Raw genomic sequence first — 56,349 nt, forward strand, 5'->3', positions numbered from 1 at the left:
CGGCCAGGTGCACGTCGTGGCCGCAGGCGTGCATGCACCCCACCCGGGTGGACGCCCACGGCACGCCGGTCCGCTCGGTCACGGCCAGCGCGTCCAGCTCGGCGCGCACGCCCACGGCCGGGCCGGGACCGCCGATCCGGACCAGCGCGCCGGTCCCCGCCACCAGGTCGACCGGATGGCCGGCGAGTTCGGCCAGGACCAGGTCCCGGGTCGGGCCCTCGGCTCCGGAGGGGTCGGGCGCGGCGTGCAGGCGGCGGCGCAGCTCGACCGCCGCGGGCAGCTCCTCGTGCAACGCGCCTTTCAGGCGGTCGGCCAGGCCGGTGACGATGAGGGGAATCGACTCGGTCACGGGGTGGGCTCCAGGCCGTAGACGCGCAGCGCGTTGGTGACTCCGATCATGGTGGCGACCCGGATGGCGTCCGCTGAGGTCCACTCGCCGGCGTCCACCCACCCGCGCAGCGCCCGGCCCAGACCGCGCCGGAACAGGTGCGCGCCGAGGTGGTGCAGCTCGGCGGGCCCCCACGCGTCGGAGGAGAAGAGGATCTTCGAGAAGGGGGCCAGCTCCAGCGACTCGGCGATCACGGCGTCGGAACGGCTGCCGGTGTAGTTCACGCCGAGCCCGACGTCGAAGTAGACGTGCGGGAACACCTGGGCGAGGTAGCCCGCGTTGCGCTGGTAGGGATAGCAGTGCAGGAGCAGCACGTCCACGCCGTACGGTTCCACCAGCTTCAGCCAGCGGGTCAGCAGCAGCGGGTCACACAGGTGCAGTTCCACGTCGGGGTCGCCGTAGCCGGTGTGCAACTGGATGGGGAGACCCTGGTCCACCCCGGTCCACAGGCCGAAGCGGAGCAGGACCGGATCCTCCACCCGCGCGGCGCCGTCGGCGAGCCAGCGCCCGGCGGCGGCCACCACCTCACGTTCGGCCGGCGGCTCGGGGGTGAAGGCGAAGCCGTGCCGGTAGGCGACGATGCTCTTCAGCCCGACCGCGTCCGCGCACCGGGCGGCCAGCTCCGCGCGGAACCGATGAGGCAGCTCGGCGGCGCTCACCCCGGTGGCGGCCACCTCCTCCAGGACGCGCTCGATCCGGACGATCTCGGCGACCGGACGGCCCGAGGCCGCGGCCATGCCCGCCACGTCCAGGACCTCGTCGCCCCGGTAACCGGTCTCGACCAGGAACCGCCCGATGCCGCTGGCCGCCAGCAGCCGCCGGTTGACCTCGGCCGCGCCCAGCTCGGCGCGCCTGGCCAGGTAGTCGCCGGGCGAGGCGTGCGCGGGCAGCCCGAGTACGGGGGCGCACCAGCGGCGGATCGCGAAGCCGAGCTGGGAGTCGAACTGCGTCATGAACGCCGGGATCGGCCGGTCGGACTCGGTGATCAGCGTCTCGAAGGCGGTCCGGTCCAGCGGGACGGCAGACGCGCCGTGCACGTGGTGGTCGACCAGCGGCAGGGCGGCCAGGACCGCGTCCAGATCAGTAGGCATCGACGACCTTACGGCAGAGTTCGGCGGCGGACAGGCCGGCCACCTCGGCCAGCTCGGCCCGCCGTACGGCGAGGAAGGCGTCCAGCAGCGTGGGGGGCAGCCAGCCGCGGGCGACCGGGTCGCGCTCCAGCGCGGCCAGCGACGTCTCCAGCGAGCCGGGCAGCGCGGGTTCGCCCGCCAGGTCGGCCTCGGTGGCGCTCTCCGGCCAGACGTGGGCGCGTTCACCGCCGGCCAGCCCGGCCAGCCCGGCGCGGACCAGCGTGCCGAGCACCAGCCAGGGGTTGGCGGTGGCGTCGGCCGCGCGGTACTCCAGGTGCAGCTGGGCGGCCGGTCCCGCACCGCCGATCTCCACCGTGGGCGCGATCCGGAGCAGCGCCTCCCGGTTGCGCTCGGCCAGGAAGACGCCGCCCGCGCTCCACCGGTGCGGGGTGAGCCGCAGGTAGGACACGGGGTTGGGCGCGGTGACCGCCAGCACGGCGGGGGCGTGGCGCAGGATCCCGGCCGCGAACCGCGCCGCGACGTCGGACAGGCGGCCGGGCCCCCCGGCGTCGTACATGACCGGGTCGCCGTCGGCGGCCCGCAGCGAGAAGTGCACGTGAACGCCGTTGCCGACGTCCTCGGGATCGGCGATGGGGGCGAAGGTGGCGCGCCGCCCACGCCGCCGGGCGAGGTCGCGCACCAGCTCGCGGAGCAGGACCGCGCGGTCGGCGGCGACCAGGGCCGGGGCCGGGCGGAGGGTGATCTCGAACTGGCCGGGGCCGTACTCGGGCAGCCAGCACTCCGGTTCCAGGCCCGCGTGTTCCAGCAGCTCGACCAGGTCGGTGCCGAACGGCTCGGCCGTCCGCAGCCGCTGGAAGGAGAACGGGGCCTCGCCGTCCGGCCCGTCGAGCATGAACTCGTGCTCGAAGGCCGCGCGCAGCTCCAGGCCCGCGCTCTCCCGCAGCTCCCGCAGGGCCGCCGCCAGGAACGAACGCGGGCAGCCCGCCCAGGGCACGCCGTCCAGGCCGGTCTGGTCGGCCAGGTAGAGCCGGATGCCGGGCGTCTCGCCGTCGGCGGGCAGCTCGATCGCGCTGGCCGGGTCGGGCAGCAGCCGCAGGTCACCGGTGGAGCCGAACGGGCTGCCCTCGGCGAGATGCCCGAAGCCGGTCAGCGCCAGGTTGGCGGGCACCCAGCCCACCCCCGTCGCCAGGGTCCGCTCCAGCCGTGCCGCCGGGATCGCCCGGCCGCGTACCTGGGCCGCTAGGTCACAGGTCGCCACAAAGGCCGTCCCGGTCATCATCGGCTTTCCTCCCGTGCCGGCCCGACGTCCGCGTGCCAGCGCCCTAGTGAAACATACGATTCATAACTGCAGTCAAGGTATTGATATGAAATCAATCCTGCGTGTAACCTGCCAGACCTGGCGAAATAACCCCAGGTCAGACGGTCGGCCTCAAATCCGGCTCAGGCAGGGAGGCAATTCATGGCGAACACTCCGGGCCGGTTGGCCGGCACGGTGACCCTGGTCACCGGTGGCGCCCAGGGCATCGGCCGGGGCGTCGCCGCGGCCTTCCGGGACGCCGGTTCGACGGTCGTGGTGGCGGACCTCGACGAGGCGCGCGCCGACCTGCCCGGGGTGGAGCGGGTGCGGATGGACGTGCGCGATCCGGCGTCGGTGGCGAGCGCGACCGAGCAGGTCGTGGCCCGGCACGGCGGCCTGGACACGCTGGTCGCCAGCGCGGGCGTCTACCCGAACACGCCCGTGCTGGAGATGGATCCGGCCGAGTGGGACGAGGTGTTCGCGGTGAACACGCGCGGGGTCATGCTGGCCGCGCGGGCGTTCGCCCTGGCTCCGGGCGCCGCCGGAGCCGAGCGCCGGATCATCGCGATCTCCTCCGGGGCGGGGCGGTCGGCGCGGGTGGGGGCCGCGCACTACTGCGCCTCGAAGGCGGCCCTGGACATGCTGGTGAAGGTGCTGGCCCTGGAGCTGGCGCCGACCACGGTCAACGCGGTCGCGCCCGGCCTGATCGAGGTCCCGGCCACCGCCGCGCTGGCCCCGGAATACGTCGCCACCCTGGTCGCCGGACAGCCGGTGCACCGGATGGGCACGCCCGCCGAAGTCGCGCGGGCCTGCCTGTTTTTGGCCGATCCCGACTCCTCGTTCATCACGGGGAGCGTGCTCGACGTGGACGGGGGCTTCCTGGCCGGCACTCCGCTCCCGCCGAGCTGAGCTCGTTTAGTACCAAATCCTTAGAGAGGTTCCCCCATGGCCCGTCCATCCTTGTTCCGCTCCCGGCCACCCGTCGCCGCCGCCCTGCTGGCCGCCGTCACCACGCTGGCCGCCTGTTCCTCCGGCGCCACCACCGAGGCGGGCGACGGCCAGGCCGCCGCGAGCCCCGCCGGCAAGGAGATCCAGATCGGCCTGCTGGCCCCGCTGACCGGCGGCTCCGCCTCCGACGGCAAGGGCATGCAGCAGGGCGCCGAACTGGCCATCAAGCAGCTCAACGAGCGCGGCGGCGTCGGCGGCTACACCTTCAAGCTGAAGAGCGTGGACGTCCAGGGCCAGTCCAACGACGCGGTCACCAAGGGCGTGCAGACCCTGATCGACGACCCGGAGATCAAGGCCGTGGTCACCGGCTACGCCTCCACCTCCAACTTCGAGATCGACGAGTTCGCCGCGGCCGAGAAGGTGTACCTGATCGGCGGCAACACCGCGCAGACCCAGGCGATCATCGAGAAGGACCCCGCCAAGTACCCCACCGTCTGGTCGGTCACCCCCAACTACGACGCGTACGGGGTGGAGCCGGTCACCCTGGCCCTGAAGTGGGCCGACCAGGGGCTGTGGAAGCCGCGCTCCAAGAGCGTCTTCCTGGTCCGCTCCGACAACCCCTACAGCGAGGGCATCGCCGACGGCCTGGTCAAGGAGTTCCAGGGCAAGGGCTGGAAGGTCGCCGGCCAGGAGAAGGTGCCGTTCGGCGCGGTCAACGACTGGGGCACGGTGATCAGCAAGATCCGCGCCGCCGACCCCGACTTCATCGTCAACACCGACTACCAGGTCGCCAACGAGGCGAGCTTCATGCAGCAGTTCCTGCAGAACCCCACCAAGTCCCTGGTTTTCATGCAGTACGGCCCCAACCAGCCACAGTTCTTCGAGCTGACCAAACAGAAGGCCGACGGGGTCCTGTTCAACAACCTGGCCGGTCTGGTGCCCTCGGCTGACTACGCCCCGGCCGCCCAGCTCCAGAAGGACTGGCAGGCCGCGTACGGCACCACCGAAGTGGACCCCCAGGGCGTCCTCACCTACGTCGAGACGATGATCTACGCCGAGGCGCTGCGCAAGGTCGGCGACCCCGACGACGCCAAGGCGATCGGCGCCGCGATCGGGGCCGGCGACAGCGAGCAGTCCTCCGGCCGGATCGCCTTCGACCCGGCCACCCACCTGGCCAAGCAGGGCGACGACTACGTGCCGCTCCAGTCCTTCCAGTTCCAGGACGAGAAGAAGGTCCTGATCGCTCCGGAGAAGTACACCTCCGGCACCTTCCGGCTGCCGCCCTGGATGAGCTGAGAGGAACCCCATGACGGACACCCTTCTGACGCTGCCGCCCGGCAAGCGCATGGCGGTCGCGCTGACCTTCGACTTCGACGCGCACTCCCCGTGGATGGGCACGGTCGGCCGTACCTCGCCGACCTACCTGTCCCGGGGGGACTTCGGCGCCGAGCAGGGCGTGCCGCGCCTGCTGGAGTTGCTGGGCCGCAACGACCTGCCGGCCACCTGGGCCACGCCCGGCCACGACCTGGTGACCTTCCCGCACCGGATCGAGCAGATCCTGGCCGCCGGGCACGAGATCGCCGCGCACGGCTGCTACCACGAGGTGGTGCCGAGCCTCGGCCCGGCGGAGGAGCGGCGGCTGATGGAGGTGGCGCTCGGCCAGCACGAGCGCGTCGTCGGCAGGCGCCCGCGCGGCTACCGCTCGCCCGCCTGGGACTTCTCCGAGACCACGCTGGACCTGCTGGAGGAGTACGGCTTCGACTGGGACAGCTCGCTGATGGGCCGGGAGTTCGAGCTGTACCGGCCGCGCCGGGTCACGATCAACTACGAGTCGGCCAACGAGTTCGGCCCGGAGAGCCGGATCATCGAGATCCCGGTCTCCTGGTATCTGGACGACTGGCCCTCGGTGGAGTATGTCGCGGGCATCTCGGCCCTCGGGCCGCACCGCGACATGGAGGACCGCTGGCACACGATCTTCGGCTACGCCCACGAGCGGGTGCCGGGGGCGGTCTACGTGCTCACCATGCATCCGCAGACCATCGGCCGCTCCCACCACCTGCTGGTGCTGGAGAAGCTGATCGAGCGGATGCTGGACACCGGGGACGTCTGGTTCGCGACACTCAGCGAGATCGCCGATGCCTGGCGCGGGTGAAACCACCGGCGGGCTGGTCACGGCGCCCGATCCACGGGCGGCCCGCGCGGGGGCGCTGATGCTGCGCGCGGGCGGCAGCGCCGTGGACGCCGCCGTGGCCACCGCCTTCGCGATCGGCGTGGTCGAGCCGTACATGAGCGGCCTCGGCGGCGGCGCCTGGCTGGTGATCCGCGAACCGGGGGCCAGGACCGCGACCACCGTGTCCGGGCCGATCCGGGCCCCGGGCCTGGCCAGGGCGGACATGTTCCCGCTCGCGCCCGGCGCGGACCCGGCCGGCCTGTACGGCTGGCCCGCGGTGGCCGGCGACGCCAACATCCTCGGCCCGCTGTCGGTGGGCACGCCCGGCGCGGTCGCCGCGCTGTGCCGGGCCCACGCCCGCTTCGGCCTGCTCCCCCTGGCCGAAGTGCTGGCCCCGGCGATCGAGCTGGCCGAGGAGGGTCACCAGACCAACTGGTTCGCCTCGTCGGCGATCTGTTCCGAAGCCCGGAACCTGCGCGGATTTCCGGAAAGCGCGGCCCTGTTCCTCCCCGACGGGCTGCCCTTGCGCGGCCCGTCGCAGGGACCGGGCGACCGGCTGACGCAACCCCGCCTGGCCGCCGTCCTCCGGGAGATCGCCGACGGCGGCCCCGAGCGGTTCTACCGGGGCCGAGCCGGTCAGGCCATCGCCGCCTTCGTCAGCGCGCGAGGCGGCTCGCTGCGCGCCGCCGACCTGGCCGGCTACGAGGCCGTCGAGACCGAGATCGACCCGGTCGAGATCGGCCCGCTGCGCCTGTACGGCCCGCTGGCCACCGGCGTGGTGACGGCCGCCGAGGCGTTGCAGATCGTCGAGGCCGCCGGACGCCGCGGCCTGGACCCGGGCCCCCGGCTGTGGGCCCGCGCCCTGGCCCGCGCCTTCGACGACCGGCTGCGGGAGGTCAGCACGGCGGATTCCGGCTGGGAGCGACTGGCCGGCGCCGAACACGCCGAGCGGGTCGTCGCGGAGTGGCACCACCCCCTGCCGGTGACCAGGGGACCGGCCAAGGCCGGGTGCACCTCCCACCTGTCGGCCGTGGACGGGCGCGGCATGACCGTCGCGCTCACCCAGACGGTGCTCGACCTGTTCGGCTCGCGCCTGGTCGAACCGGAGACCGGCATCGTGCTCAACGACGGGATGATGTACTTCGACCCGCGCCCCGGCCAGGTGACCAGCATCGCCCCCGGCGCGGCCGGGCTCAGCGCGGTCAGCCCCGTCATCGTCAGCGGCCCCGGCGGCGAGGCCGTGCTCGGCGCGTCCGGCGGCCGGCGGATCATCTCCGCCGTCGCCCAGATCATCGCCCGCTGGCGCGACGGCGCCACCCTCCAGGCCGCCATCGAGGCCCCCCGGCTGCACGCCGAGGGGCGCAAGGTCTGGCTGGACCGCCGCCAGGAGAGCGCCGCCGCCGACCTGGCCGCGGCGGGACACGATGTCCAGGTGGTCGAGGAGGAGCCGACCACCTGGCACTTCGCCCGCCCGGGCGGCGTCGAGCGCCGCCCGGGCCGGGGCTGGACGCCCGGGGTGGACCGGATGAAGCCCTACGGCGTGGGCGTACAGGACTTGCAGCGGACTGAGGAGATACCGGAATGACGAGCAGCATTCTTGCGGGCCGACGTGCCCTGGTGACCGGCGCGGCGGGCGGGATCGGCGCGGCCGTCGCGCGCGCCCTGCTCGGCCAGGGCGCCCAGGTCCTGATCGCGGACGTGGACGCCGCCCGCGGCGAACGCACCGCGGCCGAACTGACCGTCCCCGGCGGTCCTGTCTGCCTCTTCCAGCGGGCCGACGTCTCCGCGGAACAGGAGGTGACCGACCTGTTCGCCCGGGCCGAGCAAGAACTGGGCGGGCTGGACATCCTGGTCAACAACGCCGGGGTGGCCGAGAGCGGCGGCGGCGTGACCGGCGTGCCGGTGGCCGAGTGGCGGCGGGTGCTGGACGTCAACGTGACCGGCACCTTCCTGTGCGGCCGGGCCGCCTTCCCGCTGCTGGCCCGCGCCGGGGATGGCGCGGTGGTGAACCTGTCGTCCATCTTCGGGGTGACCGGCCTGCCCGCCTACCCCGCCTACTCCGCCGCCAAGGGCGCCATCGCCAACCTCACCCGGCAACTCGCCATCGAGGGCGGCCCGAAGGGCATCCGGGTCAACGCGGTGCTCCCCGGCTACGTGGACAACGACATGGGCGACTCGCGCAGCCTGCTCAGTCCCGAGGACGCCGCCGAGTCGCTGCGCCAGCGGGAGGCCGCCGCCGCCCGCCAGCCCATCGCCCGCCAGTGCTCCCCCGACGAGATCGCCTCCGTGGTGGCCTTCCTCGCCTCGCCCGCCGCCTCCTTCGTCACCGGCGTGCTGATGCCGGTGGACGGCGGTTTCCTCGCCCAGGGCGACTGGCGCGGACCGGAGGCGTCATGACCGTGCTGCTGGCCGCCGAGGAGGTCACCAAGTCCTTCGGCAGCCTCCGCGCCGTGGACGGGGTGTCCATCGAGGTACGGCAGGGCGAGGTCTTCGGCCTGGCCGGTCCCAACGGCGCGGGCAAGAGCACGCTGTTCAACCTGCTGACCGGCATCCCCATCCGGCCCGACTCCGGCCGGGTGCTCTTCGGCGGCAGGGAGGTCCAGCACCGCTCCCCCCGCTGGATCGCCAAGGCCGGGCTGAAGCGCACCTTCCAGACCGAGGCCGTCTTCGAGTCCCTCACCGTCCGGGAGAACGTCCGGATCGGCTCAGCGTACGGCGGGGCGGGCCGTACCGCCCGATGGGACCGGGCCCGCTGCGCCGAGGCGCTGGAGCAGGTGGAGCTGGGCGGCGACCCCGACCGCCCCGCCGACGGTCTTTCGCTGATCGACCGCAAGCGCCTGATGATCGCCTGCGCCCTGGTCAGCCACCCGTCCGTGCTCCTGCTGGACGAGCCGGCGGCCGGACTGGACCCCGCCGACCAGGACGCCCTGATCCGCCTGCTGACCCGGATCCACGCCACCGGCACCACGATGGTGATCATCGAACACGTCCTGTCCGTGCTGGAGGCGCTCGCCGACCGCATGGCCGTGCTGGACAGCGGCCGGGTGATCGTCACCGGCGCTCCCGCCGACGTGCTCACCGACGCTCGCGTGATCGAGGCGTACCTGGGGCCGGGAGCGGCGCGATGAGCGACCTGATGACGGCGAGCGACCTGCTGACGGTGACCGATCTCACCGCGGGCTACGGCCACACCAAAGTTCTGCGCGGGATCTCGCTGCGCGTCGGCGCGGCCGAGGCGATCGGGCTGCTCGGCCCCAACGGGCACGGCAAGACCACCCTGCTGCGCTGCGTGTCCAACCTGCACCGGGCGACCTCCGGCTCCGTCGCCTACGCGGGGAGCGACACCCGGGGCCGCTCGCCGCGCGACCTGGTCCGCCGCGGGCTCATCCACGTCCCGCAGGGCTCCCGGCTGTTCCCGCGGCTCACCGTGGAGGAGGCGCTGCGCCTGTCGGCCGCCTCCAGCGGCCACACCGCGACCTGGCGGGACGGCCTGGACCACGTCTTCGCCGTCTTCCCCCGCCTTAAGGAGCGGCGCGGCCAGCTCACGGGCACGCTGAGCGGCGGCGAGCGCCAGATGGTCAGCCTCGGCATGGGCCTGATGGCCCGGCCCACCCTGCTCATCCTCGACGAGCCCACCCTCGGCCTGTCGCCCAAGGTCAAGCACGAGCTGAGCGAGTGCATCCTGCGGATCCGCGCCGAGGTCTCCTCGATCATCCTGGTGGACGGCGACATGGACCTGGTGCTCAGCCTCACCGACCGCTACCACGTCGTGCTGCACGGCGACATCGTGCACAGCGGCGCCTCCGACGCGACCGTCGGCCGCGACGCGATGATGTCGCTCTTCCTGGGAGGGTCCGCCGATGAACGGCGCTAGCGCCATCCTGACCAGCACCCTCGTCCTGGGCGGGCTGTACCTGCTCATGGCGGCCGGGCTCACGCTGATCTGGTCCACCCTGCGGGTGTTCAACTTCGGGCACGGCGCGCTGCTGATGTTCGGGGCCTACCTGTCCTGGACGCTCCTGGACCGCGCCGGGCTGCCGCTGCTCCCCGCCCTGATCGGCGGCGTGCTGGCGATGGCCCTGATCGGCGTGGTCTACGAGTTCCTGCTGGTCAGCCCGTTCATCCGGCGGCCCAACGGGGACATGCTGGTCATGGTGGCCACGCTGGCCGCCACCATGCTGCTGCAGTCCGCCGCGCTGCTGCTGTGGGGGCCGGAGATCAAGCAGCTCCCGCCGCTCGGCTCGGCCAGGATCGAGCTGGGCGGCTCGGTCGTCCAGGGCACCCAGCTGGTCACCATCGTCCTGGCGCCGGTGCTGGTCGGCCTGCTGGCCCTGGCGCTCCGGCGCACCGGCATCGGGCTGACCGTGCGGGCGCTGGAACAGAACCGCGAGCACGCCCAGCTCCTGGGCATCTCGCCGCGCCGGGTCTACCTGTTCGTGGTGACCGTCGCGATCGGTCTTGCGGCAGTGGCCGGGGTGCTGCTGGGAAGCATGCGGTTCATCTCGCCGTTGATGGGCGACGACCCGCTGCTGCGCGCCTTCGTGGTGCTCGCCTTCGGCGGCGCGGGCAGCCTCGGCGGCACCATCGCCGGCGCGTACGCCATCGGCCTGCTCGAAGCGGTGACCACGTACTACTTCGGGCTGTCGTGGAGCCCGGTCCTGGTCTTCCTGGCCATGATCGTCATCATGCTGGCCCGCCCCGAGGGCCTGCTGCGCAACCAGGTGAGGAGCGCGTGATGGGGAACCTGCGCGCCTGGGCCGGGTGGCCCGCCTACGCGATCGTGCTGGCCGTACTCCCGCTGGTCCTCACCGACCCGCACTCCCGGCTGCTGCTGATCCTGATCACCATGTACGGCATGCTCGCCCTGGGCTGGAACCTCACCCTCGGCTTCGCCGGCATCTTCAACTTCGCCCAGATCGGCTTCTTCGGCATCGGCGCCTACACGGCCGGCATCCTGGCCACCCGCACCGGGATCGACCCGTGGCTGACGCTGCCGATCTCCGGGGTGTCGGCCGTGCTGGCCTCGCTGGTGGCCTTCCTCCCGGTGCTGCGGCTGCGCGGCATCTACGTCGGCCTGGCCACCTACGTCTTCTCCCAGCTCTGCATCTACCTGGTGCTCGGCCAGGCGGGCCTGACCGGCGGCTCCAACGGCATCGTCGGCATCCCCCGGCTGACCCTCGGCGAGACCAGCCTGCGGGCCGACGGCCGGATCGGCTACTACTTCCTGGGCGCGGCGCTGCTGTTCGCCACCACCCTGCTGGTCCGCCTGATCACCCGGTCCACGCTCGGCCTGTCCCTGCTGGCGATCCGCGACAACGAGGCCCTGGCCACCAGCCGGGGCGTCTCCCGGGTGCGGCAGCACCTGATCATCTTCATGATCGGCGCGGCGGTGGCCGGGGTGGCGGGCGCCTTCAACACCTACCTCAACGGCGTGGTCAGCACCGACGTGTTCGGCTTCGGCTACCTGACCCTGCTGCTCAGCATGATCTTCCTGGGCGGCAGCGGCAGCGTGTACGGCCCGATCGCGGGCGCCGTCGTGGTGACCCTCGTCACCGACGCGCTCCAGGACGCCGGAGCCTGGCGGGACGTGACGGTCGCGCTGCTCATTCTGGCGGTCCTCTGGATCGCCCCGAAGGGTCTGGCCGGGCTCGCCCACCGAGCCACCACCATCCGCGTAAAGGAGAACGCATGACCAGCCCCGACCTGACGGCCCGGATCCTCGACGAGGTGGACGGCCTGGCCGACCGGATGGTGAACACCCTCGCCGAGGCCATCGCCGTGCCCAGCATCAACCCCCGCTACCCGGGCCAGGAGTACAGCAAGGTCGTCGGCGCCGAGGGCGAGATGAGCGCGCTGCTCGCCGACCTGTACGCCGAGGCGGGCGCCGACCTCACCATGGTGACCGTGGAACGCGGCCGCGACAACGTGGTCGGCGTCCTGCCCGGCGCGGGCGGCGGACGCTCCTTGCTGCTCAACGGGCACGTGGACGTGGTGCCGCCCGGGCGGCTGGACCGCTGGCACTCCGGCCCCTTCCGGGCGGTGGTCACCGACGACCGGGTCACCGGCCGCGGCGCGACCGACATGAAGGGCGGCCTGGTCGCCGCCGCGTACGCCGCCGTCGCGCTGCGCCGCGCGGGCCTGCGCCTGGCCGGTGACCTGGTGCTGCAGGCGGTCGTCGGGGAAGAGGTGGGCGACCACGAGGCGGGCACCACCGCCGTGCTGGAGGCCGGGTTCGGGGCGGACGCGGCCATCGTGTGCGAACCGTCCGGCCAGCGAGGCACGCTGCCCGCCGTGGTACCGGTGACGCCCGGCCTGCTGTGGTTCTCCATCACCATGGAGGGCAAGACCGCGCATTCCGGGCTGCGCGGCATGACCGTCCACCCGACGCTGGAGGGCGACGCCCTGGGCGTCAACACGGTGGACAAGTTCTGGATCGTCTACCAGGCGCTGCGCGCCCTGGAGGACGAGTGGGCCGGGCACGACCGGCACCCGCTCTTCCCGCCCGGCTACTTCAACCTGCTGCCCGGCGTGCTGCGGGCCAATCCGTCCGGGATCCTGGTGCCGTTCTTCCTGGCCGACGAGCTGACCGTGGAGTACTGCGTCTACCATCACCCCGGCCGTACCAACGAGGAGGTGATGGCCGAGATCGAGGCCCGGGTCGCCGACGCCTGCCGCCGCGACCCGTGGCTGCGCGCGCATCCCCCGGTGTTCGAGTGGAAGCTGCTGTGGCCGCCGTACGTGCTGCCCGATGACGCGCCGATCGCCGCCACCGTGGCGCACGCCCACGCGACCGCGGCCGGACAGGTCCCGCTGACCACCGGCTTCATGGGGGTGTGCGACCTGACCTGGATGGACCGCAAGGACATCGGCGGCCTGGTGTACGGCCCTGGAGTGGGCTACACCGCGCACGCCGAGAACGAGTACGTCGAGATCGCCCAGCTCGTCCAGTCGGCCAAGACCTACGCGCTGACCGCGGTCAGCTGGTGCGGCCTGGAGACCGGATGAGTGAGGTTCGCGCCGTCCTCCCGTCCGTGCGAGTATCCCTGATGCGACGAGCCGGCCGGCCGCGATGACCGGTCCCGCGGAAGGAGACGGCATGCCCGGCACGACCGAGCCGCGGACGGTGGCGGCTCAGCTGCGCGACGTGCTTCAGGACCTTCCCCGAGCCGAGCAGCGCGTCGCCCGCGCGCTGCTGGCCGGCTACCCCACGGCGGGTCTTGAGCCGCTGGCGACCGTGGCCACGCTGGCCCAGTCCAGCCCGGCCACCGTGCTCCGGCTGGCGTACCGGCTGGGGTTCCAGGGCTATCCGGAACTCCAGCAGGCGCTCAAGCGCGAGACCCAGCAGCGCTACTCCTCCCCCCTCACCCAGTACGGCGAGCCCCCCGCCGAAGCGGGCGCGGACCAGGACGACGACGGGGTGCTGGGCCGCTCCCGGCGGGTCCTGCTGGAGGCCACCGCGCAGACCTTCGACCAGCTCCCCTCGGGCGAATTGGTCAAGGCGGCCGGGCTACTGGCGGATCCGGCCCGGCGGGTGTCGGCGGCCGGCGGCCGGTTCAGCACGATCCTGGCGCACTATCTCATCGCGCACCTGCACCAGCTCCGCCCGAACGCCACCTACATCGCGGGCTCCACCGCCGACCACGCCGCCCACCTGCTCGACATGGGCCGCCGCGACGTGCTGGTGCTCTTCGACTACCGCCGCTACCAGCGCGAGACGATCGCCTTCGCCCGCGCGGCGGCGGCCCGCAACGTGAAGATCGTCCTGTTCACCGACCCGTGGCTGTCCCCCGCCGCGGCGGTGGCCGACGTGGTCCTCCCCGGCCAGGTGCGCTCCCCCTCCCCGTTCGACTCCCTCACCCCCGCCGTGGCGCTCATCGAAACCCTGGTCGCCGCCGTGGTCGAACAGCTCGGCGAGACCGGCAGGGCCCGCGTCGCCAAGTACGACCAGATGGCCGACGACGTGCTCCGCGAGGAGGACACCGAGCCGCGCGCCGTGGCCCCGTAGCGCCGGAACACCAGGTGGTTCGAGCCGACGTAGTTGAACACCGTGCCGGCGGCCACCCCGGCCGCCGCGGCGGCGGTGATGCCCGCCGTCCGGTAGGCCAGGGTGAAGACCGCGGTGTTCACGCAGAGCGCGGTCATCGCGGTCGCGTTGTAGGCGAGCAGCCGGCCCAGCACCCGGCGCGGGGATCCGCCGGGCCGGTCCTTCCAGGTCAGCAGCGAGCTGAGGGTGAAGTTGAGCTGGGCCGAGACCGCGATGCCCACCGCGTTGGCGACGGGGGCGCGCACACCCGCCACCATCAGACTGGTGAGCAGCAGGTACTGCACCGCGAAGCAGGTGCCGCCGACGCCGGCGAAGGTGACCTTGCGCCGGTGCCGCCGCACCAGTGCCGTCGCGGCCCGGTACGTCAGCTGTCGCATGCGATCCCATTCCGATCGGGGTCCAGCCGGTGCCGGTCCCGCGGGTTGTTGACGGTGATCCCGGCGAGTTTGTGCGCCCGGATCCAGTCGCAGCGGCTCTCGCCTCTGGCCAGCTGGGGAAAGTCCCACGGCACGCACTGCCCGGCCGTGCCGTAGGCGTGGTCGCAGCCGTCGATGCTGGCCGGGATGGCGGTCTTCTTCGGCCGGGCGGTGAGCTGCGGCCGGGGCGACCGCAGCTTCTTCGCGAACGGCAGCACGTGTGGGCCGGGGGTGGCCTGGACGGCCGGAGCCGGACGCGCGCCCGGTGCGCCGGACGCCTGGGCGGCGAAGAGCACGGCGGACGGCACCGCCACGGCGGCGACCGTCAGGGCCGCCGCGAGCCGGATCCTAGGGATCTTCATCATGCGCCTCCCACGTGTACCCAGCTGGCCTCAGACGGCACCCCGGCCGCGTCGACCACGGTGAGCATGTACCAGCCGGGGGGTGCGATGTTCGGGTTCGTCGTCAGGTTCAGATCGATCACGTTGCCGGGGAACACCGTCAGCGGCAGGTCGACGTACCGCTGGTTGGGGTCGGAGGAGTGGGTGACGGCGGCCGGCCGGATCAGCGACGCCTTGACGATCGGGCCGTCGGTCACGATGCGCTGCGCCGAGCCGTAGGTCCAGTGGGTGTTGGGGATGGACATGATGACGGGACGGGCGCCACGGAACAGGTACGGCGGCGAGTACATCGAGATCCGCAGGTCGAAGCTGCCGTCGCCGGGGTTGTTGCCGAAGGTCATCACCCGCCCGTCGGGCAGCAGCACGGCCGAGGAGTGGTAGGTGCGGGGCACCGGGTCGGTCGCCATGCCCGGGGTGAAGGCGTTGGTCGCCGGGTCGTACATGGAGGCCTCGAAGACCGGTGTCTCCCGGTAGGTGTGCAGCGCGCCGCCCGTCTCGAAGACCTTCCCGTCCGGCAGGATCACCGTGGACAGGTAGACCTTTCCCTCCGCACCGGTCTGCGGCGTGCCGTCGGTGTAGTGGCCGTGGGGCAGGTCGGGGCCGGGCACGTACGCCGGTGCGGGCTGCTTGAGGTCGATCAGGTCCGTCAGCCGGTGCGCGTTGGGGCTGACCGTGTGGTTGCCGCCGCCCACGGTGAGCACCTTCTGGTCCTGCGCCGGCGGCAGCAGCACGCTCATCGACTGGTCCCGTTCGTCCTTTCTGCGCAGCCCCGGCACGTCGGTGATGGTGCCCGCGTCGTAGTCGTAGATGGACGCGCCGGTGCCGGGCAGCCCGGGCCCGAAGACGTGCGAGCCGGTGTAGAACAGCCGTCCGTCCTGGAGCAGGATCATCGCCGGGTACAGGCCCCAGAAGCTCCACGCCTGCTTGGCCTGGCCCATCGGCAGCCACTGTCCCTGCGCCGCCGAGAAATGCTCGTTGACCACGGTGCCGGAGGAGTCCTCGGCAAGACCGCCCAGCGAGATGACGTCGCCGTTGCCCATGATCGTGGCGGACGGGTACCAGTGCCCGGCCAGCATGTCGTTGACACGGGTGTAGGAGCTGGTGGCCGGATCGAAGATGTAGGAGACCTTCAGGCCCTTGTACCCGACGGTGCCGTCCGGCGCGGCGTAGTCCTTGTTCCCTCCCATCACCAGCACCCGGCCGTCGGCGAGCTGGACATGACCCGCGCAGAAGAAGTCGGCCGGCGTGGGAACGTCGGTGAAGGTTCCGGCCACGGGATCGTAGAGGGTGGTCTTGAAGCTGCCGGCCTGGAACAGGTCGATGTCGTTGCCAGAGCCGGCGATGAGCAGGACCTTGCCGGTGTGCAGCAGCACCGCGTGCATCGCCCGGGCCGGCGACAGCTCGGGGCGCACCTGCCACTGCCCGACGCAGTCCGGGCCGGTGCCGACGCACGGTGTGTCGGGGACCGGAGAGCTGGCGTCCACCATCGCGTAGTCATCGGTGACCAGGGTCCCGGCGCCGTAGTTGGTCACTCCCCAGGTGAGCCGGTCGGTTCCGGGCGGCACCTGTGGGGTGCGCACCAGGGCGCGCTGGAACGTTTCGGTGACCGGCAGCGCGGCCAGGTCGGTCCACCACTGCCAGCCGGCCGTGGTGTCGTGCCGGAACACCGTGATCACCGTGTTGGGCTGCGACGTCGTGTACCAGACCGACAGGTCGTACTGGTGTCCCGGGCTCACCGGCGGCGCGCAGTCCGGGTCCTCCGTCATCATCGCCTTGCGGTCGCCGCCGGCCAGGCGGGTGATGGTGAGGTCCACCGCCCGGGAGCCGCCGTGCGCCGTCCCGGTCACCGTGAAGGTGTGGTCGTTGTCCCCGTACCCGGACTTCTCCCAGCACTGCGGGAAGCCGGTGGTTCCGTCGAGGATCTCCATGCCGGGGTTCTTGACCAGATTCACGTCGGCGGCGGCCATCGGGGCGCCGAGCGCGGCCAGCGCGAGCGCGCCCGCCGCTCCCAGTACCACGGCCGCCCGGGAGCGCCGGTACGGCCAGGCCATCACGCCTCCCTCGGGCCGGCCAGGGTGGCCGAGCCGGTGGAGACCCGGAGCCGGGCGAGGTGCCGGAGGAACCGCACACCTTCGCGTACCGAGGATTTGGAATCCCCGGTGACGCGCTCGCGGAAGCCGTACGGGACCTCGCTGATCCGCCGGATCTGGCAGCGCACGATCACCTCCAGCAGGACCTTGTAGCCCACCGGCCGCAGCCGGTCGGTCCGGAGCGCGGTGCGGCGCACCGCGAAGTAGCCGCTCATCGGGTCGCTCACCGGGTACAGGCGGCGGAACAGGACCTTGGCCGCCAGGGTGGACAGCCGGGAGGCCAGCACCCGGTGCCGCCCCGAGAGCCCCCCGTGGTCGCCGCCGGGGATGTAGCGCGAGGCCACGACCAGGTGCGCGCCGGTCCGCTCGCCCTCGGCGATCAGCGCGGGGATCACCGACGGCGGGTGCTGCAGGTCGCCGTCCATCACCACCACCCAGGAGCCGCGGGCCACCCGCAGGCCGTCGGCGACCGCGCCGGCCAGCCCTCCGATGGACGTGGCGCGGTGGATCAGCGACACGCTGCCACGCCGCCCGGCGGACTGCCGACGGATCACCTCAGGGGTGTCGTCGGTGCTGTCGTCGACAAAAATGATCTCCACTGCGGTCCGCCCGTCGATCATGTCGTCGATCTCGGCGAGCAGCGGCGCGATGTTGCCGGACTCGTTGAACGTAGGAATGACGATGGAGAGGGACGGCGTCACGATGCCTCCTGCTCGGGGCGTGCGGTCAAACGTGTTCTGAGGGGTCAGGGGGTCGTCGTGAGCACTTCCCGGACCTCGATCCGGCCGCCGCCGGTGCCGAAGGTCGCCACCACCCGCGAGTGCGCGAGCGCGCCCGCGAGCGTGGGAAGCTGCGCGGCCTCACCGCGCACCGCCGGGGTGGACACCACGTAGTCGATGTCGCGCCAGCCGCCCGGCAGGGTGCTCTGCACGGCGGGGTCGAGGTCGATCTTGTAATGCCAGATCGCCCCGAGGCCGGGCGCGTGCCCGGCGCGGACCAGGTCCACCCAGAGCACGCCGTCCACGATGGTGCGCTGTCCGGGCCGGACGGGCATCTCCTCCCTGATCCATCGGGACGCCGCCGTGTAGCCGTCGTTGGTGGACTCGGTGAGCATCCGCGCGCCGGTGACCGGCCATCCGGTGAGCGCGATCGCGCCGGTGACCATCAGCACGGTGGTGACCAGCGCGCTGCCGAAGCCACGTTCGGTCCGGATGGCGACGGCGGTGGCGATCCCGGCCACCGACAGCGCCAGGAACGGCACCAGCTGGACGATGTACATCTTCGGCAGGTAGCCGTCCGGCCGCAGTGCCACCGCCACCAGCAGCAGCACGGCGAGCGCCGGGGCGCGCGCGGGGCGCACCGCCAGGCCGGCGACGGCCGCGGCGAGACCGCCGATGAGCAGGACCGGATCGTTGCCGAGCCAGCTCATCAGCAGCTCGTGCGCTTCCATGCCGGGGACGAACACGCTGCCGGTGCCGGCCCGGTCGTGCAGCTGGAAGGCGAGCGTCCCGACCAGCGACACGTGGTCCTCGCCGGGGAACAGCTCGCCCTTCAGCGCCGCGTAGAGCGGGTACAGCGACGCGGTGAAGATCATGCCGGAGAGGAAGCCGGCCAGCGAGAAGCGCCGGGTGCTCGGGTGGCTGCCCTGCCACAGCGCCACGATCACCGCGGGGACGGCGATCGCGATGGTCTCCTTCGAGAGCACCGCGAAGCTGGTGGCCACCCCCGCCGCCACGTGCTGCCACAGGTGCGTGCGCGGGGACAGGGCCAGCGCGAACGCGGCGAGCAGCCACATGACCGCGAAGTTGTCCAGATACACCTGGTGCTGCATGCTCAGCGCCAGCGGGGACAGCCCGGCGATCGCCATGGCCAGCAAGGCCGTCCATCGGGTGCCTTGCAGCCGGCGCGCCACCGTGTACACCATCAGCAGGGTGATCGCGAGCACCACGAGCATGGCGATCCTGCCGTGGACCAGCGCCGGCAGGTCGGGCAGCAACCACTGGCCCGGCAAGGACAGCACGGCGAGCTGGATCCAGCCCAGCGGCGGGTGGTCGTACCAGTAGGTGTAGTGCGCGAGCTGGCCGTGCTGCACGGCCCAGGCCTGGGAGATGTACGCGCCTTCGTCGTCGTTGGGGAAGGGCTGGTCGGCCAGATTCCAGGCATGTGCCGCGATCAGGATCACCAGCAGCACGGCAACGGGCGGGAACCGGTGGCGGCCCGGCCGGCGGACCGGGGCGTCGACCGGCGGGGCGGACGGTTCCAGCAGGACGGCGGTCATGTGTCCTCCCTGAGCCGCAGGTGGGCGCCGACATGATGGGTCAGCTCCCAGTCGCCCCTGCCGGTGGACTCCCGCCAGACCGATCGCAGCGCCGCCACCGCCAGGATCGCCTGGTACAACGGCAGTCCCGCGATCAGCGTGGCGTAGTGCCCGGCCCGGACCCGCACGCCGTACTGCCAGCCGAACTCGTGCAGTCCGGCCAGCTCGAAGGCGAGCATGGTCAGGGTCGGCAGCAGCGGCAGAAAGGTGATCAGCGCCACCCCGTCGGGCACGTCCAGCAGGAAACCGGCGAGGATGCCCACCGGGATGACGGCGCCGGTGAACGCCTGGATGAACGGCGAGGTGAGGGTGAACCTGGCCAGCAGCCGCTGGCGCAGCGTGGGCAGCGCCTTCCACTCGCCCTTGCGCAGCACCTGCAGGAACCCCTGGTTCCACCGGGTGCGCTGCTTGACCAGCGCCTTGATCGAGTCGGGTGTCTCCTCCCGGGTGACCAGCACCGCGTCGTAGGCCACCGCGAACTTCTTGCCCCGGGTGGAGAGCCGCACACCGAGATCGCAGTCCTCGGCGAGGCAGTCCTGGTCCCATCCCCCGTTCTCGCGCAGCACGTCGGTACGGACGAACACGGTGTTGCCGCCCAGCGGGATGAAACCCATCCGGGCGTGCAGATGCAGCCGGCTGCGGAACCAGAAGAAGTACTCCATGCAGTTGCGCAGGCTGTACCAGCTGGAATGGAAATTGATCAGTTGCACGCCGCCCTGCAGCACGTCGGCGCGGGTCTTGCGGAACTCGTGGTCGACGTGTTCGAGGAGCAGCGGATGGACCTCGTCCTCGGCGTCGAAGACACCGACGATCTCCCCCGTACAGTACGGCAGCGCGGTGTTGAGCGCCTTGGGCTTGTTCTTGCGGGGATTGGTGTCGGTGATCACGCGGACCTGGTCCGGGTGGTCACGGGCGAGTTCCGCGGCGATCGCGGCGGTGCCGGGATCGTCGTGCCCGACGATGACGAGGATCTCGAAATCACGGTGGGTGGACTGGAGCAGGCCGGTGACGGTGGCGGCGAGAACGTTCTCCTCCATGCGTGCCGGAACCAGCAGGGAGAAAGACATCTGTTGCTCGCCGTCGGGATCGGAGAAGCGGGTCGCGTTCAGCGTCTCGGGAGTGCGCCACGCGTGCAGCATCCACCACATCGTCAATGCGGCGGAGGCGGTCAGAATCACGGAAATGAAGATCACCAGAAAGGAGATCATGGCTGGAAGTTATTCCGAAAGCCGCGTACCGGCGAGAAGAGAGCTTTCCTATTTACCCCACGTAAGCGATGCCCCTGAATGCTGGCCACATATCACCCCAGGCCTCGAAGACTGCTGGTTTGGCACGTGCCAATCGTCGTGAGCACTCATAACAAAACGGGAACTCCAAGGTAATTGGGACGTTAAAAGAGATCCCGCCGTCGAGAAAATCCACTTGTGATATATGTATCACGGCAATTACATATTGATTGCGACGGTCCAAAAACGGGAATCAGCGCACCGATATTCTCAATGCAAAGCAGCCCCTTGGGCCACTTCCGACGAACATCACCCCACCCGATCCATTCAAAGCAAAGGCCCGGCCGGATGAACCGGCCGGGCCCGTCGTGAATCAGGCGACGACGGAGCGGAGCGGGATGCCCGCCACGCCGAGGTCACGGATCAGGTCACGGACGTAGGGGTGCTCGTCGGCCGACAGACCCTCGGGGTTGGGGATCGTGAGGTAGGTCGAACCGTCTGCGCTCGCGATCTGCGCCGTGTCGGTGTACCGCTCGACCACCGCCTGGGTGCGGGCGAGGTCGGCGTCGGCCACCTGGATGACGATCGGCCGCCAGTCCCCGCCCAGGTTGGGCAGTTCCTCCGGCTCGGCCGGCGGCAGCGCCCGGGCGCTGCGCTGCTGCGCGCCGGGCGTGCCCGTCGGCTGGAGCAGCGCGTTGGCCACCAGGTGGATGCCGTTCTCGTTGTACGCCCGGAACAGCGGGTTGTACGCGAACAGCACGGCGTGCCCGGCGCCGGTCGGCTCGTTGACCAGAGCCGCCGTGCCCTTGAGCGTGTCCGAGCCCACCGTGTAGCCGTTGGACCAGAACCTGCCGTCGGTGGGGTAGGTCAGGACGTTGACGCCGGTGGTGCTCGGGTTGAGGATCGGGTCGCCGTTGTTGAACTGGAAGTCCTCCGCCGGGCGGCCGAGCGCCACCGGGTCGGCGGTGGCCGTGTCCACCCGGAAGTGCGAGCCGATGACCTGGTAGCCGGTCGGCTTGGCCTTCTCGGTGGTGGAGGTCAGCCCGGCGGCCCTGGCCACCCGGGTGCCCTCGTTGCGGAGGCCGAGGTAGGTGCCGCCCGCGGCCACCCACTGCTTGAGGTTGGCCAGGCCCTGCGCGGTCAGGCCGCCCGTGGAGCTGCTCCCGTCCGGAACCACCAGAGCGGTCCGCTCGGTGAAGGCCGGGGTGTTGCCGTTGATGTCGGCCGTGGTCACCGGCTTGAGGTTCAGGCCCCAGCGGGCGCCGAGCACGTAGCGGGCTTCGCCGTACGAGCCGGAGGTGGTGGAGATGCCGGTGCCGTTGAACAGGCCGACGTCCGGGGTGCGCAGCGCGGTGCCCGAGGGCGCCGCCCCGCTGCCCGTGACGGTCACGCCGAGCGAGGTGGCCAGCTCGTCCAGCGCGTGCCGGTCGACCGCGACGGTCGGCAGGCTGACCACGCCGGTGGCCAGGTCACGCGAGAGCGGCACGCCCTGGGCGAGCAGCTTGAAGGTGAGTTCGGAGGCCGCGGCCGAGTCCATCGGGTAGGAGTAGGACCCCTTCTTCGAGGCTCCGGAGGCGACGCCGCCGTCCATCTTCCTGACCAGGTCGGCCTTGGGCGACAGCTCGTCCCCGGTGTAGACCGTGTCCACGCCCATCAGCAGCGGGTTGCTCCAGGAGGAGACGTCGTAGAAGTACGGGAACGGCGTGTACGGGTCCTCGCCGATGAGCGCCTGGATCCAGTGCTTCTGCGGCTGGTTCATCGGGATCCAGTACGCGCCCTCGGGCACCTCGAGGTCGCTGGCGGTCCTGCCGCCGAAGATCCGGGCGCTGGGCACCGTGACGGGCTTCTTCAGCCGGTAGACCTCGACGTCCATGCCGCGCAGCCGCTCGACCAGCCGGCGCACGTCGCCGATCTGGCGTCCGGGCAGCAGGAAGTAGGACCGGATCGTGATGTCGGGCACCGGGAACTGCACGGTGTTGGTCGGCTGCACGACCTGGTTGGGCTGGAGGGTGCCGGCGGCGCCCTCGGCGAGCGCGGTCTTCCAGATCGAGTAGTAGCCGCTGAGGATCTCGTGCCTGTTGTCCGAGGCCCAGCCGACCGTCGCCCACTGGGTGTTGAACTGCTGCTGCACCCGGTCCTGCACGGCCGAGGTGCTGCCCTTCTCGTACGTCATGCCGGCGGCGCCGAACCCGGTGGCCGGCACGGTGTCGCCGTACCCCATGTAGAACATGTCGTAGGTGGCGTAGTTGAAGTAGCACTCGGTGGTGACGGCGCCGCCGCAGGCGCCGTTGAAGCCGAAGCCCGCGGCGTTGGCCGCGCCGATGCGGTTGATCCAGTCGACCGGCTGGTCGGCGATCTCGTGGTGGATCGGGTCGGCGTTCGGCGGGAAGAAGTACTGCCGGCCGCCCATCTCATGCGCGTCGACGAAGACCTGCGGCGGGTACTTCCTGAGCATTTCGATCTTGCCGTCGGTCTCCGGCTGGGTGCGGGCGAACCAGTCCCGGTTCAGGTCGAAGCCGAAGTCGTTCTGCCGGCGGCTGGCGTCGCGGCCGTCCGGGTTCTGGGTCGGCACGATGATCGTGATCAGGTTGTCGTTGCGCTCGGCCACGTCGCAGGACAGGCCGCTGGCCAGCTCGTACAGGGTCTTGAGCGCGGCGTCCGCGCCGCTCTTCTCGCCGCCGTGCACGTTGCCCGCGATCCAGACGATGGCCGGGGAGTCCGCGGTAATCCGCGCCGCCTTGGTGTCCCCCAGGGTGCGCGGGTCACGCAGCGAGTCGATGTCGTCGGCGATCTTCTTCAGCCGCGCGTCGGACACGCGGTCCGGATCGGACACGATGGCGTAGGGCAGTTCCTGGCCGGAGACGCTGTGCGCCATCGTGCCCGTACGGACCCGGTTGGAGGCGCCGCCCACGGCCTGGACGTAGTTCTTGATCTCTTCAGTGGTGAGAATCCTGGGCTGTCCCGCGCCCAGGGGGAAGCCGAAGAACTGCTCGGGACTCGGGACGGTGGTCACATGGGCGTTGGCATCAGTGGTGCAGTCGGCCGGCTCGGCCTGAGCCGATGTCGTCGGCGCCAGGGTGAGCGCGGCCGATACGAGCACCGCGACACCTAACGCCTTGCCATAGGGGGATCTACTGCGCACCGTTGCGCGTAACCGCATCTCGCCTCCAGGGCGGAGGGACGGGAGGACTCGGGAGAGGGCCCGTCCGGGGAACACAAACCACTGCGGACGGTATTGGAGCGCAACAAAACGGACAAGACAGAAGGAAATCTAACTGTCTCGTGTTAACTAATGTTATAGGAGTGTTCTCCCAGGTCAGAATGGTTTAACGTGACCAAATCGACGCTTTATAACGTCCAATAACAACTAGGCGTCGGGTTCGTACACAAACGAGAACGCGCATCAGCATGACCTGCTCCTCGCCAGGCGCGCGCGAAAATCTTCCGGCGCGTTGTCGATTCCCGTGGAGGTGGCACGTCATCCAGGTGACCCTGATACACGGAGGCGAGACACATGAAGTACATGCTGCTGTTGTGGGGCGATGAGAAGCCGTGGGCCGAGGCCGGGCCCGAGGAGCGCGAGCGGCTCTTCGCCGAGCACGGGCGCTTCAGTGAGCTGCTGGCATCGCGCGACGCGGCTCGGGGCGGCGAGGAACTCGCCCTCTCCAGCTCGGCGACCACGGTCCGCAACAGGGACGGCGAGACGCTCCTGACCGACGGCCCGTTCGCCGAGACCGTCGAGCAGCTGGGCGGCTTCTACCTGGTCGAGGCCAAGGACCTGGACGAGGCGCTGGAGTTCGCCAGGGCGTGCCCCAGCGACATCGTCGAGGTGCGCCCCGTGGTGGAGTACCAGGGGTAATGCCGGGAATGGGCGGGGCCGAGCGGGCGTACCGGGAGAACTGGGCGCGGCTGCTCGCCCTGCTCACCTCCGAGCTGCGCGATCTCGACCTGGCCGAGGAGTCGCTGCAGGACGCCTTCGCCGCCGCCGTGGACCGGTGGAATCGCGACGGCGAGCCGGACAACCCGCCCGCCTGGCTGCTCGTGACCGCACGCCGCAAGGCCGTCGACCGGCTGCGCCGCGGCGCCGTGGCCGCCCGCAGACTCCCGCTGCTGGTCGTCGACACCGATCCCTCAGGCATCCCCGACGACCGGCTGCGAATGGTGTTCACCTGCTGCCATCCGGCGCTGGCGATGCCGTCCAGGGTGGCGCTGACACTGCGCTGTGTGGGCGGGCTGACCACCCGGCAGATCGCCCGCCTGTTCCTGGTGACCGAGCCCACGATGGCCGCCCGGATCACCCGCGCCAAGAAGAAGATCGCCCAAGCGGGCATCCCCTATCGAGTCCCGTCCGGCGAGGAGCTGCTCACCCGGCTCGACGGCGTACTCGCCGTCATCTACCTGATCTTCACCGAGGCGTACGCGCCGACCGCCGGCGACCGACTGGTCCGCGACGAACTGGCCGCCGAGGCGATCGGACTCGCCCACACCCTGCGAGAACTGATCCCCGACGACCCCGAGGTCACCGGTCTGCTGGCCCTGATGACCCTGCACCACGCCCGCCGCGACGCCCGCACCGGCCCCCACGGCGAACTGGTACGCCTGCCCGACCAGAACCGCTCCCTCTGGCACCACGACGAGATCGACATCGGCCTGCACCTGATCCACCAGACCAGCGTTCGCCCCGGCCCTTACCTGACACAGGCGGCCATCGCGGCCGAACACGCCTCAGCGGCCCACGCCGAAGACACCGACTGGCACTCAATCGCCCTGCTCTACGGCGAACTGGAGCGACTGACCGGATCAGCCGTCGTCCGCCTCAACCGTGCCGTAGCCCTGGCCGAAGCCGAAGGCCCCGAGGCCGGCCTGTCCCTGCTGAGCGATCTCGACGCGGCCCTGCCATACCACCACCTGCTCCCAGCCACCCGCGCCGAACTACTCCGCCGCCTCGGCCGTGCCGAGGACGCCCTCACCCAGTACGGCAAGGCCCTGGCCCTGGTGGGCAACGACGCCGAACGAGCATTCCTGCTGTCACGCCGAGACGAACTACTGGAGGCCCCGCGCGGCGTCGAGAAATGAAGCTCGGTGCCCGCCCAAGAGCATCCTTCAGCACCGTACGAGGCGTCGCGGCTCGTCCAGCCTCACCGGCTGACGGCGAGAGCCGCCCTCCTCAAGCTTTGGGGGCGGGCCTACCCCGAACCCGCGACCCTTGTGCACTGACCGGCCAGTGTCATAAGGGTCTTCAACTGTCGTCGATGCCGGATGTGGGCACGTGTCGCCAGTCGCCTGAGCTGGTGGCTACCGCGTCGAGCACCCGTTGGACACGTAGGCCGTCCTCGAATGACGGCGTGGGGGGTAGGCCGGAGTCGATTGCCTTGACGAGGTCTCGTGCCTGGTGGGTGAAGGTGTGTTCATAGCCGATGGCGTGGGAATACCACCAGGCGGGGTGGGCGATCCTGATTCGCCGGAAGCCGCGTTCGGTGGGTGGGTCGGTGGTGTCCAGGAATGAGACCTCGTTGGGTGAGCCGAGGTCGAAGATCACGCTGCCGAGGGAGCCGTCGAGTTCGACGCGGAGGCCTTCCGCGCGGCCGTCCGCGTAGCGGGTCGCCTCGAAGACGCCGAGGGCTCCGCGGGAGAAGCGGGCGATGAAGGCGGTCGCGTCGTCCACTGTCACCCTGGCCCGGCCGGGGCCGTCGGGTAGGGGGCGTTCGGGGACGAAGGTGCGGGTTATTCCTGAGACTCCGGCGATCAGGTCGCCCGCGAGGTGCTGTGCCAGGTCGATCGCGTGTGCGCCGAGGTCGCCCAAGGCGCCGCTGCCGGCGTCCTCGGCGCGCAGTCGCCAGGCCATGGGCGTTTCGGGGTCGACGAGTGAGCCGTTCAGGTACATCGCCCGGACGTGCCTGATTTCTCCCGCCCGCTTCGCCACCAGGTCGCGCGCGAACTCGACCGAGGGCAGGCGGCGGAAGTTGAACCCGGCCATCGCGAGGCCTGGCGCGTCCCGGGCTGCCCGTGCCATGGCCTCGGCCTCGGGGACCGAGTTGGCGAGTGGCTTCTCGCAGAGGACGTGTTTGCCCGCGCGCAGGGCCGCGATCGCGATCGGCGCGTGGGTGTCTCCGGGGCTGCAGATGTCCACCAGGTCCACGTCGTCGCGCTCGACCAGGCGCCGCCAGTCGGTCTCCCAGGCGGGGAAGCCGAACCGTGCGGCCGCCGCCCCGACCGCGGGCGAGCGGCCGCACAGCACCGACAGTCGCGGGCTCAGCGGCAGGTCGAAGAAGTGCCCCACCGTCCGCCAGGCGTGCGCGTGCGCCCTGCCCATGAAGCCGTGTCCGACGACTCCCACCCGCAGGTCGGTCATGGCGAGCCTCCTCTCGTACGGGCCTTGCGGTACTCCTCCACCACCAGGTCGGTGAGTTCCTGGAGCGAGGTCTCCGCCGTGGGCTTGTCGAAGGTGATCGTGCCGTGCTGGAGGAGATTGACCCGGTCGCAGACGTCGAGGATCTGGGCGTAGTTGTGCGCGATGATCACAATGGACACCTCGCCCCGCGCCTTGAGGTCCCTGACCAGGTCGAGGATGAGGGCGCCCTCCTTGGCGCCCATGGCGGCCAGCGGCTCGTCGAGCAGGAGGATCCGGGAGCGCGAGTAGACCGAGCGGGCGACGGCGATGGCCTGCCGCTGGCCGCCGGAGAGCTTGGCGACCTCGACGTCGACCGAGGGGATGCGGACGCCCATGGCGTCCAGGTGCTCGCGGGCGAGCCCGCGCATCCGGCGGTTGCTCAGCAGGCGGGCGAAGCCGACGTGCTCCCGGCCCAGGAACATGTTGTGGTAGACGCTGAGCTCGTTGATCAGCGCGAGGTCCTGGTAGACGATGTCGATGCCGAGCGCCCTGGCCTGCCGCACCGACTTCAGCGTCACCTCCTCGCCGTCCAGCAGGATTCGGCCCGAGTCCGGCTGGTGGAAGCCGCACAGGAGCTTCACCAGCGTGGACTTGCCCGCGCCGTTGTCCCCGATGAGCCCGAGGACCTCGCCCGCCGCCAGGTTCAGGTTGACCTCCCGCAGCGCGGTCACCGCGCCGAACCGTTTGGCGACGCGCTCCATCTTCAGGACCGGGGTCATGTCCTGCCCGCCCTTCTCAGCCGGGTGAGATAGACGTTGGCGATCATGGAGACGAGGATGGCGAGCCCCAGGATGAGGAAGTAGGGGTTGGCGGAGATGCCGATGAGGTTCATCCCGTTCTGCAGCACGGCCAGCACCAGCGCGCCGAGAGCGCCGCCGACGATCGTCCCCGAGCCGCCGGCGAGAGCCGTACCGCCGATGACCGCGGCCGAGACCGCGGTGAACATCAGGCCGGTGCCGCCGCCGATGTTGGGGTCGATGGTGTGGATCCGGAACGCCTCGATCAGCCCGGCGAAGGCCCCCAGCGTCCCAGCAATCATGAAATTTCCTATTTTGATGCGGGCGGTGCGCACGCCCGCCTCCGCGGCGCCCAGCGGGTTGCCGCCGACCGCGACCGTGTGCAGGCCCCACCGGGTCCTGGTCAGTACGACGTGCAGGAACACCACGATGACCAGGGCCCAGCCGAGATGCGCCCAGTCGGCCGCCCCGAGCCACTCGCCGATCGCGCCGTCGACCGGTCCCGGGATCTCGGCCGGGTAGGCGTGCGAGGTGGTGAGCACCACGCCGGTGACGAAGTACAGGGTGCCCAGCGTGGTCACGAACGACGGCACCCGCAGCACCACGGTAACGAACCCGTTGCCGAACCCGATCAGGGTCCCGGTCAGCAGGGCGAGCAGTATCGCCGGGATCGCGGGCACCCCCCAGAAGTCGATCGCGTAGTGCATCATGAACGGCGCCAGCGCGGCCACCACGCCCACCGACAGGTCGATCTCACCGCTGACCAGCAGCAGGACCGTCCCGCATGCGACGATCGCCGCGGGCGCCGTGGCCTGGGCGATGTTGACCAGGTTGGCGGTGGACAGGAAGACGTCCGTCACCGACATGAAGTACAGCCCGAGGCCCAGCGCCACCACCAGGACGCTGGCCTCCCGGTGCCGCAGGAACTCCTCGCGGACCCTACGCATGGGGGATGGCGCCGGAACGTTCGACGACCTTCTGCGCGGTGTCGGAGCCCTCGAAGCGAGTCTTGGTCGTCTGGTACGGGCCGACGTTGTCCTTGGTCACGAAGAGCAGTCCCGTGTTGGTCTCGGAGGGGAAGAGCAGTCCGCCGGAGAGCTTGTACAGATACAGGTAGAGCACGGGCAGGAAGCCCTGCAGGTAGGGCTGCTGGTCGATGGTGTAGTCCAGGTCGCCGTCCTTGATGGCGGCCAGCGTCTCCGGCACCAGGTCGAAGCCGCCCGCGACCTTGAGCCCCTTGCCGCGCATGCCGTACTTCTTGACGGTCTGTCCCACCGACTGGGTGGAGCCCGCGTCGACGGCGAGCATCCCGGCCAGGTCGGGATGGCCCTGGGCGTAGGCGTCGATGATGGACAGGCCCTTGGTGATGTCGGCGTTGGTGCCGATCGCGGTGAATGTGATCGGCTTGCCCGAGTCCTTGATCGCCTGTTGGGCGCCGTCGATCCTCGGCTGGATGTTCAGCGCGCCGGGGGTGGCGATGAAGCCGGCGACCTCCCCCGAGTCCACCTGCTGGAGTGCCCGCTGGCCCAGGGCGTACCCGGACTCGTAGAGCCCCTGGCCGACGTAGGCCAGTCGCGCGGTGCCCCTGTCGTCGCGCGCGCCGTCGGCGTTGTAGGAGATGACCGGGATGCCCGCGTCGAGCGCCTTGTTCACCGGCTCCCGGAACGCGGCTTTGTCCACCACCGCCACGGCGAGGCCGTCGACCTTGGCCGAGACCGCGGTGTTGCACGCGTTGACCATCTCGGCCACGATCGAGTCCCTCGAGCCCGTCCACTGGAACTCGGTGCCGAGCAGTGCGCACGCGTCCTGCGCGCCGTACTGGGTGGGGGTGAAGAACGGGTTCGTGGTGACGTGGCAGACCAGCGTGAACTTCCACTTGGGCGTGGCCGGGAAGTCGCCGGCCGCCGCCGCGCCTGAGGCGGCGGGAGCGTTCCCGCCCGCGTCACTGGTGCACGCGCTGAGCAGCGCGGTCGCGGCGGCCGAGGCGCTGACCAGGCCCGCTCCGGTCAGGAGGCGACGACGCGCGACGCGGTTCAGGTGGAGGGTGTCGAGGGCTTCTTCGACCTTCGGATGGATGTCTTTCATGATCCTGCCTCATGGGATCCGCGGGGGATGGTGTCACACGGTGGAGAACGCGTAGATCGTCGTGGTCCGGTAGACGTCGCCGGGCCGCAGGACTGTCGAGGGGAAGTTCTTGTGGTTGGGCGAGTCCGGGAAGTGCTGCGACTCCAGGGCGAAGCCGGACCGTTTCGGGTAGAGGTGGCCGCTGGTGCCGCGCAGCGTGCCGTCCAGGAAGTTGCCGGAGTAGAACTGCAGGCCCGGCTGGTCGGTGATGACCTCGAGCACGCGCCCGCTGTCCGGCTCGACGACTCTGGCCGCCACCTCGAGGCCGTGCCCGTCGAGGACGTAGTTGTGGTCGTATCCGCCGCCTCGCACGAGCTGCTGGTTCTTGCTGTTGATGCGTGCGCCGATGGCGGTGGGCTCGCGGAAGTCCAGCGGCGTCCCGGTCAGCCGGGCGATCTTCCCGGTGGGGATGAGCGTCTTGTCGACCGGCGTGTAGCGGGAGGCGTTGATCTGCAGCTCGTGGCCGAGGATCCTGCCGTTGCCCTCACCGCGCAGGTTGAAATACGCGTGGTTGGTGAGGTTGACGATCGTGGGCCTGCTGGTGGTGGCGCGGTAGTCCATCCGGATCTGGTTGTCGCCGGTCAGCGTGTAGACGACCTTGGCACGCAGCGTCCCCGGATAGTTCTCCTCGCCGTTCGCGCTGGTGTAGGTCAGTACGAGCCCCACGCTGTCGTGCCGTTTGAAGGGTTGCGCCTTCCAGACCCGCTTGTCGAAGCCCTTGTCGCCGCCGTGCAGGTGGTTGGGGCCGTTGTTGACGGCCAGCTGGTACGTCCTGCCGTCCAGGGTGAACCGTCCCTTGGCGATGCGGTTGGCGTACCGGCCGGTGATGCACCCGAAGTACGGACTTTTGCTGACGTAGTCGGACAGGTTGTCGAACCCGAGCGTCACATTGGCTAACTCGCCGCTGCTGTCGGGGACCTCGATCGACTGGAGGATGCCGCCGTAGGTGAGGATCTTCACGCGCATCCCGCCGGCGTTCCGCAGCGTGTAGATGTCGATCTTCTTGCCGTTGGGCAGGGTTCCGAAGTGCTTCTTGGTGATGCTCGGTCCGCCTGCGGCCTGCGCCGGGGGTACGGCCACCAGGCTCAGCGCCAGGGCGACCGCGGCCACGAGGACGACCCTGAAGGCAGTGGCGAATCTGTTCGGGGGCATGGGCGATCTCCCTTCGGCTGCGCTGATCCACGTCGTCACTGGTAAGTCGCGGATCAGCTGGTACCGGACGAGGGCAGCTAGCGAGTGGCTGTGGTTGCGTTAACAGCTCGCCGTGCAAGCGGCCGAGAGCAACGCCCGGCGAGCTGGAGACTCCTGAATCACGAAATGAATACGATTGATTGCAATCGTATTCATCTCGATTTACGTTGCCATCAGCACGGGGTCATGTCAACACCGGTCCACTCCGAAGAGAGGAGCCTGGCAAATGAGAACCCGTCCCAGGTGGCCTGTCCGGGCGGCCGCGGCGGCGCTGTTACTGGCAGCCGCCGCCTGCGGTCAGGAGGAGTCGCCCCCCTCGGCCAGTCAAGCGCAGCAGGTCGCGACAACGGCGTGTGCCAGCAAAGGCGCCCTGACGATGTGGGAGCGCTCAGGCGGCAACAAGCAGATGGTGGACATGCTGGTCGAGGCATGGAACACCAAGAACCCCGACTGCAAGATCAATCTGACCTACATCCCCCACACGGAGATGGTGGGGAAGATCGCCCAGGGGGTCGCCTCAGGCGACGTGCCCGATCTGATGGGCATGGACCTGATCTACGCCCCGCAGTTCGAAAAGGAACAGCAGCTGGTCGACCTCACCGACCAGATCAAGGATTGGCCAGAGCTGAAGACCGCCAGCAAAGGGCACATGACGGTGGCGACCTACCAGGACCGGCTCTTCGGCGTGCCCCTTTACGCGGACGTGTCCGCCCTCTTCTACAACAAGGATCTTTTCACCCGGGCCGGGCTCGACCCGGACAAGCCGCCCACGAGCCTGGCCGAGCTGCGCAGCTACGCCGACAAGATCACCGCGCTGGGCGGCGGCGTCAAGGGCTACTATCTGCCCGGCAACTGCGCCGGCTGCAACATCTTCACCGTCGGTCCGCTGATGTGGGCCTCGGGGGCCACGATCGAGGCGGCGGGGCCGGCGGACGAGCCGCTGGTCGGCGACGGCGTCAAACAGGTGCTGCAGTTCGCTCGCGACATGGTCAAGGCCGGCAACGTGCCCGAAGGAAGCCGCACGGAGAACGGCGAGACGTTCCACCTGCAGTTCGGCTCCGGCAAGGTGGGCATGATGGGCACCGGCAACTTCAACATCACGCTGGCGCGCCAGCAGAATCCGGGGATGAAGTTCGGCATCGCCCTGTTGCCCGGGGTGGCGCCGAATTCCGCGGCCTCGTTCATCGGCGGCGACCTGGTCGTGGTGCCCAAGGGGAGCAAGCGGGTCAACGACGCGGTCAACGTGATGAAGTTCCTGCTCTCCGACGAGGTGCAGGTCGAGGTTTACGCCAAGGCGCTCAACCTCACCACGCGTACCGACATGGTGAACAACAAGTATTTCGAGGCCGAGCCGCTGGTGCGTGATGTGGCCAAGGCGCTGACGGTGGGGCGCACGCCGTACACGGTCACGTTCTTCGAGCAGATCAACTCGCCGCAGGGGCCGTGGCTGAAGATGCTGCAGCGCGCTTATTACGGCAACGACGATCTCGACGCCGTCATCGCCGAGACCAAAACCGAGATGAAGGCCATCGCGAGCCGGTCATAGAAGAGTCGTGTCCGCCGGGCGGCCCATCGCCCGGTGGACACCTCACTCGGGAGGAGTTCTTATGCGTCACGGCCCACGCGGCCGTCTGGTCGGATTCGCCTACCTGGCACCGGCCCTGCTTTTCGTGCTCGCCTTCACCGCCTATCCCCTGGCGCAGATGGCCTGGATGTCGTTGCACAACTGGTCCCTGCTGTCCCCGCCGAGATTTGTCGGGCTGGCGAACTACGAACGGGCTTTCAGCGACACCCAGTTCTGGGTGTCCTTTCGCTTCACCCTGCTCTACGCCGCGCTCATCACTCCGGTCCTCATCATCGGCGGCTACCTGTTGGCGCTGCTCACCGCCCGGAACACGGTCCTGCGCCGGCTCACCCGCACGGTGGTCTTCATCCCGGTCGTGATCGGTCTCGGGGTGTCGAGCCTGCTCTGGTACTGGCTTTTCAGCGCCGATTTCGGTCTGGTGAACCGGGCCCTGCTCGATCTGGGGGTCATCGACGAGCCCGTGCTCTGGCTGGGCGTGGACGCCGGAGTATCCAGCTTCGCGATCAGCGCCTCCGTGGTGTGGAAGGTGATCGGCTTCGGGATGATCCTGTTCGTCGCCGCGATCCAAGCCGTGCCGACGGACGTGGTCGAGGCCGCCCTCGTCGACGGGGTGAGCTACTGGCAGCGGGTCACCCGGGTGATCCTGCCGCTGACCCTGCGCACGGTCCTGCTGGTGACCCTGGTGAGTGTGATCGGCTCGCTGCTCGCCTTCGACCAGTTCTACATCATGACCGCCGGCCAGCCGCGCAATGAGACAGCCACATCCGTCTTCTACATCTACCTGAATTCCTTCCCCTACCTGAAACTCGGGTACGGCGCCGCCCTGTCGATGATCCTGGCTTCCACGATCCTCGTCTTCACCGTGATCCAGCTGCTGCTGACCCGCCGGAGCCACCAGTGAAGAGACGCGGAAGGTACCTGGTGGCGGCCATTTGCCTCACCGTCTGCACAGTCATGCTGATGCCGCTGGCGATGTCGATTCTCGCCTCGGTGAAACCGACCGAAGAGGCGGCCGCCGCTCCCCCGACTTATCTCCCGCACGGGCTCAGCTTCGACAGCTATGCACGGTTATGGAATTACCAGGAGGGCCTGCTGGTCTACCTGGCCAACAGCCTGGGCACGGCGTTGCTGGCCATCGTGCTCACGCTGCTGCTGACCGTTCCCGCAGCTTACGCGCTGGCGCGATTCCCCATCCCGGGCAAAGAGGTGATCTTCGTGGTGCTGCTGCTCGCGCTGATCATTCCGTACCAGGCGCTGCTCACGCCGATGTTCCTCATGTTCGCGAAAATCGGCCTGACCAACTCGCTGCTCGGCCTCGCGATCCTGCACACCGCCATCCAACTGCCGTTCAGCCTGTACGTGCTGCGCAACAGCTTCAGCGCCATCCCCAGGGAGCTGGAGGAAGCGGCCATCATGGACGGTTCCTCGTCGTGGGAGGCGTTGCGCTATGTCTTCATCCCCTCGGCTACGCCCGCGATCGTCACCACCGCGCTCTTCGCCTTCATCACGTCATGGAACGAATTCCTCGGCGCGCTGGTGATGATGAGCCGCAGCTCCACATTCACCCTGCCGCTGATCCTCGCCACGTCGAGGACGGAGACCAGCCTCGGCGGCACGGACTGGGGCATGCTGCAGGCCGGCGTCACCATCTCGATCATCCCGTGTGTCCTGGTCTATTTCCTGCTTCAGCGGTACTACGTGTCGGGTCTGATGAGCGGAGCTATCAAATGAGCGTGTGGCCGACCGCAGCGGCGAAACAACGGCTGTGCCCGATCGAAGCGAGCGATGTGGAGATCGTCGGCGGGTTCTGGGCGCGGCGGCAGCGGCTCAACCGCGAAAAGACGATCCCGCATGGCTTCGCCCAGCTCCAGCGGCACGGGGAGCTGGACAACCTCCGGCTGGCCGCCGGCGGGCCGGGGCGGTATCAGGCCGAGACCGACAGCGGCGGCTCGACCTTCCCGTTTCTCGACTCCGACGTCTACAAGTGGCTCGAAGCCGTCGGCTGGGAACTGGCTCGGGGCGCGGATCCGGTTCTCGCCGCCGCGGCGGAGGAGGCGATCGGGGTGGTGGCCGCGGCGCAGCGGCCCGACGGCTATCTCAACAGCTACGTCCAGGTCGTCACGGGTGGCGTCCCCTATGGCGATCTGGCCTGGGGGCACGAGTTCTACTGCGTGGCGCATCTGATCCAGGCCGCGGTCGCCTGGCATCGAGGGCTCGGCGACGACCGGCTGCTCACTGTCGCCACGCGCGCCGTGGCCCATATCGACGCCGAGTTCGGCGTGCGAGGCAGACCTGGCATCGATGGGCATCCGGGGATAGAGATGGCGCTTGTGGAGCTTGCCCGGGTCACGGGTGAGGAGCGCTATCTCGCGCTCGCCGAGCGGATGCTGGGGCTGCGCGGGCACGGGCTGATCGGTCCGGGGCGCTTCGGGTCCGAGTACTGGCAGGACCACGAGCCGGTGCGCGAGGCGGCGACCGTTGCCGGGCATGTCGTACGCCAGCTTTATCTGGACTGCGGCGCGGTCGACGCCGCCGTGGAACTCGGCGATGAGGAGTTGCTCGCCGCCGTACGGCGCCGCTGGAGCGATCTGGCCCGCAGCCGGACCTACCTCACCGGCGGGATGGGGAGCCGGCATCGCGACGAGGCGTTCGGCGACCCCTACGAGCTGCCGCCCGACCGCGCCTACACCGAGACGTGCGCGGCCATCGCGAGCGTGATGCTGGCCTGGCGCCTGCTGCTCGCGACCGGCGAGCCGGAGTACGCCGACGCGATCGAGCGGGCCATGTACAACGGTGTGCTTTCCGGGATCTCGCTCTCCGGCGAGGAGTTCTTCTACATCAACCCGCTGCAGCGGCGGACTCACCGCGCCGCGGAGCCGGTCGGGCACGGCCGGCGCGCCCCGTGGTACCCGTGCGCCTGCTGCCCGCCCAATCTCATGCGCCTGCTCAGCTCCTGGCACCACTACCTGGCCACAGGTGACGAGGGCGGCATCCAGATCCACCAGTACGCGGACGCCGACGTGACGGTCGGAGACGTCCGCCTCGCGATCCGGACGGAGTATCCGTGGCAGGGCCGCGTCACCGTCCACGTTCTCCAGACGCCGGATCGGCCGTGGACGCTCTCGCTGCGGGTACCGGCATGGAGCCGCTCGGCCGGCGGCCCGGTGGTCCAGCATTCGCGGCAGTGGAACGCGGGCGACAGCGTCGTACTCGACCTCGAGCCGGTGATCCGGGTCACCGTGCCCGACCGGCGGGCCGACGCGATCCGCGGGTGCGTCGCCGTCGAGCGCGGTCCGCTGGTCTACTGCCTGGAAGCCGTTGACGCTCCGGCCTCGACGGAGCTGGAGGACCTGGCGTGGGACGGCGGTCGCCAGCCCCAGGAGGTGCCGCGGCCCGACCTCGAGCCGGCGATGATCGGCGTCAGCGTCCCGGTCGTCGGGGCGTCGCCTGGCGAGGACCTTACCGCCGGCGCGATCCCCTACTTCGCCTGGGCGAACCGGCGGGTGGACGCGATGCGGGTCTGGATTCCGGCATTCACCTCGGAGCCGGAGGCGCGGTCGAATCCCGCACGATCAGATCCGGGGTGAAGATCTCGAGAGTCGGCCGGCGCTGGGCATCGGCCGGTTCTCGAGCCAGCCCGACCGCCTGCGTGACCGCGTAGCCGACGATCTCCGATATCGGCATCCGCACGGTGGTCAGCGCCGGCACGGTGTGCGCCGCGATGAGAATGTCGTCGAAGCCGACGACCGACAGGCGATCCGGCACCCGCACGCCTACGCTGTGCGCGGCGTGCAGCACGCCCACGGCCACCACATCGGTCGAGGCGGCGACCGCCGTGGGCGGGTCGGGCCGGTCCATCAGGCGCCGCAGCGCGGCATCGCCGCCGGCCAGGGTGCTCGGGCTGCGCTCGGCATAGCCCGGCGGCACGGCGCCGAACCGCTCCCGCATGAAATCGAGATAGGCCTCCTCCCGCGCCCGATATTCACCGGGAAGTTCCGCGTTGACAAAGGCGATCCGCTGGTGTCCCAAGGACACCAGATGGCTCAGCCCGGCCTGGATGCCGGCCCGGTCGTCGGCGTCGACGGTCGGGAACTCGCGCGGGCTCGTGCCCGGCCAGAGCGCGACCACCGGCACGATCGAGTTGCGCAGGTCGACCAGAAGCTGCGGATGCTCCTGCATGTCACCGAGCAGCACCACCGCATCGGTGTGCCGTGTCTCCAGCACGGTGGTCAGCGAGAGCGCCGCATCGCCCAGCCGGCCCGGCGCGTGGCCAAGCACGACGTTGTAGCCGTGCGCCATCGACTCGGTCACGAGCGCCTCGATCGCCCCGGCGAAGAAGGGATCGCTGAAGTCGCGCACCACGGCGCCGATGAGGTTCGTCGAGGCCCCGCGCAGCCCGCGAGCCAGCGGGTTGGGGCGGTAGCCCAGCTCCCGGGCCGTTCGCAGCACCCGCTGGCGGGTCTCCGGCGCGATGGGCACAGCGGTGGGCGCGCCGCTGAGGACCCGGGACACGGTGCTCTGCGAGACGCCCGCAGCGGCGGCGATGTCACGCATGGTAGGCACCGGCCGCATGGCCGACTGGTCTTCAGACATCCAGACGAGCCTAGCATCACGATGCAGGCATACGATTTCGCCCACGTAAAAGGCGTCGTCACTTGTAGATGATCGGCTCGGTCGGTTCGCCGGGGAACACCATGATGAGCAGTCGCACCGCGCCGTCCGGGGGGTCGATGGCCTGGGTGACGAGGTCCCGGCCGCGCAAGTGGACGCGGACGCGGTAGGAGCCGGGGCCCTTGGCCGTGAGCCCCGTGATGCTCTCCCCGCCGCCGTCGACGAGGGTCAGCGTGCCGGTCGGGCTCTCGTAGCCGACTTCGATGATCTCCTCCCAGCCCTTGGTCTCCAGCGGGGGCCGCCGGGTGTAGGACTCGGCCGTCAGGCAGGCGTTCCCGACCTCGTCGGCAGCCCAGATCGTCAGCGCGCCGCGTTCGCTGCCGACCAGGTCCCGCACCGGATCGGGAGCGGTGCCCTCGAAGCCGTTCTCCCAGCCTTGGATGTACCAGAACTCGGTGAACATGGTGGCGTGCTGCTGGCGTACCGGTTTGATTCTGGGCTTGTGGCGTGGATGGGCCGCGCACGCGTTGTCGTGCCTGGCCTGGTACGCGTCGTTCGCATCGGCTTGGCGCCGCTCCTCCGCGGCCTGGGCTTGGGCCACGGCCGGGCACAGGAAGACCAGCGCTTCCGCCAGGGACGCCTGCGGCGCGTTCTCGACGGCCTGCGCGTTCACGTTGCCGCCGTGCCGCTCGGCCAGGTCGCAGAGCTGGCGGCCCTGGGCGAGGACTTCGCGGTCGCCGACGTGTTCCCATCCGGGGACGCCCTCGTAGTAGTCGTCCGACGAGTGGCCGCGGACGCGGCACAGGAACTGCGCCTCGACCGTGGCCAGCCCGCGCAGCGGGGTGTAGCTGGAGCCGTCGCAGCCCAGTTCCCAATAGGCGCGCACCTTGCTGGTCGCAGTGGACTGGGCGGTGATCACGGAGGTTCCCAACAGCGTCAGGACGATGGCCACACGGCGGCCGACCAGGCCGCGTTGTCCGCGCGGGGTTCTTGTGGCGAGGAGGATGAGGATCGGGGGAATGAGGTAGTAGAGGTCGATTCCCAGAGCGAACGACAGCGGGTCCCAGAGTTGCGCGCAATCCGGCGACATCGTGTCGTAGGCGTACAGCAGAGGGCTGGGGAGGCATCGCGCGATCAGCAGCGTGGCGGTGAGGCCGGCGAGGGTCCGGCCCAGCCGGTCGCGTCCTCGCCGGGTGCTCAGGTACCAGCCCGCGAAGCCCAGCAGGAGAAGCGGGGCGCCGCCGTACCAGAACAGGGGAAATTCGAGGATCGTGTACATGATGTACTCGTTCGCGAAGTAGAGCTCGAAGCCCGGGCAGATCCCGTACGTGGTCCAGCCGAAGGATTCTTGGCCGAAGCCGTCGGTCAAGAGCGAGCCGATCCACCAGTACAGGTCGGGCCCCAGCGAGACCAGCAGAGCTGTCACCCAGAGAACCCATGATCGTCGCGACACGACAACGAAGGTTAGCCGGATATATCCCGACAAATAGACGACATTGCGCGTTTACTGATCACCGCCGCCACTGTCGCTGTCTTCGACGTTGATGGATCAGCCGGTCACCGTGGCGGTGAATGTGGCGGACAGGTAATTGGGAGCAGTGGCGAGGAACTGGGCGGAGTCGCCGATCGTGGCGCCCGGTCCGGCGGCCACTGTCACGTTCTGGGGGGTGTTCCAGTTGGCCGGGGTGAAGGTCAGGGTCGCGCCCGATTGGATGGTCAGGTCAGGGTCGCCGCTGATTCGGCTGGTCGTCACGGTGGTGGCGCTCGTGGGAGGCCCTGAAAGGCGGACGGAGACGATGGCGGGGCCGCCGATGGCGACGTTCACCGACGTCGGGGTGACCACGACGAAGGGGTCGGCCACGATCCCGGTCACGGTGATGTTGACGAGGTTGGACACGTAGGTCATGCCGGTGGTGTCGGTGGCTCTGGCCGACAGTGTGTATCTGCCCGCCGGGACTGCGGACCAGGTGAGGGTGTAGGGGGCGGTGGTGTCGCTGCCGAGCAGCGTCGTGCCCGAGTAGAAGTCGACCCTGGCCGCCCAGCCGGCGGGGGTCGTGGTCGCGGCCAGGCCGATGTTCGCGGGCGCGACGAAGTTCTGGCCGTTGACGGGCGAGGTCAGCCGGACCGAGCGCGGCGCGCTCCCCGTGCAGGTCACGTTGTTGAGCGTGAAGATCGCGGGGGGTGTGTTCGCACCGGTGTACGTCCCGTAGAAGCCGACGGTGGTGCTCGCGCCGGTGGCCAGGGCGGGTGCGTACGAGGGGGCGTTCACGGTCACGTCCTGCCCGGACTGCGTCCAGGTACCGCCCCAGCCCTGCGTGACCTGCTGGGTGCCAGGCCAGGTGTAGCGCAGGGTCCACGGGTTCACCGGGTCGCCCAGGTTGGTGATCGTGATGTTGGCGCCGAAGCCGCCGCCGTTGTCCCAGACCGGTACGTACGACACCGAGCAGGCGATATCCGCATGCGCGGCCATTGGCGCGGTGACCATCCCGATCGCCGCCAGGAGCACGGTGACGGCGGACAGCGCCCATGCGCGTATGGTCCTCATGACCAACCTCCGAGCCCAGAGGGGCTCTCAGATTCGGCTTGTTTCGCACGGATGTACAGAACGACCCGTCCGGCCGTGTCGCTGACCTGCCGTGAGTTCCACCTGGCAGGTGAAAGATTCAGGCCAGGGAAATGTCGGTCGGCGTGGTTAGCATGCGGGCATGGACGAGCTTGAGGTCAGGGCCTTTCCCAACGCGGCGTCCTTCGAGACGTGGCTCTCCGAACACCACGCGACCTCCCCGGGCGTGTGGGTCAAAATGGCCAGATCGAGTACGGGTATCCCGTCGGTGACCGTCGACGAGTTGGTCGACGCCGGCCTCTGCTGGGGCTGGATCAGCGGCCAGCGCCGCTCCTTTGACGACACCTTCTATCTGCAGAAATATGTCCGGCGCCGCCCGCGAAGCCTCTGGTCCCAGGTCAACGTGGACAAGGTCGCCGCCCTGACCGCCGCTGGCCGCATGCGCCCTGCCGGCCAAGCCGAAGTAGACGCCGCCATATCCGACGGCCGCTGGGCGGCAGCCTACGAATCCCAGAAGAACGCCACCACCCCACCCGACCTGGAATCCGCCCTCGCGGCCAACCCCGGGGCGCGGCAACGCTTCGACTTCCTCACCAAATCCCAACGCTATTCGATCATCCACCCCTTACTAACCGCCAAAACAGAAAAGACCAGAGCAAACCGCCTCGCAAAAGCAATAGCAACCTTGTCGCCGAACGAAACGAACATCGGGTCAGCCCACAGGTCATATGAGTCGCCGCTCTAACGGCACGCACGCCGAGGCGATCGTGATCTTCGGGGCGGGCGGGGTCGGGCTGTCGGCCGTGCTGGGGGCGATGCTCGCAGGGGCCAATCCGATCGTCGTCGTGGACGTGGTCGCGGAGCGGCTCGCCATGGCGGAGCGACTCGGGGCCACGCACACATTAGTGACAGCCTCAGGCTTCCACCACAGCCACGCCCGTCAGGCGAGCGGCCGGGTGGAGACGGACGTTCTCTCGTCCATGCCGTGCCCGCCGTCGTGCGGGCACCAAAGCCCTGCGGGCTCATTCCGAATTCGAAGGGGACGGAATATCCTCGTTTCTCGCGCGTAGTTTTTCATAGAGGCGAGATATGTAGCGCGTGTAGTCTTCGCCGAGGTCGCGGAAGGTTCGCACGTACACGTCGAAGTAGATCGATTCGACGAGCCGCAGGTAACTCTGTTTTGACATGGCGGCCAGTGCATCGGGGCTCGACGCGATGTACAGGTCTGCGGGTTGTTCGGTTGTTCCCGCCGTCTCTTCGTGGACCATGTCGGGCTGGATATAGTCGATGGGCGCTTTCCGGGTGGCCAGGCCGCGCAGCCGGGAGTATTCGGTGAACAGTCTTGCCTTCGCGCTCGATCGGGCTGATTCGGCGACGGGCGGTGCGATCTCGAAAATCAGCGCGAACGGTGATTTCAAGGTGTTCGCGTGGTCGTGCCAGGCGGTTTGCAGCATCTTCCAGCTGGCGCTTCCGGTGGACGGGAGCGCACCCAGGTAGGCGATGAGCGCATAGTTGCGTTCGACGACGAGCAGGTTCAGGAAGCCGATCACACGGTCGTCCTGCACTGCGAGATAGAGGAAGTAGCCAATCGGCGGAACGGCCGACTGCGTGTCGTGTCCGCGCGACAAGTCTTCGAGCCGCCCTTCGGCGGCATGGCCGAGGATAATCGTCGGCGACATTTGCTGATTTTCGGGTATGAGGCGGTGGAAGAGCTCGCAGAATTGGTCCGCATACTGCCGTGCGGCGGGTTCTCCGTATCGCACGACGCGGACTCTGCTTCGAACAGCGATATCTTCGTGCAAGACATGTCCTTCCCGCTCGCACCCGTCGTTGCCATGGCTACGGCGGGTGGACGTAGGGATTTACAACCCCAGCCTCGGTCGCGAGCCAGCTGGCAGTTGCAGGCCGTGCCGTCCATCCTGTACCGCGATCTCAAGGAGAAGGCCGTGTGCGGCCTGTCAGTTCGCTCCGAAGTTCTCGAGGCTCCACGACGGCGAAGGCGATATCCAACGACCTGCCGGCTGGTGAGGACAAGATTGCCCCCGGGGCCGGCAAGCACAGAGGGCCCGGCGGGGGTGCCGCCGGGCCCTGGGTGTTGCCGGGAACGGTGTCCCGGTTCGGCGAATCAGTAGAGGCGGTTGTCCGGCACCGGCAGGTCGATCTCCTCGGGGCCGATCCAGTTGCCGCGCCTCGCCTGGACGTCGCTGTCGCTCAGCACCTCACCGGCGCCGAGGACGAGCGGGATCCGCACCCGGCTTCGCTGCAGGTCGATCGTGACGGTGGTGCCGGTGGCCGTCTCGCCGCTGTAGGTCGAGTCGGTTCCGGCGATCACCAGGCCCAGCCGGTGCCCCTGCTTGAAGGTGTAGTCCTGGGGCAGGGTGTCCCATTCGACCTGGCCGTACGTTCCGGGGGTCAGCGGGGAGGACTCGCTCAGCGAGTCGCGGTTCTGCACGTCGATCCAGCCGCGGGCCACGATCTCCAGCGGCCGGGTGACCATGTTCGTCACGACGTTGCGGTAGCAGCCGTCGTCGGTGGCGGTGGCCTCGCCGTGGCAGCTCTCCCCGGTCAGGGTGGTGATGCCCTGTCCGCGCCTCCAGTCGATCCTGGAGTCGTCCCCGAAGTCCACGAGGAGCGCGGTCAGGTTGGCGGTCGGCTTGTCGAGCGCCACGCGCAGGTTGATCACCGGCGTTCCGGACAGGCGCACGTCCCGGGACAGTTCGCCGGTGGTGAAGGCGACCCGGCCCGGCTGGACCGTGCCGACGTTGGCGACCATCGTGTTCTCCGACTGGCGGATGTCGGTGAAGGTCACCGTCTCGCCCTTCTGGGCCTGAACGAGGCCGAGCGTCCCGTCGGCGGCCGGGCGGAAGAGGTGAGGCGACGAGGCCGGCTCGGGCCAGTCCCGCTGAGTGATCCACTCGGTGGGGCCGACCTGCACGTCGGCGCGGGGCTCCTTCATGACGTCGTTCATGACGCCCACCAGCCAGTAGTCGAACCAGCGGTGCAGCGTGTCGACCCACTGGTCCCGGCGTCCCTCGAAGTCGAAGGGATCCACATGCTGGTACTGGCCGACCCAGATCTTGCGCGGCACGCCCTGCTTGGCCAGCGCGTCCCACCAGGTGGAGTAGTGGTCCGGCTTGACGTTCAGGTCGTTGACCGTGTGCACGGCGAACACGCTGGCCCGCACCTGGGAGGCATCGCCCAGCGAGCCCTCGATGTAGTCGCGCTCGGCCCAGAAGGCGTTGTAGTTGCCGGTGGCGTCGCCGTCCTGGGCGTCCAGCCCCGCCCGTACGGCGGCGCACTTGGCGATCGGGTCAGTGTCGACCGCCCTCGCCAGGAAGGACATGTAGTCGTAGTTGTAGACCACGCCGTTGGACCGCTGGTACTTGTACCAGGAGCTGATCGCGGAGATCGGGACGATGGTCTCCAGGCCCTCGACGCCGGTCGCCGCGACCGCGTTGGCCAGCGTGCCGTCGTACGACTTGCCGATCATCCCGGCCTTGCCGGTGCTCCAGTCGGCGAACGCCTGGGTGCCGTCGGCGCGGTAGGCGACGGCGCGGCCGTTCAGCCAGTCGATGACGGCCTTGCCGCCCAGCACGTCCGCCTTCCCGCCGACGTCGGGGCAGCCGTCGGACCTGGTGGTTCCGATCATGTCGACGTTGAGCACCGCGTACCCGCGGGGCACGAAATAGTTGTCGTAGAACAGCGGGAACTTGGCGAGGTTGCCGTCCGCGTCGTAGACCTTGCGCTCGGCCTCGTTGCCTCGGCCGGAGTTGTCGTAGTACGGGCTCTCATCGATGATCGACGCCACCTTGAGCCCCGGACCGGACTCGCGGGGCCTGATGATGTCGACCCGGACCCGGTCCAGCCGTCCGTCGGAGTCGCTGTCGACGCTCGACTCGACGTAGACGTGCTCGCGGATGGCGTCGGCGTAGGAGAAGACCGGCTGGGTTCGTTGGTGCGCGATGGTGATGGCGGGGGTGGTGCTTGCCTGGACCGGGGTGGCGCCAAGCAGGACCAGGCCGACGGCGACGAGGGTCGCTCGTAACGGTGGCACGGAGAGCCTCCAGAGACTCGGGAATATCCGCAATCTCCACGAGTGTCCGTATAGCCGACAAGATCCCTTTACGCGTTCGACATCACCTTGGTTCTACCGTGTGACATTGCACAGCGAGTGATGCTGGCATGCCACTCTGTCCGCAGAAAACACGCAAGACCCAGCAATCCCATGATGTTCTGGGCGAATGTCGAACGTCCGAGCCGTTGTCCTCGTGATCCTTGTCGCGCCGGGCCTGTCCATGCTTCTCCTGCTGCCTGGTCGCCTCGAACTCGCTGGAGTGCTGACAGGCCTGGCGGCGGGGTTCCTGCTCTGCGGGGAAGCCGCGCGGGCGGCTCTGGCCACGCTGTGCGGCAGCGTGTCGGCGGTTCTGATCGGCCAGATCTTCGCAGAGACCCCCGACGCGCTTGACTTCGCCGACCAGATGGCCGGCTGGCCGGGCTGGCCTGTCGGTGCGGTGCTCGCCTATCTGATCGCGGCCAGAGGACTGCCTCCGAAGACCGCCGGGCGGCCGGCCGTGCTGCCCGTGGGTCTCGCCGCACTGACCGCCGCCGCGCTCGGGTGCGGGCAGCTCATCGCGGCCAAGGCCCTGGAGATGACCCTGTGGGAGGACTACCACCCCTTCGACGGCCCGGCCTGGTATCGCGATCTCACCAGCGCCACCTGGTACCCCGCGGCCGCGGTGGTGATCGCCACGGCGGCCGCCGCCGCGCTCCCTGGCGGACGCGGACGCTTCCTGGCACTCCCCCTCGCCGCCTGGCTCGGCTGCGCGGTGACAGCAGGGCCACTGCAGTACGCCCAAGCGCTCGGCGTGACCGACAAGTCCCCCACCGTAGCGCTCCTGGCCTCTCTCGCCGGCGGCGGCATCGGCGCGGCTGCGTCCGCCGCGGGACTCCGGCACGGTGGGACGAGGCTCGGACTGGTCTCCTACGTCCTGGCCGTCACGGTCGCCTTGGTGACGAGCAATCGGCTGGAGGTCCGCATACAGTGGGACCAGTTCATCCCCGCGGTCCTGGTCTCCATGGTCCTGGTCTCCGTGGTGGCCGCGAGAGCGGCGTACCAGAACACCAGCGTGGGGTCCGGAGTCGTCGCGGGCATGGCGGGTCCGCTGCTGATCTGGTCGGTCTACCTGACCGTCGGACCCAGGCTCTACGATCATTCCTCGCAGGCCGTCCCGTACTGGCTGGCCTGGGTTACCGTGCCCGCCGCGCTGATCACCGCGCTGGCGGCGGCCGTAGCTGGAACCCGCTCTACCTGCCGCAGGTGATTCCCGCTGCCAGCGCGACCTCACGGTAGGCGTGGCCCAGACTGGCGACCGTGCTGTGAGCGTTCAGGCCACTGGGATTCGGCACGACCCAGAGCCGAGCACCCCCGAGATCTTCCTCTTGAGGGCCGGCGACCGCTCGTGGACGTGCGAAAGCCGTGCGGTAGGCGGTGATGCCAAGGATCGCCACCACCTTCGGGCCGATATCCAGGACACGCTCAGCCAGCGACCGGCCTCCGGCGATCAATTCTTCCGCGCTCAGCTCGTCGGCGCGCGCGGTCGTCCGGGCGGCGATGTTGGTGATGCCGATACCCTTCGCCCGCAGGTGCGCGAGATCGTCGGGGGCATACCCCGCGGACGCGTCGATCAGCCGGTCAACGATGCCCGCTCGAAACAGCGCAGGGTAGAAGCGATTGCCCCGCCGGGCGAAATGAGCCTGTACGGCAGTCGTCCACAGGCCAGGGTTGATACCGACGAACAGCAGCCGAACGTCGGGCCCCAGCAGATCGGGCAATGTGCCCCCGCGAAACGCCTCCAATTCCTCGCGAGTGAATCTCACGCGCGTGCTCCAGGCTGACCGGACGGCACGCGACCAGGAGATCGGACGACCATGAAGGCCGACGCGAAGGCCATGTTCCACCCATCCGAGAGCGCATCCGGAATTCGCATCCGGAATTCGGGGAACCTCACGGGTCCAGCATGCCAGCCTCCCGATTCGACCGGTCACTCGGCTAACCGGGCGCACCCCGCGGCGTTCCAGAGCGCCCACGACATACGCGCTCCTAACGCGGATGGGCCGCGACGCCCCGGGGCGAGGTGTAACTCCTTCAACTCTCACACTTGTTCTCTACCTAGCCCCTAGCTAGAGTTAGTGTATGGGTAACCCCCGGATGACCATTCCTACCCAGCTTGTCCTCCGCGCGTTCCTCGAAGATCCGACGCGCGAGATGTATGGGCTGGAGATTTGCGAAGCCGCCGGACTCGCCAGTGGAACCATTCACCCGATCCTCGCCCGTTTCGAAGGCGTCGGCTGGCTTGAGTCACAGTTCGAGGAAATCGACCCGAGCGAGCAGGGCCGCCCCCGCCGCCGGTACTACCACCTGACCCCGGATGGCATCGAGCAGGCGCGCCTGGCTCTTGCCAATGCCCACACGAAGGTCGGGCGGATACTTGGAGTACGTCCCGGCGTCGCGGGTGGTGCCCTGTGACTGAACCGATCAACGCCGCGGCCGAGGAAATAGTCCTCGACAACGCCATCATCGCCAGCCTGACCGCTGCACTCTCTCGTGCACGTAAACACAACGACGACCTCGCCGACGCCCTCACACGTGCTCGCGATCTCGCATACTCCCGCGAGATCCTGGTAGCGCTCAACCTCTCGCTCAACCATGCCGGAAGCATCGCCGATGTCATAGGAGCCGCGACCGAGGATGCCAGCGCTCCCAGCATCGCGAGCAGTCTTGATCGCGCCAGAATCCTGGCCCGCAACCTCATTGGCGAACCTTCCTTTCACCGCGCGGCCAAGCGGGCCCGCGTCCTTTCCCGAGGACGCTCCTGCTCGCACATTCTGGAGCCCGCGCAGAGGCTCGTCAGCACGCTGACCACCGTACGAGATCGTGCCCTCGACCTGGGCCTCGACCTCGACCGGGCCCGCCGCCTGGCAATTGAACTCACACAGGCGGATCGGCGAAGCGAGGAGCAATCAGCAGTCGATGTTGCTGTGTTGCACCAATCCGTTGCACGATCTGCCGAACTATTGGTCGACACCCTGACCCGGCTGCTGCCCGCACATCACCGTGGTCGCTACACAGAGGAACTCCACACGGAGCTGTACGACCTCGCCGAAGCGAAGGCCACCCGCCTGATGCAGGTCATATACGCGGTCCATCAGCTGCGACGGGTATATCAGCTACGAGCGGCATTGCTAGATCCAGACAAGCCGCGGTTCCACCGCTTTCATCGTGCAGCGTTCTGGATTCTTGCTTCGCAATGGCGTACCTGGGGACTTCTTAGCCCTCCCATGGTCGCCGCCGCGTTCAATGTATTTCTCATGCAGGGCTGGGGGTCCGCGTTTTACACGCTGCCGGGAATCGTGGCCTTCTATGCGGGAGTGGAATGGCTCCGAACGCGGTGGGAAGTGCCCCCCAGGCGAAGGAAACGGGACCGTTCGTAGGGCGGACGACTCGGCCAGGTGGGTGCCGAGCGCGGACAGGTGCGGACTGTGGCCGCAGTCGCACGGCCGCCTTGGCCGCTGTGGAGAGCAAGTCTCAGCCGCCGCAGGCGGCGTAGACGAAGGTGTCCTTGAGTAGCTTGTACTTGTCGCGGACCGTGGTGGCGCCGGACCTCACGTCGTGCTGCAGGACCGTCATCCGGGTCGGGGCGCTCCCGAACTCCTGCGAGACGTGCAGCGTCACCTGGTTGTCGCCGGTCCAGTCGAGCTTGTGCGCGGTGCCGTCCTTGGGCAGCTTGATCCGCTGGTCGCCGGTGACAAGGCCGGACTCCAGGTCGTAGAGCGCGACCTTGCGGTTGGCCACCAGCACGGCGATCGTCTTGCCGTCGGCGTGCAGCGCGTACGGACCGTTGTCGGTGACCAGCGGCGGCGGCGTGCCCTTACGCAGGAGGTGGCCGGACAGGTCGTAGACGCTCAGGGAGCCGTCAGTGTCGCTGCTGGTCAGCATCTTCTCACCGTCGCCGCTGAAGCCGATGAAGTAGCGCCGCTTGGGCAGTCGGCCGAGCCGCGTGCTCGAGGCGGTGTCGAACAGCTTCGTCCTGCCGGCGGTGACCGCGAGCACGGCGCCGTCGTCGGACAGTTGCAGCGTCACGTCGTACTGGGCGGTCTTCCTGGGCAGCGTGTCCTTGGGCAGCAGCCTGACCTTGCCGTCGAGTGACCTTACCGCCAGCCGCCCGTCCTTCCTGAAATAGGCGATCTTCTGCCCGTTGCCGCTGACCGCCACCGGCGCGGTCGAGTCGGTCACCGGATCGCCCTGCTTGTTGAGCGCTCTGAGCTGGGCGTCCTTCAGCAGGATCACCCTGCCGTGGTGCGTCACCAGCCGCCATGTCCCGCACGGGACGACGGCGCCGTTCTTTTTGACGCATCCCTTCGCCGAGGCGTAGCGGACGCTGTCGCCGTGCCCGTGCTCGGCCTGCGCCGTCCCCTGTACCCCGAGCACGGCGGCCAGCATGACCGCCAGTGCCACCAGAATCCTGATCTTCATCCCGTTACTCCCCGTGCCACCGATCGTGTTCCCCGTCACCCCGTTGGACTCAGAAGGCGGGAGGTCGGTTGGTCACAGGTAGGACACAAAGGTCAGGCTTGCCGGTCTTCCGCAGCAAAAATCGCGGGCGCCGGGATGGGGTTGGTGGCTATCGTCGAGCCGGTGGTAGTCGTGACAGAGGCCGTGCCGCGCACGGTCCTCCTCGTCGAGGGGATGAGCGACCGGTCCGCACTTGAGGTGCTGGCCAGGCGACGTGGCAGGGACCTCGCGGCCGAGGGCGTCAGGGTGGTGGCGATGGGCGGCGCGACGAACATCGGCCATTTCCTCGACCGGTACGGTCCCGCTGGGCTGGACATCCGATTGGCCGGACTCTACGACGTCGCCGAGGAGCATTTCATCCAGCGCGGACTGCAGCGAGCCGGGCTGGGCTCTGGACTGTCGCGCCCACAACTGGAGGCACTGGGTTTCTTCGTCTGCTCGGCCGACCTCGAAGACGAGTTGATCCGTGCCCTGGGCCCCGAGCGTGTGGAGCAGATCGTGGACGCGGAGGGTGAACTCCGGTCGTTTCGCACCCTGCAGCGGCAACCCGCGCAGCGGGGACGCAGCCTGTACGACCAGCTGCGCCGCCTGATGGGAGGACGCTCGGGCGGCAAACTCCGCTACGCACGTCTGATGGCCGAGGCAATCGACCTCGACCGGGTACCGCGCCCACTCATCGCAGTGCTCGACCACATCTGACGCATTCACAAGAATCGCTGGGTGCTTCAGAGATCACAGACAGCACCGGTACGGTCTGGTTTAAAGAGAAGTAACCGGAGCTTTCGCACCTGAAGCACTCAATACGCTATCGGATTAAATTCCCGGGTTCATCCGAATATTCGGGGCCTTCTGATGACCGATCAGAAGTCCAGCTGAACGGGACCGGGGTCGTCGAGAGCGCCATCCGCCAGCTGCCCCTCGTCGATGACCTCACCCGCCGGCGGCGCGGAAATCACCACTTTCCCACCCCATCCGCTCACGCGACCGTCCGACGCGTACGTGATGGGGGTGTCCACGATGTGCACCGTCATCGTGGCGTACACGCGCTTGACCAGCCCGCGGGCATCCAGCCACACGATGTAGTTCACCTTGGCGGCCTTGCCGTCACGAGTCTTGGCACCCGACCCGAAAGAGGCGCGGAACGACGGCGAAATCTTCGCCAGGCTCGAGCTGGCGATCCAGCCCTTGAGGACGCTGCCCTGCCGCGAACCGGCCCGGTCGATGATCTTGTCCAGCGTACGCGGCTCGAACGGATTGACCAGCAGCGAACCGGGGACGGGAGTGCCGGAGAACCGCCGGACCCACGTCTTCCCTTCTGGGAGATAATTCTTGACCCGCGCCCCCGAGATGTACGCGTACCTGGACGTCGAAATCGTCCGCGTAATTCCCACGGTCTTCCGCAGTTCCTCCCGGTCGGCCTCCGGCAGCATGTCGAGGAACGCCTTGCTGTACTGCGGCTTGTCCTGGATATCGGTGGTGGCGACCCCACTCCGCCCGAAACCGACGGAGCCGACCTCGCGCATGGTGGCCCACACCTCCCCGCCGGTGGAAATCTTCATCAGGTTGCTGACCTTGACGCCCTTGCCGGCCGCGAACCGCGCCTTCAGCGCTTTGACCGGATCGGCTTTCGCGACGGCTGGCGCAGCGGGCACCAGCAGAACAGCCGCGCCCACGACGGCCGCGACGACTAAACGCTTCACACGAATCCCTTCACTTGGACGGAAATTTGAGGCCCCCGGATCACATGCCGATAACAATGGCCGCCGCGATCGAACTTTCCGGGAGATGAACGGCGTCGGTCGCGCGACCACATGAAGATGAACGAACGGGCGCACGCTTCACACCGAAGGGAACACATCAACGGCGAGAGCGAAGCAGTACGGAAACCTGGGACCCCCGACGTGCTTTTCTACCACAACAACTCAGACAAGCAACACAAGTTTCTACGAAGTCACCTTATGTCGGGATTTATGCTCCGACGCTGATGCCTAGTCGGTCATGGCGACAGGGGCGTAGGGGCGGCATATGCCGACCAGGGCGGTTATGGCGGCGAAGGTCAGGGCGGTCAAGACGAGCCAGTAACCGGTCTCGAGGAATTTGCTTATGAGGTCAACGTGATCGGGCAGCGACAAGACGATCGGGAGGCTCCAGAGCAGTAGGGACGGGACGGTGAAGAACAGGACGAAGGCGGATGCTGTGCGGACAGCGGTGGAGGTTGCGTTGAGGGCTAGGCGGAGCCACGCGCCGAGGGCGACGGTGATGCTGGCCGTGAGCGGGATGCTCCAGATGAGCGAGGCCAGGCCGGTCGGGCCTCTTCCGAGCACATCGATGCCAGTGGACACACCCGCGAAGGGGGCACCCGCCAGGGGGAAGGTGAGGAAGGAGATGAGGGCGGTGCCTCCGGCGGCGAGAAACAGGATGGCGATCAGATCGCCGGTAGAGCGGTGGGCGTCCATGGAGCTCCCCTCCATCGGGCGGAGTCGTCCCGTTAGACGCGTCCACACGAGGCATCGACGACCACGCAGAGTTTCGATCTTGTAACGCCAGGAGCTCGTACGTAGTTCGTCGCCCTGCTGTGCCCTCACGTGGAGATCAAGGCCGAACAGAGGCCGTTCTGGTCGGCCACGGAAGCACACACGTGACCGAGATGGTCCGTGCGAAAACGTCGTTGAGCTAGGTGATGCCCATCCTGTCGAGCTGGGCGGCGATCCCGGTGGCCGGGTCGAGACGCGAGACGCGAGGGCCAGCCGAAAATCACGTAGAGCAATCGAGGGTTACAGAGAAACGCTCATTCAGTCTTGCCGGAAGACATGCCATATTGCTTAAATTCGCGCACACAAATCAAAGAGGAGGACACAGAAAGACGAAATGTGTACAGCCCACTATTGTTAGCTCATGCTGATCCTGTGACAGGATGGGACTCCTGATCAGCCAATCGACGCGACTCGGCAGAATGTATCGAAGAGAAGGCTTTCGGAACACACGATCTACGCCGATAGTAGGGAGCACTGGCCTTCGATCACCGATTCCTGGGAAAGCAGGAGGAAGGAACTTCATGCCTAGTTTCGACGAGATCAAAGCTACGCTGGATTCAGAAATCCAAGCCCTAGAATCGCGTACGCAGGCAGCGAAAGAGCTACAGGCCCACTTCAACGAGGACGGCTGGGACGAGAGCGTAGCTGTTATTAACAACTACGCTGTCAGTCTCGAAGAGTGGCATGACCGCCTGTCGCGCGTCCATGCCCAGGTAGTACAACGGGAAGCCGAAGAGCAGCAGGTCGCAGCGGTAAGCCCGTTCGAGAAGTACGCTACGGATCTCGAAGATGCCGTGCGGCGCATAGCGGCCAACCAGGAAGAGGTCGCAAAGCACATGGCGGCCACCCAGGAAGAGATCGCGAGACGCTTGGGGGGCGCCCACGAAGAAATAGCGAGAAACTTGGCGACCGTCCAAGAAGAGACGACTCGCCTCATAAGTGCCCAGGAAAGTCTAGGAAAACAGACCACGCAGAGCTTCCTCGAACTAGCTGCGCACATCCAGAACACAGCGTCGTCATTCAAGTCGGACACCCATCCCGGCCCTATTCCCGAGCAAACCCCGGTCCAGTTCGATACACCGCAGCCGGAGGAGCCGCCGGAAAACCCGGGCTTTTGGAGCAAAAGTTAAATCGCGCTTCCGTTTCCTATTTCGGCGGGGCTGAGGGCGTTCTCACTGGGCGAGACTGAGGGCGATCAGCGTTCCGCGTTTCGGTGACAAGCGCCGGCCGAACAGGCTGTGCTTACCGGCCCGGTCGAACAGGTCGAGCCGGAACACTGACACGCACTCCCGGAGATACACGACCTGTAATCGTCCGCGCGTCTGCGCGCGTAGAGGGTGTGCATCCCGGGGGCAGTCTTCGATCGACGGCCCGGCGGAACTCATCCAATTCCGCTGGGCCGAATCGTAGGATGCCAGGACCCCGCTACCCCGGCGATGAGCGCGGAGAACGAGGCGGAGTACCGGGAAGGTAGCCACACGAAGACCAAGAAGTCGCGACTCGTGCTCAAGCCTCCCAGAAGGCCACGAGCGCCCTGCAGCGGCACCACACACGGCAGGCCGTGGAAGGCGCCGGCAAGGTGCACCGCCACATCAAGATCCATCAAACCAACGATCTGAACCAGCCAGAACTGCGCCAGCTCATGGCCACCGCGCTGACACAACGATGACACCGCCAGCAGAGTCACTACGGGGAAACCGCAGCCTCGCTGAGCCATTCGGGGGTTAGTGTTCGATGTCAGTGAGTCACACGATTTGAATGACGTGCTTTCCGCGGACACCGCCGGCCTCCAGGGCGCGGTGAGCGGCGGCGATGCGGGCGAGAGGGTGGACTGTGTCCACGACGGGGCGGATGTCGCCGTTCTGTGCGTGGCGGGTCAGTTCGGCGAACAGTTCGTGCCGGGGGTTGCCGCTGAAGAAGCGCACTCGCCGGGAGCCGTGGACGGTCGAACTGAGGATGTAGGAGACGCTGGTGAGGAGGTTCTCGAGATCGAAGGCGATGGCCACCATGCGTCCGCCCGGAGCCAGGAGCCGGCGGTAGGCGGGGTGCTGGGTGCCGACGGTGTCCATGATGACGTCGAAGGCGCCCAGCGCGGAGGGGTGGGTCGTCCTGTAGTCCAGGACTTCGTCCGCGCCCAGACTGCGAACGAAGTCGAGGTTCTTCTGGCCCGCGAGAGCGGTGACGTGAGCGCCGAAGGCCTTGCCGAGCTGGACTGCGACGCTGCCGACGCCTCCACTGGCACCGCGCACCAGCAGGTGCTCGCCGGGCTTGAGGCGGGCTTTGTCGCGCAGGGCGGTGATCGAGGTCGTGCCGCCCGCCAGCAGGGAGACGGCTTCCACCAGGGTGAGGTTGCCGGGGGCGAGGGCTATCTGCCGGGGGCGAACGGCCACGTACTCTGCCGCGCTGCCGAACGTCCGCCCCAGAAATCCCCACACCCGCGCTCCCTCCCGCATTCCGGTCACCGAGGGGCCGACCTCGGCGATCTCGCCGGTGAAGTCGATCCCCATGCGCTTGGGGAAGCGGCGTCCCGTCACCAGTCGCAGCTTCCCGGCCCGGCCGGCCAGCTCGCCGCCGTTGACGCTGGCCGCGTGGACACGGACCAGCACCTCGCCGGGCTTGATCTCCGGCACGGGCACCCTGCCCTCGTACAGCACATCCGGGGGCCCGTATCGGTCGAAGAGGGCGGCGCGCATCTGGTTCACGGTCTGGTCCTGCTTCTGTCTCGGGAGCAGCGGGCGAAAAGATGTTTCGCTCGCTCAACCAAGCTAATGCCGTAAACGGACGACACCATCCACTTGCACTAAAGTGAGAGACATGGCTGCTCAGCCGTCTCAGAACCCAGGCCGACCACCCGCTGCGGCTACAGGGCTACGCGCCGACGCCCAGCACAATCGCGACCGCATCCTCGCGGCCGCCCGCGAGGCGTTCATGACCCGGGGAATCGACGTCCCCCTCACGACGATCGCCCGCCGCGCCGGAGTCGGCGCCGCCACCCTCTACCGGCGCTTCCCCACCCGCGCGGCTCTGGTCACCGAAGCCTTCGCCGAGCAACTCGCCCTCTGCGTCGCGGTCCTCGACGAGGCGCTGGAGGACCCCGACCCCTGGCACGGGTTCTGCTCCGCCATCGACAAGCTGTGCACCATGCAGGCCACCGACCGGGGCTTCACCAGCGCGTTCCTCTCCCAGTTCCCCGACGCCATCGACTACGACCGTGAACGCACCCGCGCCGAGAACGGCCTCGCTCAGCTGATAAGGCGTGCCAAAGACGCGGGGCAACTACGCGACGACTTCGATCACACCGACGTCATCCTGCTGTTCCTGGCCAACAGCGGGATCGTCGGAGAGTCGCAGCAGGTCTCACTGGCCGCCTCCCGGCGCCTGGTCACCTACCTGCTCCAGTCCTTCCAGGCCGGCCACACCGAACCCCTGCCTCCCCCCGCACCGCTGGGACTGCACCAGATCCACCGGCCCCCACCCCGCCAATAGATCACGCGAACGGCGATTCCGCGGACCCCCTCGGACTGCCTCGGGGATTGACAGTCGTGTCGGGTCGCGTTACGAATACGGCCGAACCTCCAAATCACCACGGCGTCCCGGCGGTGGTGAATGTTAGCGCAAACATTCTCCGTGGTCCCAGGACAAGGACGGTCTCATGCGCGCTCCCAGGAGTCATCGGACCCGGAACATCGCAGCCGGCCTCGCCCTGCTGGCCGCCGTCGCCGTCAGCATCCTCCAGCCCGCCGCCGCCCACGCGGCCGGGCCGGTCCCGCACTACCTGATGACCGCGTTCACCAACAGCAGCGAGTCGAACATGTACGTCTACGACTCGTTCAACGCCACCAACTACAACCTGGTCCGGGCCAACGCGTACACCCCACCGTCGGGACTGATCCGCGACCCGAGCGTGATCCGGCACACCGACGGCTACTACTACCTCGTCTACACCACCAACTGGACTGGCGACACGATCGGCTTCGCGCGCAGCGCCGACTCCGTCAGCTGGACGTTCCTGCGCAACGTCGCCGTCGGCCTCAACGGCTCCACCGGCAGCACCTGGGCACCTGAATGGTTCAAGGACTCCGACGGCAGCGTCCACGTGATCTTCTCCGCGTCCACCACCGGCACCGCCGGCCAGTTCCGGCCGTACCGGATCACGGCTGCCAACACCGCGCTGTCGGCCTGGACCGCGCCGGTCGCGCTGGGCATCCCGGCCAACTACATCGACAGCTTCGTGGTCAAGGTCGGCGGGACGTACCACAACTTCCTCAAGAACGAGACGAGCAAGTACATCGAGCATGCCACCGCCACCTCGCTCAACGGCCCCTGGCAGTTCACCGGGACCGGTAACTGGGCGGGCTGGGGCTCCGGGCTGGAAGGGCCGGCGCTGGCGCGGCTGGCCGACGGCCGGTGGCGGCTGTACTTCGACAACTACACCGGCGGCCGGTACTACTACGCCGACAGCTCCAACCTGTCGTCCTTCGGCGGCAAGGTGGAACTGGCCGGCCTTTCCGGCGTGGCCCGGCACTTCACCGTCCTGCGCGAGGACGTCGGCGACACCACGGCCGTCCCCACCGGCAACCGGTCGCTGCGCTCGGCCAACTTCCCCGACCGATATGTACGCCACCGGAGCAACCTGGCCTACATCGACCCGCTCAGCGCCACCAGCCCCCTCGCCGACCGCCAGAGCGCCACGTTCACCGTGACCCCGGGACTGGCCAACTCCGGCTGCTACTCATTCCAGTCGGTGAACACCCCCGGCTACTACCTGCGCCACTACACCATGGCGCTCACCCTGCAACGCGACGACGGCTCGGCGATCTTCAAGGGCGACGCCACCTTCTGCGGCCGGGCCGGGCTCGCGGGCGGCGGCACCATCTCCTTCGAGTCCTACAACCTCCCCGGCCGCTTCCTACGCCACTACAACTACGCGATGCGGCTCGACCTGAGGGAGTCCACGTCGGTGTTCGCCTCCGACGCCTCCTTCACCGTGACCTCACCGCTGGCCTGACCAGCCGAAAGGACGAGCCGATGTCCCCGACCCGCCGCCTGGCCGCCGCCCTGTCCGGCCTTCTCGCCCTCCTGCTGCTGCCTGTGGCCGCCCACGCCTCGCCCGCCGCGCAGTACACGAATCCGATCGCCGCCCAGCGGGCCGACCCGCACATATTCCGCCACACCGACGGCTACTACTACTTCACCGCGACCGTCCCGCAGTACGACCGCATCGTGCTGCGCCGCGCGACCACCATCCAGGGACTGGCGACCGCTCCGGAGACCGTCATCTGGCGCAAGCACACCAGCGGCGAGATGGGCGCCCACATCTGGGCGCCCGAGATCCACTTCATCAACGGCAGATGGTACGTCTACTTCGCCGCCGGCCGGACCGACGACATCTGGCGCATCAGGATGTACGTGCTGGAGAGCTCGGCGGCCAACCCGCTGACCGGCGCCTGGACCGAGCGCGGCCGGATCACCACCCCGTGGGACACCTTCTCCCTGGACGCCTCCACCTTCGTGGCCGGCGGCGTGCGCTACCTCATCTGGGCCCAGCAGGAACCCGGGATCGCCACCAACTCCAACCTCTACATCGCCAGGATGGGCGCCAACCCCTGGACCATCACCGGGCCGACCACCCGGTTGACCGTACCGGCCCTGG

51 protein-coding genes and 1 pseudogene (2 of these 52 running past the window's edge) are annotated in these 56,349 nt (G+C 68.8%); 27 read left to right on the forward strand and 25 right to left on the reverse strand.

What is annotated here, in order from left to right:
- The 3 genes in view from Aple_RS14575 to Aple_RS14585 are tightly spaced (each overlapping or abutting the next) and all read right to left on the reverse strand, a layout consistent with a single transcriptional unit that may run on beyond the window.
- Positions 1–349: the 5' end (the start) of a M20 metallopeptidase family protein gene (locus Aple_RS14575; protein ID WP_246264464.1), read on the reverse strand. Its footprint begins 833 nt before the window's first position; only the first 349 of its 1,182 coding nucleotides appear in the window; it begins with the start codon at positions 347–349; its stop codon lies off the left edge, out of view.
- Positions 346–1,479, reverse strand: a complete 1,134-nt coding sequence (locus Aple_RS14580) for an amidohydrolase family protein (protein ID WP_155345115.1) — start codon at positions 1,477–1,479, stop codon at positions 346–348. Before Aple_RS14580 ends, Aple_RS14575 begins: the two co-directional genes overlap by 4 nt.
- Positions 1,469–2,758: a glutamine synthetase family protein gene (locus Aple_RS14585; protein ID WP_155345116.1), complete on the reverse strand. Its 1,290-nt coding sequence runs from the start codon at positions 2,756–2,758 to the stop codon at positions 1,469–1,471. The genes Aple_RS14580 and Aple_RS14585 overlap by 11 nt, the downstream gene beginning before the upstream one ends.
- A gap of 180 nt (positions 2,759–2,938) precedes the next feature.
- Here Aple_RS14585 and Aple_RS14590 point away from each other — a divergent pair, with 180 nt between their 5' ends.
- The 11 genes from Aple_RS14590 (at position 2,939) to Aple_RS14640 (ending at position 13,899) form a co-directional block, all read left to right on the forward strand.
- Positions 2,939–3,685 (forward strand): SDR family NAD(P)-dependent oxidoreductase, encoded by a 747-nt coding sequence (locus Aple_RS14590; protein ID WP_155345117.1) that lies wholly within the window; start codon positions 2,939–2,941, stop codon positions 3,683–3,685.
- A gap of 36 nt (positions 3,686–3,721) precedes the next feature.
- The gene (locus tag Aple_RS14595; RefSeq protein WP_155345118.1) at positions 3,722–5,020 is read left to right on the forward strand and encodes an ABC transporter substrate-binding protein; all 1,299 of its coding nucleotides are present in this window, start codon (positions 3,722–3,724) and stop codon (positions 5,018–5,020) included.
- A gap of 10 nt (positions 5,021–5,030) precedes the next feature.
- Positions 5,031–5,876 (forward strand): polysaccharide deacetylase family protein, encoded by an 846-nt coding sequence (locus tag Aple_RS14600; protein WP_155345119.1) that lies wholly within the window; start codon positions 5,031–5,033, stop codon positions 5,874–5,876.
- Positions 5,860–7,479 (forward strand): gamma-glutamyltransferase family protein, encoded by a 1,620-nt coding sequence (locus tag Aple_RS14605; protein WP_155345120.1) that lies wholly within the window; start codon positions 5,860–5,862, stop codon positions 7,477–7,479. The genes Aple_RS14600 and Aple_RS14605 overlap by 17 nt, the downstream gene beginning before the upstream one ends.
- Positions 7,476–8,291: an SDR family NAD(P)-dependent oxidoreductase gene (locus Aple_RS14610; protein ID WP_155345121.1), complete on the forward strand. Its 816-nt coding sequence runs from the start codon at positions 7,476–7,478 to the stop codon at positions 8,289–8,291. Before Aple_RS14605 ends, Aple_RS14610 begins: the two co-directional genes overlap by 4 nt.
- Positions 8,288–9,022 carry an ABC transporter ATP-binding protein gene (locus tag Aple_RS14615; RefSeq protein ID WP_155345122.1) on the forward strand — a complete coding sequence of 245 codons (735 nt, stop codon included), beginning with the start codon at positions 8,288–8,290 and terminating at the stop codon, positions 9,020–9,022. The genes Aple_RS14610 and Aple_RS14615 overlap by 4 nt, the downstream gene beginning before the upstream one ends.
- Complete coding sequence (locus tag Aple_RS14620) at positions 9,019–9,768, forward strand: ABC transporter ATP-binding protein (RefSeq protein WP_218038327.1); 750 nt, start codon at positions 9,019–9,021, stop codon at positions 9,766–9,768. The genes Aple_RS14615 and Aple_RS14620 overlap by 4 nt, the downstream gene beginning before the upstream one ends.
- Positions 9,755–10,630, forward strand: a complete 876-nt coding sequence (locus tag Aple_RS14625) for a branched-chain amino acid ABC transporter permease (RefSeq protein WP_155345123.1) — start codon at positions 9,755–9,757, stop codon at positions 10,628–10,630. The genes Aple_RS14620 and Aple_RS14625 overlap by 14 nt, the downstream gene beginning before the upstream one ends.
- Positions 10,630–11,586, forward strand: a complete 957-nt coding sequence (locus Aple_RS14630; RefSeq protein ID WP_155345124.1) for a branched-chain amino acid ABC transporter permease — start codon at positions 10,630–10,632, stop codon at positions 11,584–11,586. Before Aple_RS14625 ends, Aple_RS14630 begins: the two co-directional genes overlap by 1 nt.
- Positions 11,583–12,899, forward strand: a complete 1,317-nt coding sequence (locus Aple_RS14635; protein ID WP_155345125.1) for an ArgE/DapE family deacylase — start codon at positions 11,583–11,585, stop codon at positions 12,897–12,899. The genes Aple_RS14630 and Aple_RS14635 overlap by 4 nt, the downstream gene beginning before the upstream one ends.
- Positions 12,900–12,990: 91 nt before the next feature.
- Positions 12,991–13,899 (forward strand): MurR/RpiR family transcriptional regulator, encoded by a 909-nt coding sequence (locus Aple_RS14640; protein WP_170321474.1) that lies wholly within the window; start codon positions 12,991–12,993, stop codon positions 13,897–13,899.
- A 17-nt stretch (positions 13,900–13,916) separates the two neighbouring features.
- Here the strand turns inward: Aple_RS14640 and Aple_RS56235 are convergent.
- The 7 genes and pseudogenes from Aple_RS56235 to Aple_RS14670 all read right to left on the reverse strand — a co-directional run.
- Positions 13,917–14,315: pseudogene (locus tag Aple_RS56235) on the reverse strand (GtrA family protein); the annotation flags it as partial.
- Positions 14,303–14,719 (reverse strand): hypothetical protein, encoded by a 417-nt coding sequence (locus Aple_RS52775; RefSeq protein ID WP_174889823.1) that lies wholly within the window; start codon positions 14,717–14,719, stop codon positions 14,303–14,305. The gene Aple_RS52775 and the pseudogene Aple_RS56235, both read right to left, overlap by 13 nt.
- Entirely contained in the window at positions 14,716–16,806 is a 2,091-nt protein-coding gene (locus tag Aple_RS14650) for a galactose oxidase early set domain-containing protein (RefSeq protein WP_174889824.1), read from the reverse strand. Before Aple_RS14650 ends, Aple_RS52775 begins: the two co-directional genes overlap by 4 nt.
- Positions 16,806–17,546 (reverse strand): polyprenol monophosphomannose synthase, encoded by a 741-nt coding sequence (locus tag Aple_RS14655; RefSeq protein ID WP_170321475.1) that lies wholly within the window; start codon positions 17,544–17,546, stop codon positions 16,806–16,808. The genes Aple_RS14650 and Aple_RS14655 overlap by 1 nt, the downstream gene beginning before the upstream one ends.
- A 44-nt stretch (positions 17,547–17,590) precedes the next feature.
- Positions 17,591–19,123, reverse strand: coding sequence for an ArnT family glycosyltransferase (locus tag Aple_RS14660; RefSeq protein ID WP_155345129.1), 1,533 nt, complete (start codon positions 19,121–19,123; stop codon positions 17,591–17,593).
- Positions 19,120–20,370 (reverse strand): glycosyltransferase family 2 protein, encoded by a 1,251-nt coding sequence (locus tag Aple_RS14665; RefSeq protein WP_155345130.1) that lies wholly within the window; start codon positions 20,368–20,370, stop codon positions 19,120–19,122. Before Aple_RS14665 ends, Aple_RS14660 begins: the two co-directional genes overlap by 4 nt.
- 391 nt (positions 20,371–20,761) lie before the next feature.
- Positions 20,762–23,488: a M14 family zinc carboxypeptidase gene (locus Aple_RS14670; RefSeq protein ID WP_218038328.1), complete on the reverse strand. Its 2,727-nt coding sequence runs from the start codon at positions 23,486–23,488 to the stop codon at positions 20,762–20,764.
- 414 nt (positions 23,489–23,902) lie between these two features.
- Here Aple_RS14670 and Aple_RS14675 point away from each other — a divergent pair, with 414 nt between their 5' ends.
- Both Aple_RS14675 and Aple_RS14680 read left to right on the forward strand, forming a co-directional pair.
- Positions 23,903–24,247: a YciI family protein gene (locus Aple_RS14675; RefSeq protein WP_155345132.1), complete on the forward strand. Its 345-nt coding sequence runs from the start codon at positions 23,903–23,905 to the stop codon at positions 24,245–24,247.
- A complete protein-coding gene (locus tag Aple_RS14680; protein WP_155345133.1) occupies positions 24,247–25,464 on the forward strand; it encodes an RNA polymerase sigma factor in 1,218 nt (405 codons plus the stop codon). The genes Aple_RS14675 and Aple_RS14680 overlap by 1 nt, the downstream gene beginning before the upstream one ends.
- Positions 25,465–25,627: 163 nt before the next feature.
- Here Aple_RS14680 and Aple_RS14685 read toward each other — a convergent pair whose 3' ends face one another.
- Genes Aple_RS14685 through Aple_RS14705 form a run of 5 tightly spaced genes read right to left on the reverse strand, consistent with a single transcriptional unit; the run spans position 25,628 to position 30,792 of the window.
- The gene (locus tag Aple_RS14685) at positions 25,628–26,740 is read right to left on the reverse strand and encodes a Gfo/Idh/MocA family protein (protein WP_155345134.1); all 1,113 of its coding nucleotides are present in this window, start codon (positions 26,738–26,740) and stop codon (positions 25,628–25,630) included.
- Positions 26,737–27,498, reverse strand: coding sequence for an ATP-binding cassette domain-containing protein (locus Aple_RS14690; protein ID WP_155345135.1), 762 nt, complete (start codon positions 27,496–27,498; stop codon positions 26,737–26,739). The genes Aple_RS14685 and Aple_RS14690 overlap by 4 nt, the downstream gene beginning before the upstream one ends.
- Positions 27,495–28,463, reverse strand: coding sequence for an ABC transporter permease (locus tag Aple_RS14695; RefSeq protein WP_155345136.1), 969 nt, complete (start codon positions 28,461–28,463; stop codon positions 27,495–27,497). Before Aple_RS14695 ends, Aple_RS14690 begins: the two co-directional genes overlap by 4 nt.
- On the reverse strand, positions 28,456–29,601 hold the full coding sequence (locus Aple_RS14700) for a sugar ABC transporter substrate-binding protein (RefSeq protein ID WP_155345137.1): 1,146 nt from the start codon (positions 29,599–29,601) through the stop codon (positions 28,456–28,458). The genes Aple_RS14695 and Aple_RS14700 overlap by 8 nt, the downstream gene beginning before the upstream one ends.
- 33 nt (positions 29,602–29,634) lie before the next feature.
- Complete coding sequence (locus tag Aple_RS14705) at positions 29,635–30,792, reverse strand: aldose epimerase family protein (RefSeq protein ID WP_155345138.1); 1,158 nt, start codon at positions 30,790–30,792, stop codon at positions 29,635–29,637.
- A gap of 265 nt (positions 30,793–31,057) precedes the next feature.
- On the opposite strand from Aple_RS14705, the gene Aple_RS14710 reads away from it, so the two are divergent.
- The 4 genes from Aple_RS14710 (at position 31,058) to Aple_RS14725 (ending at position 36,003) form a co-directional block, all read left to right on the forward strand.
- Positions 31,058–32,377: an ABC transporter substrate-binding protein gene (locus tag Aple_RS14710; RefSeq protein WP_155345139.1), complete on the forward strand. Its 1,320-nt coding sequence runs from the start codon at positions 31,058–31,060 to the stop codon at positions 32,375–32,377.
- Positions 32,378–32,438: 61 nt separating this feature from the next.
- Positions 32,439–33,317, forward strand: a complete 879-nt coding sequence (locus Aple_RS14715) for a carbohydrate ABC transporter permease (protein WP_155345140.1) — start codon at positions 32,439–32,441, stop codon at positions 33,315–33,317.
- 53 nt (positions 33,318–33,370) lie between these two features.
- Complete coding sequence (locus tag Aple_RS14720) at positions 33,371–34,147, forward strand: carbohydrate ABC transporter permease (protein ID WP_155345172.1); 777 nt, start codon at positions 33,371–33,373, stop codon at positions 34,145–34,147.
- Positions 34,144–36,003 (forward strand): glycoside hydrolase family 127 protein, encoded by a 1,860-nt coding sequence (locus tag Aple_RS14725; RefSeq protein ID WP_155345141.1) that lies wholly within the window; start codon positions 34,144–34,146, stop codon positions 36,001–36,003. The genes Aple_RS14720 and Aple_RS14725 overlap by 4 nt, the downstream gene beginning before the upstream one ends.
- Here Aple_RS14725 and Aple_RS14730 read toward each other — a convergent pair.
- The 3 genes from Aple_RS14730 to Aple_RS14740 form a co-directional block, all read right to left on the reverse strand.
- Entirely contained in the window at positions 35,951–36,970 is a 1,020-nt protein-coding gene (locus tag Aple_RS14730; RefSeq protein ID WP_170321476.1) for a LacI family DNA-binding transcriptional regulator, read from the reverse strand. The genes Aple_RS14725 and Aple_RS14730 overlap by 53 nt on opposite strands.
- 97 nt (positions 36,971–37,067) lie before the next feature.
- Positions 37,068–38,453 carry a hypothetical protein gene (locus Aple_RS14735; protein WP_155345143.1) on the reverse strand — a complete coding sequence of 462 codons (1,386 nt, stop codon included), beginning with the start codon at positions 38,451–38,453 and terminating at the stop codon, positions 37,068–37,070.
- Positions 38,454–38,576: 123 nt separating this feature from the next.
- Entirely contained in the window at positions 38,577–39,572 is a 996-nt protein-coding gene (locus Aple_RS14740; RefSeq protein WP_155345144.1) for a cellulose binding domain-containing protein, read from the reverse strand.
- Between the two features lie 160 nt (positions 39,573–39,732).
- On the opposite strand from Aple_RS14740, the gene Aple_RS14745 reads away from it, so the two are divergent.
- Both Aple_RS14745 and Aple_RS56240 read left to right on the forward strand, forming a co-directional pair.
- Positions 39,733–40,335 (forward strand): YdeI/OmpD-associated family protein, encoded by a 603-nt coding sequence (locus Aple_RS14745; RefSeq protein ID WP_155345145.1) that lies wholly within the window; start codon positions 39,733–39,735, stop codon positions 40,333–40,335.
- Positions 40,319–40,660, forward strand: coding sequence for a zinc-binding dehydrogenase (locus Aple_RS56240; protein ID WP_373869582.1), 342 nt, complete (start codon positions 40,319–40,321; stop codon positions 40,658–40,660). The genes Aple_RS14745 and Aple_RS56240 overlap by 17 nt, the downstream gene beginning before the upstream one ends.
- Here the strand turns inward: Aple_RS56240 and Aple_RS14750 are convergent.
- Positions 40,613–41,269, reverse strand: coding sequence for a hypothetical protein (locus Aple_RS14750; RefSeq protein WP_155345146.1), 657 nt, complete (start codon positions 41,267–41,269; stop codon positions 40,613–40,615). The two genes, Aple_RS56240 and Aple_RS14750, sit on opposite strands and share 48 nt — an antisense overlap.
- 446 nt (positions 41,270–41,715) lie before the next feature.
- The gene (locus tag Aple_RS14755) at positions 41,716–43,644 is read right to left on the reverse strand and encodes a Xaa-Pro dipeptidyl-peptidase (protein WP_155345147.1); all 1,929 of its coding nucleotides are present in this window, start codon (positions 43,642–43,644) and stop codon (positions 41,716–41,718) included.
- Between the two features lie 187 nt (positions 43,645–43,831).
- Here Aple_RS14755 and Aple_RS14760 point away from each other — a divergent pair, with 187 nt between their 5' ends.
- Positions 43,832–44,911, forward strand: a complete 1,080-nt coding sequence (locus Aple_RS14760; RefSeq protein ID WP_155345148.1) for a hypothetical protein — start codon at positions 43,832–43,834, stop codon at positions 44,909–44,911.
- Here Aple_RS14760 and Aple_RS14765 read toward each other — a convergent pair.
- Positions 44,895–45,422 (reverse strand): mismatch-specific DNA-glycosylase, encoded by a 528-nt coding sequence (locus Aple_RS14765; protein ID WP_246264466.1) that lies wholly within the window; start codon positions 45,420–45,422, stop codon positions 44,895–44,897. The genes Aple_RS14760 and Aple_RS14765 overlap by 17 nt on opposite strands.
- A gap of 361 nt (positions 45,423–45,783) precedes the next feature.
- On the opposite strand from Aple_RS14765, the gene Aple_RS14770 reads away from it, so the two are divergent.
- Positions 45,784–46,116: a PadR family transcriptional regulator gene (locus Aple_RS14770; RefSeq protein ID WP_246264468.1), complete on the forward strand. Its 333-nt coding sequence runs from the start codon at positions 45,784–45,786 to the stop codon at positions 46,114–46,116.
- Positions 46,113–47,081, forward strand: coding sequence for a hypothetical protein (locus tag Aple_RS14775; protein WP_155345149.1), 969 nt, complete (start codon positions 46,113–46,115; stop codon positions 47,079–47,081). Before Aple_RS14770 ends, Aple_RS14775 begins: the two co-directional genes overlap by 4 nt.
- 94 nt (positions 47,082–47,175) lie before the next feature.
- Here the strand turns inward: Aple_RS14775 and Aple_RS14780 are convergent, their stop codons facing one another.
- Positions 47,176–48,123 carry a WD40 repeat domain-containing protein gene (locus Aple_RS14780; RefSeq protein WP_155345150.1) on the reverse strand — a complete coding sequence of 316 codons (948 nt, stop codon included), beginning with the start codon at positions 48,121–48,123 and terminating at the stop codon, positions 47,176–47,178.
- A 162-nt stretch (positions 48,124–48,285) separates the two neighbouring features.
- Between Aple_RS14780 and Aple_RS14785 the strand changes: the two genes are divergently transcribed.
- Positions 48,286–48,861, forward strand: coding sequence for a TOPRIM nucleotidyl transferase/hydrolase domain-containing protein (locus tag Aple_RS14785; protein ID WP_246264469.1), 576 nt, complete (start codon positions 48,286–48,288; stop codon positions 48,859–48,861).
- Between the two features lie 161 nt (positions 48,862–49,022).
- Here Aple_RS14785 and Aple_RS14790 read toward each other — a convergent pair whose 3' ends face one another.
- Both Aple_RS14790 and Aple_RS14795 read right to left on the reverse strand, forming a co-directional pair.
- Entirely contained in the window at positions 49,023–49,862 is an 840-nt protein-coding gene (locus Aple_RS14790; protein WP_155345152.1) for a hypothetical protein, read from the reverse strand.
- A gap of 288 nt (positions 49,863–50,150) precedes the next feature.
- Positions 50,151–50,618: a hypothetical protein gene (locus Aple_RS14795; RefSeq protein WP_155345153.1), complete on the reverse strand. Its 468-nt coding sequence runs from the start codon at positions 50,616–50,618 to the stop codon at positions 50,151–50,153.
- 599 nt (positions 50,619–51,217) lie between these two features.
- Here Aple_RS14795 and Aple_RS14800 point away from each other — a divergent pair.
- Complete coding sequence (locus Aple_RS14800; protein WP_155345154.1) at positions 51,218–51,826, forward strand: hypothetical protein; 609 nt, start codon at positions 51,218–51,220, stop codon at positions 51,824–51,826.
- A 615-nt stretch (positions 51,827–52,441) separates the two neighbouring features.
- Here Aple_RS14800 and Aple_RS14805 read toward each other — a convergent pair.
- On the reverse strand, positions 52,442–53,389 hold the full coding sequence (locus Aple_RS14805) for an NAD(P)-dependent alcohol dehydrogenase (RefSeq protein WP_155345175.1): 948 nt from the start codon (positions 53,387–53,389) through the stop codon (positions 52,442–52,444).
- Positions 53,390–53,510: 121 nt separating this feature from the next.
- Between Aple_RS14805 and Aple_RS14810 the strand changes: the two genes are divergently transcribed.
- The 3 genes from Aple_RS14810 to Aple_RS14820 all read left to right on the forward strand — a co-directional run.
- Positions 53,511–54,182, forward strand: coding sequence for a TetR/AcrR family transcriptional regulator (locus Aple_RS14810; RefSeq protein WP_155345155.1), 672 nt, complete (start codon positions 53,511–53,513; stop codon positions 54,180–54,182).
- Positions 54,183–54,348: 166 nt separating this feature from the next.
- On the forward strand, positions 54,349–55,704 hold the full coding sequence (locus Aple_RS14815; protein WP_155345156.1) for a glycoside hydrolase family 43 protein: 1,356 nt from the start codon (positions 54,349–54,351) through the stop codon (positions 55,702–55,704).
- A gap of 20 nt (positions 55,705–55,724) precedes the next feature.
- Positions 55,725–56,349 carry the 5' end (the start) of a family 43 glycosylhydrolase gene (locus Aple_RS14820; protein WP_155345157.1) on the forward strand. The gene runs 809 nt beyond the window's last position, so the window shows 625 of its 1,434 coding nt (coding positions 1–625); the start codon lies at positions 55,725–55,727; its stop codon lies off the right edge, out of view.

The organism is Acrocarpospora pleiomorpha (assembly GCF_009687885.1).
Classification (GTDB): domain Bacteria; phylum Actinomycetota; class Actinomycetes; order Streptosporangiales; family Streptosporangiaceae; genus Acrocarpospora; species Acrocarpospora pleiomorpha.

What these genes read in the sequence shown, in the direction of transcription:
- Aple_RS14580 (WP_155345115.1), bottom strand. Translation starts at nt 1,479, where the DNA reads ATGCCTACTGATCTGGACGCGGTCCTGGCCGCCCTGCCGCTGGTCGAC.
- Aple_RS14585 (WP_155345116.1), bottom strand. Translation starts at nt 2,758, where the DNA reads ATGATGACCGGGACGGCCTTTGTGGCGACCTGTGACCTAGCGGCCCAG.
- Aple_RS14590 (WP_155345117.1), top strand. Translation starts at nt 2,939, where the DNA reads ATGGCGAACACTCCGGGCCGGTTGGCCGGCACGGTGACCCTGGTCACC.
- Aple_RS14595 (WP_155345118.1), top strand. Translation starts at nt 3,722, where the DNA reads ATGGCCCGTCCATCCTTGTTCCGCTCCCGGCCACCCGTCGCCGCCGCC.
- Aple_RS14600 (WP_155345119.1), top strand. Translation starts at nt 5,031, where the DNA reads ATGACGGACACCCTTCTGACGCTGCCGCCCGGCAAGCGCATGGCGGTC.
- Aple_RS14605 (WP_155345120.1), top strand. Translation starts at nt 5,860, where the DNA reads ATGCCTGGCGCGGGTGAAACCACCGGCGGGCTGGTCACGGCGCCCGAT.
- Aple_RS14610 (WP_155345121.1), top strand. Translation starts at nt 7,476, where the DNA reads ATGACGAGCAGCATTCTTGCGGGCCGACGTGCCCTGGTGACCGGCGCG.
- Aple_RS14615 (WP_155345122.1), top strand. Translation starts at nt 8,288, where the DNA reads ATGACCGTGCTGCTGGCCGCCGAGGAGGTCACCAAGTCCTTCGGCAGC.
- Aple_RS14620 (WP_218038327.1), top strand. Translation starts at nt 9,019, where the DNA reads ATGAGCGACCTGATGACGGCGAGCGACCTGCTGACGGTGACCGATCTC.
- Aple_RS14625 (WP_155345123.1), top strand. Translation starts at nt 9,755, where the DNA reads ATGAACGGCGCTAGCGCCATCCTGACCAGCACCCTCGTCCTGGGCGGG.
- Aple_RS14630 (WP_155345124.1), top strand. Translation starts at nt 10,630, where the DNA reads ATGGGGAACCTGCGCGCCTGGGCCGGGTGGCCCGCCTACGCGATCGTG.
- Aple_RS14635 (WP_155345125.1), top strand. Translation starts at nt 11,583, where the DNA reads ATGACCAGCCCCGACCTGACGGCCCGGATCCTCGACGAGGTGGACGGC.
- Aple_RS14640 (WP_170321474.1), top strand. Translation starts at nt 12,991, where the DNA reads ATGCCCGGCACGACCGAGCCGCGGACGGTGGCGGCTCAGCTGCGCGAC.
- Aple_RS52775 (WP_174889823.1), bottom strand. Translation starts at nt 14,719, where the DNA reads ATGATGAAGATCCCTAGGATCCGGCTCGCGGCGGCCCTGACGGTCGCC.
- Aple_RS14650 (WP_174889824.1), bottom strand. Translation starts at nt 16,806, where the DNA reads ATGGCCTGGCCGTACCGGCGCTCCCGGGCGGCCGTGGTACTGGGAGCG.
- Aple_RS14660 (WP_155345129.1), bottom strand. Translation starts at nt 19,123, where the DNA reads ATGACCGCCGTCCTGCTGGAACCGTCCGCCCCGCCGGTCGACGCCCCG.
- Aple_RS14665 (WP_155345130.1), bottom strand. Translation starts at nt 20,370, where the DNA reads ATGATCTCCTTTCTGGTGATCTTCATTTCCGTGATTCTGACCGCCTCC.
- Aple_RS14675 (WP_155345132.1), top strand. Translation starts at nt 23,903, where the DNA reads ATGAAGTACATGCTGCTGTTGTGGGGCGATGAGAAGCCGTGGGCCGAG.
- Aple_RS14680 (WP_155345133.1), top strand. Translation starts at nt 24,247, where the DNA reads ATGCCGGGAATGGGCGGGGCCGAGCGGGCGTACCGGGAGAACTGGGCG.
- Aple_RS14685 (WP_155345134.1), bottom strand. Translation starts at nt 26,740, where the DNA reads ATGACCGACCTGCGGGTGGGAGTCGTCGGACACGGCTTCATGGGCAGG.
- Aple_RS14690 (WP_155345135.1), bottom strand. Translation starts at nt 27,498, where the DNA reads ATGACCCCGGTCCTGAAGATGGAGCGCGTCGCCAAACGGTTCGGCGCG.
- Aple_RS14695 (WP_155345136.1), bottom strand. Translation starts at nt 28,463, where the DNA reads ATGCGTAGGGTCCGCGAGGAGTTCCTGCGGCACCGGGAGGCCAGCGTC.
- Aple_RS14700 (WP_155345137.1), bottom strand. Translation starts at nt 29,601, where the DNA reads ATGAAAGACATCCATCCGAAGGTCGAAGAAGCCCTCGACACCCTCCAC.
- Aple_RS14705 (WP_155345138.1), bottom strand. Translation starts at nt 30,792, where the DNA reads ATGCCCCCGAACAGATTCGCCACTGCCTTCAGGGTCGTCCTCGTGGCC.
- Aple_RS14710 (WP_155345139.1), top strand. Translation starts at nt 31,058, where the DNA reads ATGAGAACCCGTCCCAGGTGGCCTGTCCGGGCGGCCGCGGCGGCGCTG.
- Aple_RS14715 (WP_155345140.1), top strand. Translation starts at nt 32,439, where the DNA reads ATGCGTCACGGCCCACGCGGCCGTCTGGTCGGATTCGCCTACCTGGCA.
- Aple_RS14720 (WP_155345172.1), top strand. Translation starts at nt 33,371, where the DNA reads ATGCTGATGCCGCTGGCGATGTCGATTCTCGCCTCGGTGAAACCGACC.
- Aple_RS14725 (WP_155345141.1), top strand. Translation starts at nt 34,144, where the DNA reads ATGAGCGTGTGGCCGACCGCAGCGGCGAAACAACGGCTGTGCCCGATC.
- Aple_RS14730 (WP_170321476.1), bottom strand. Translation starts at nt 36,970, where the DNA reads ATGCGTGACATCGCCGCCGCTGCGGGCGTCTCGCAGAGCACCGTGTCC.
- Aple_RS14740 (WP_155345144.1), bottom strand. Translation starts at nt 39,572, where the DNA reads ATGAGGACCATACGCGCATGGGCGCTGTCCGCCGTCACCGTGCTCCTG.
- Aple_RS14745 (WP_155345145.1), top strand. Translation starts at nt 39,733, where the DNA reads ATGGACGAGCTTGAGGTCAGGGCCTTTCCCAACGCGGCGTCCTTCGAG.
- Aple_RS56240 (WP_373869582.1), top strand. Translation starts at nt 40,319, where the DNA reads ATGAGTCGCCGCTCTAACGGCACGCACGCCGAGGCGATCGTGATCTTC.
- Aple_RS14750 (WP_155345146.1), bottom strand. Translation starts at nt 41,269, where the DNA reads ATGTCGCCGACGATTATCCTCGGCCATGCCGCCGAAGGGCGGCTCGAA.
- Aple_RS14760 (WP_155345148.1), top strand. Translation starts at nt 43,832, where the DNA reads ATGTCGAACGTCCGAGCCGTTGTCCTCGTGATCCTTGTCGCGCCGGGC.
- Aple_RS14770 (WP_246264468.1), top strand. Translation starts at nt 45,784, where the DNA reads ATGGGTAACCCCCGGATGACCATTCCTACCCAGCTTGTCCTCCGCGCG.
- Aple_RS14780 (WP_155345150.1), bottom strand. Translation starts at nt 48,123, where the DNA reads ATGAAGATCAGGATTCTGGTGGCACTGGCGGTCATGCTGGCCGCCGTG.
- Aple_RS14795 (WP_155345153.1), bottom strand. Translation starts at nt 50,618, where the DNA reads ATGGACGCCCACCGCTCTACCGGCGATCTGATCGCCATCCTGTTTCTC.
- Aple_RS14800 (WP_155345154.1), top strand. Translation starts at nt 51,218, where the DNA reads ATGCCTAGTTTCGACGAGATCAAAGCTACGCTGGATTCAGAAATCCAA.
- Aple_RS14805 (WP_155345175.1), bottom strand. Translation starts at nt 53,389, where the DNA reads ATGCGCGCCGCCCTCTTCGACCGATACGGGCCCCCGGATGTGCTGTAC.
- Aple_RS14810 (WP_155345155.1), top strand. Translation starts at nt 53,511, where the DNA reads ATGGCTGCTCAGCCGTCTCAGAACCCAGGCCGACCACCCGCTGCGGCT.
- Aple_RS14815 (WP_155345156.1), top strand. Translation starts at nt 54,349, where the DNA reads ATGCGCGCTCCCAGGAGTCATCGGACCCGGAACATCGCAGCCGGCCTC.